Raw genomic sequence first — 57,671 nt, 5'->3', positions numbered from 1 at the left:
CAAATGCTTTTGGAAAGTATTCTTCATATTTACTGAATTGTTTAGCTCAATTAGCATTTGGTCTACACTATTTGATCGTAGATGAATAGGATCCATTTTAGAAATAACTGCTAGTAAATTTGATTTTTCTTGACCATCAAATAATAAATTCGGTAATAAGGCTTCGGTTTTTTCCATCATACCTGCCCCAAGAAAATCTTCATTGCCATGAGAAGGCACTAAAATATCATAAATAAAATTAAGCATGGAACGTGTCGAAATAATCATCTTATGCTTAACTATTGCTTCAATTAATATACTTAAAACACCATCTCGTATTTGTTGTTGTTGCAATAACTCATAATTCACCATAAAGAATCCATTTATACCACGTTGCTTATCCTTCAAATAAGCTTGATAGAATGGATTTTTTTCTGACTCAACCACAATTCGCTTTAAAATAGATGAAAAATAATCTGATTTTGGCCCTTCACTGGTTAATTCAAAAGGTTGATAATCACTAAAGCTAATCAAGTGGAAATTACCGCTTTGTTGATTAGTAGCAATTTCATTTGCCTCGAATATTCCTGATTCCTCAATGAATTTTGTTAAAATTTGATAGTGCTCTTTTGCATAATCTGATTCAATAAAGTTATGCAGAACTCCTAGGTTAATAGCTAAAATTAGCTTGAATCTAGAACCATCAATCTCACTATCACTATATGGCTTTAATACTTCCGCTAATGTATCAAGGGAACTCTTTTGTGGATCAAAACTTTCCGTAGCATCATTATGCACCGAAAACTCTTCCATCAATTCAGGATATTTATTTTTCACATACGATAATAAATGTGATTTCCCATCTCCAACGCTACCACACAAGAAAATTAATTGACTCGTATTTTGCCCAGCTGCTGCTGTTAGAGCAGACATCATATCGTTCTGTATCGTTCTTTCTACATGTAAATAATCCTTAAACGAACTAAATTCATTAGGATTTTCGATAGCCTCTTGAGATGATTCTTTCAGCTTCGAGAGTTCTGCTAGTAAATAACTCTCTCCTTCTCCTAAAATAAAATCATCATACACAAAATTATTATCTGCTTCTTCTTCATTATCTACAGACTGTTTATCTTCAATTTCTAACCCTACCGCAATCTCAGCGTTATTTATTTCTGTTAATTCCTCAGTTTGATTTGATGTATTTTGTTTACTTGCAATCTCAATTAGCATTTTTAACTTTTCTTCTAAACTAGCAGATATCTTTTCTTCTAATTTCTCCACAATATGTACACTACTCTTCGGCTGTGGATGTTTGTATTTCGGGACAACAAACTCATAACTCCCGTATACCTCCATAAACCACACTGCGATTTGGAATAGATTTTTATGCATTTTAAAAGCACTCTCTACCCCACTTTCAATATGTTCATGTGCCGCTTTATTTCCTAAATAGCGAACAGTATCAAATGAACGTGAAATTTCCTTTGATAAGATATCTTCTCTTTCTAATTTTTGAATACGCTCTACTTGCTTTAAGTATTGTACGTCGTGCAGTTCATGTTCTTCCGCAATGCGTTTTGATAATAGCTCTGCAAATATTCTTCCCTTAATTAAAACCGATTGGGGATCTTGATAAAAAACATTTTCAATATCTCTCCCCATCTCCGCTAACTCGGGGAATACCTCTTGTAGAAAATCAAATGTATATTTCTCCAATGATGTAACACCTCTTAATCTAAAAATACGTTTCGAATATATTCCATATTATACAATATCTATAGAAGAATTGTTGGTATTAAGAAAAAAGGAAATTAGTGGATTTTCTATTCATAATAAAATTAAACAGTTCCCACTACTCCATTCTTACTTTTAAAAGATTACATAAAAAATAACCTGAATCTTTAACTATAGAACCCAGGTTATCCAACACTATATACTTTTAAATTTTTCACAAAAACATGCTACATTTACTTTCTAAAATAAACTTAACTGTACAACACTATCCATCTTCTCTTCTTCTTTGTTAATCTCTAAAATCCTTTGACCCATTCGCTCCACCAAATCAACCACTAAAGCATTTCCCATACAAAAGTACCTGTTTCTTTGTGGCATACCTGTATTCGTCCAATCCATCGGAAATCCATTTAACAACTCACATTCAACTGGTGTTAAGTATCTTAGTTTTTTTGTGTAAGGATCTTCAATTACATGAGAACTTCTATTACAAGTCCCTTCACTTGTTAACATTGTACGTCCAGGCTTATTTAAATCATCAGGGAAAGCCATCCCTCCCTCAGAGTAGAAATATTTATGACCTGTCGCCTTTGATATTCTTTCTTCTTTTTTAGGCCCTTTAAGGTACTTAAGTTCCTCAAATTCCGTTCTGCCCTTTTTGTTAACCTTATCCATTTTCAAGTAATATGATTCATCTGCAGGACCAAATTTATTATATGCTTTCTGAACAATCTCACCTAAAGTCTTTGGTTTTTCAGTTACTGGAACTACTTCTTCAGTATATACTTGTCCATCTATCATCACGCCAGAATTATAGTATTCAGCTTTAAATGTATCAGAAACCTCAATAATATCGACCGGCAACTCAAATTGTCCTCTTTTTTTGTTTTCTTCAGGCGCTTCATGCACATTAAAAATCGGAGCGAAAAATCCATTTCCACATAGTATCTCTAACGACTTCATTTCACTTTGAACTGATGCAAAATGAGATTCTTTTAAGTACGCAAAAATAAATACTCTTCGCCTTCTTTGTGAATTCCCATAATCTGCAGCGTTAATAACTCGCCATTCCACCGCGTACCCCGCGTCTCTAAAGCTCGCCAGCATAATAGAAAAATCGCGACCTCTTTGTTTTGCTGGTGATTTCAATAATCTATCTACATTCTCTAACAAAACAAATCTTGGCTTGCGAGAGTTAACTATGTTCATTATCTCCCAAAAAAGAACACCTTTTTTCCCTTGTATCCCTTTTTCATTTGATATTGTGCGTGCTACTGAATAATCTTGACATGGAAAGCCACCTACCAATAAATCATGCTCAGGTATTTCTGGCCAAACCTCTGCTATATCTTTATTTTCATGTATTCCTTTATTTTCGAATTGAGTGGCATAACAATTAAATGCATGCTGTGCTTTAGTTAAGGGCTCCCACTGATTCCCCCAAATAATTTCAAAATTCTCGTTCGCTTCAAGTCCTAACCTAAAACCCCCCACTCCCGCAAAAAGTTCTACTACTTTCACCATAAATACACGAACATCCCTTCGGTGTTTTATTTCTTTATGCTTCATTATAATAAAAAGCAAGGAAAAGATCAATCCCTCCATTATGAGAGTAAACACTTCTATTCCATAATATAGATTTTGGATTTCCATATCTTATTTAGTAAGAAATCCTCTGATCTTCCTTTACATAATTTTTACCTCTATAAAATTAAAACAGCTTTTTATTATATCACAACTTTTCATTTAACGGTTTCTCAGCAAACTAATTAATATAGGATACGAAAGGGGATTAATATGGTTACATACGCTACACTAGATGAACTAATGTTAAAAGCAAAAAAAGCTGAAGGACAAAAATTCAGTGAAATTGATTCAACCAATAAACTTACAACAGCAAATTCTAAAGGTGAACTTGGTCAGTTAGTCAAAGAAGGATTTTTTGGGTATGAAAGCACCTCAGATGCGGATATTAACTTTACAAACCTTGGAGTTAAACTAAAAGTAACACCTTTTAAGCAAAATAAAAATGGTTCTTTATCTGCTAAAGAACGCTTAGTTTTAAATATCATTAACTACATGGAAGAAGTTAATACATCTTTTGAAGAGTCTAGCTTCTGGGAAAAGAACAAAAAATTATTACTTATGTTTTACGAATGGAAAGCAGATTTAAAACGTCAAGACTTCCATATCGCAAAAAGTGTTCTATTTTCATATCCTGAAGCTGACTTAGAAATAATAAAGCAAGATTGGGAAACAATCGTATCTAAAATTCGTTCTGGAAAAGCACATGAGTTATCTGAAGGCGATACAAATTATTTGGGAGCCTGTACAAAAGGAGCAAATAAAAATTCAATCCGTCCACAACCGTTTTCCGAAATACAAGCGATGCAACGAGCGTTTTCATTAAAGCCATCTTATATGACTACATTAGTTCGTAGATATATCAAAAATGAAGAATTAATAAGCTTCACAACAGCCAACGACTTAAAAGGAAAATCATTAGAGGAATTCCTTCATTCAAAATTCGAACCTTATATAGGTTTGAGAGATAAAGAGATTGCTCATTCACTAGAAATAGATTCTAAACCTACTGCAAAAAATTTCATTCCATCACTGGTAAGCTCTTTACTAGGTGTTAAAAACACACGTCTTACTAATATTGAAGAATTCGCTAAAGCAAATATAGAATTTAAAACAGTTCGCCTAGAGCCAAACGGAAAACCTGAACAAAGCATGTCATTTGAAACGATTGATTTTCATCAATGGATAAATGAATCATGGGAAGAGAGCGAAATTCGAGAACGCTTCTACCAAACCAAATTCTTATTTGTAATTTTTGAATTTAAACAAACCAAAAAAGAAAACCCAAACCGCGAGCTCTACTTTAAAGGCATTAAACTTTGGAACATGCCTGTCACTACAATAGAAAAAGAGATACGTGAACTTTGGGAAGCAGTAAACACGGTGGTAAATGAAGGTATTAAACTTGAATATAAAACACGTGGTAATAAAACCGTTGAAGTAAATAACCTACCAAAAATGAATTTCAACGGCGTTGCACATATTCGACCAAAAGCTCGTAATGGGGCTGACAAGGTCACTTTACCTGATGGACAACAGATTACAAAGCAGTGTTATTGGTTGAATAGTTCTTATATTGCTTCTGTTGTTGCCAATAACATTAACGAATAATTTACCTTAATCTATAATCCCTATACCATAAAAAACACCTTCTTATTACATGCTTAGTACATGTAATAAGAAGGTGTTTTGTTGTTTATATAACACATCTTATTGTAGGCGTGCTATCTCTCATCATCTCAAACCAATTCCTCCTATCAACTCACCATAACCTAAACTACTCTCCTCCAAAAACCCCCTACTCTCCCAACTCCCCTTATAAAACCCCTCCCAACCCCGCTCCCTCAAAATCCCCTTCCAACTATCACTCTCAACCATCTTCTTAATAATGCTATCCCAATAAGCAACCTCTTCCTCCGTCATATCTTTCGGGCCCATGATTCCTTTCCAGTGCTGGAATATGACGTTGATTCCTTGTTCTTTCCACGTTGGGATTTCTGGTAGTCGGTCTAGTCGTTTTGGTGCGGATACGGCTAGTATTTTTATTTTGCCGGCTTTGTATTGTTTTTCGGCTTCGGATAGGGTCATGGTTGCGGCGGCTATTTGTTTGTTCGTTAGAGCGTTTATAATTTTTTCTTTGTTTTCGTAGACGAAGAATTGTAGTTCGGCAGGGTTTATGCCGAATGCTTTGCTTACTTGTACGAAGGATAGGTGATCGTCGTTTCCTAGGCCGGGTGCAACGCCGATTTTGAAGTTTTTCTTGTCTTGTTTTAGTTGTTCCATTAGTTGTTTTGCGTTTTCTATGTTTGAGTCTTTTGATACGACAACGACTTCCCAATCTGATGCGAGTGTTGCGAGCGGGGTGAAGTCTTTATATGTTAGTTTACTGTGGCCTAGTAGGTTGTTCGTTATGAGTAAGCTTGAGTTGATCGCCAGTACGTGACCGCCTTTTTGTTTCGTATATTTCCATCCGACGTCACCGCTGCCACCTACTTTGTTTGTGACAGTGATTGGTTTTGTGAAGATTTTTTCTTCTGTCAGCGTTTTTTGCATCGCTCGTGCTGTTAAGTCCCACCCTGCTCCTTGAACGTTTGGCGCAACAATTTCTACTTTGTCTATGTTCACTTTATTTGTGTGTACTTTTTCTACGGAACAACCAACTATTACTCCTGTCATAATCCATATACATAGTAATAATCGTTTTTTCATAGCCCTCGTCCTATGCGATATTTTCGTTCTGGTCGGCCAATAATGCCGTATGTGTACTCTACTGTGCACTCGTTTGTCGCCACTAAGTATTCTAAATATCTTCTTGCGGTTGTTCTGGAGGCCCCCATTTGTTCTCCCATTTCTTCTATTGTAATGCCCGCTTCGAATTCTTTTATAACCCCTTTCACTTTTTGCAGTGTTAACGGATCCACACCTGTCGGTAAATTTTTTATGTCTTGTGTTTGCGAAATGCCGAAGAAATTATCTATGAGTGTTTGATTTACTTCATTGTTACTATGTAATAGTTGCTTCTTTCTTTTATAGTCTTCAATTGTGCGAACAAATTTTTCTAACGTGACCGGTTTTATAAGGTAGTTACTTACACCATTTCGAATTGCTTTTTCTAACATATGGTTTTCATTCGCCGCTGTTACCATAATGACGTCAACGTTTGGAAAGTCAGCATGAATTTGTGGTAATAAGTCGGTTCCAATTCCATCCGGTAAATAGTTATCTAATAGAAGCAAATCGATTTCTTCCCTTTGTAGCAGTTCCATTGTTTCTTTTGCGTTCAACGCTTTTCCCATCACTTTTACATCCTTAATTTTTGATAAAAACTCTTCCTGAATTTGCGCGACACGGAAATCATCTTCTGCAATTGCAACCTTCAACATATGCCCATCCCCCTGTTTGTTATGTACTTTCTCTCAATGTTTTTGGAAGGTAAATTGTAAAAATAGCTCCTCCATTTTTCTCGTTTTGAATTTCAATCGTTCCTTCTAGTACATCTACCATTTCTTTCACGTTTGCTAGTCCGTAACCACGATTGTTTCCTTTCGTTGAAAATCCTTTTTGAAAAATGGCCGTTATTTTTTCTTCCGGTATCCCTATCCCGCTATCTATCACTTCAAACACAATATCGTGCCCAATATCCGTAACGAAGAAGGAAACACTCTTTTCCTCTCGTTCACTCACCGCATCAAATGCATTGTCGATTATGTTTCCAAGTATCGTAATAAGGTGCGAAACTTTTATATGGTCTGGTAACGGATGAAGTGCACTATCTCCTTCAATATGAAAATCAATTTTCTTCTCAGACGCTGTTCCGATTTTCCCTAATAAAATAGCTTGTACTTTCGCATCGTGAATTTGATGGAATAAAATATGGTTTTGGCTTTGATGAATATTAGATTCTTGTTGGATAAATTCAATCGCTTCTCTGTAGTGCCCTAACTGAAGTAATCCTGATAACACGAAAAGCTTATTTGTAAATTCATGCGTTTGAGCACGTAAGTCCTCTGAATACTTTCTTACCTCAGATATTGTATTCACTAAGTTTTGCAGTTCTGTTTTATCTCTAAAACTACATACAACACCTACCGTACTTTTATTTTCGAGTATCGGTGTCATGTTTAAAATAAACACCTTATCTTGAAATGCGATTTCTTGATCGTTTTCTAGTACTCTCTCCATATGAAATCCCGGTAAAACTTTTGAAATGTGCTGCTGCATATAATCACCATTTACATGTAGCATTTCTTCTGCCGAAGTGTTCATCATCGTAATAAAACCATTTTGATCAATGGCGATAATTCCTTCTTTTATAGATAGTAGTATTGCACTTCGTTCCCGGTATAGCGCTGCAATTTCATTCGGCTCTAAACCAAGTGTATCTTTACGAATGCTACGTGCTAAAAGAATGCCACCAACAATGCCCGCTACTAATACAGCTAAGGAAAAGAGTATAATTTCTTTCGTTCTGCTCAGTATATTAGATTCAATACCTTTTATTAAAAACTCTACTGTCACAACGCCTACTACTTGATCGTAATCTCCGTTATGAACAATAATGGGTGCTTTCGCCATTAAAGCTGGACCACTTTCACCATTTCCTTCAAGCGTATAATAGCCACCAAAAGTGAGTGCTTCATAGTTATATGGATTGTTACTCTTTGTGCCAATTAACTCTGAATTAGAATGGGAATACATCACCCCAAAGCGATCTTCTATAATGACAGTATCTGCACCAGCTTGCTCACGAACTTGTTCCGCAATGGATTGGATCGTACTTTTATGCTCGTTATTTTGAAAAGCATCTTTTATAGCAGGCATAAAAGATAGAGATTTAGCTGTTTGCAGTGCTAATTGTTCCACTTGACGCTTCGTATCAACGGACTGAATGTAAACAAATATTCCTGCTAACAGGAGAACGACAAATAAAATTAACGCGATAATTAAGCTTACTATTTTCGTTTGTAATGACACTTTGCGTGATTTCTTCATACTTCATATCCTTTGATAAAATATTCAAAACTATCAATCTCCTTTTTCTATTATTATGACAAAACGAATAATGAAGCAACTATTAAAACTCTCCATGTACATAAAGTACAAAAAGAATAAAATTGTCATAATATTGAGATTACATTTCACAAACAGTACAATTCAGCTATAATGAACACGCTTTCATAATTATCATTTTATTTATAAGCAAGAGGAGGAATGATTATGGCTCAAGCAAAATCCAATCGAGTCGCCGGCAATATTTTCAAAGGTTCTGTCGGTAATTTAATTGAATGGTACGACTGGTACGTTTACTCTGCTTTTGCTGTTTATTTTTCAGCAGAGTTCTTTCCTAAAGGCGATCCAACGAGTCAATTATTGAACACAGCGGCTATTTTCGCAGTTGGATTTTTAATGCGCCCTATCGGAAGTTTACTAATGGGACGTTATGCAGATCGGCACGGACGCCGAGCAGCATTAACGCTTTCGATTACAGTTATGGCAGGTGGTTCTTTTATTATCGCCTGTACACCTAGTTACGAAAGCATCGGTATTATGGCACCAATTATTTTAGTTCTTGCCCGTTTACTACAAGGATTATCACTTGGCGGAGAGTACGGAACTTCTGCCACATATTTATCTGAAATGGCTAGTAGTGGTCGCCGTGGTTTTTATTCAAGCTTCCAATATGTAACGCTCGTTGCTGGGCAAATGGTTGCGTTAGGCGTTCAAATTGTTCTTCAGCAATTACTAAGCGAACCAGATATGAAAGCTTGGGGCTGGCGTATTCCATTCATTATTGGAGCGATGGGCGCAGTAGCTGTATTATGGCTTCGCCGCACGATGGATGAATCAGAGCAGTTTTCAAACATAAAATCACAAAAACGCGAAAGCGCAGGAACTGTTCGCGCTCTTATGAAACACCCGAAAGCAGTATTAACAGTAGTCGGTCTAACACTCGGAGGCACTGTTGCATTCTATACGTACACAACATATTTACAAAAATTCATGGTAAACACAGTCGGTCTTCCGAAAGAAGTTGTAAGCTGGATTAACTTTGTCGCACTACTTATATTCGTCGTACTTCAACCGATTGCAGGGCTACTATCCGATAAAATCGGACGCCGTCCACTATTAATGGCATTCGGTATTCTCGGAACATTGCTAACAGCACCAATCTTCTTCTTTATGGAAAAAACGACAGAACCAATCGTAGCGTTCTTACTCATGATGGTCGGTCTCATTATCGTTACTGGTTACACATCGATTAACGCAATTGTAAAAGCAGAACTCTTCCCAACTGAAATTCGCGCACTTGGCGTAGGTTTACCATATGCACTAACCGTTGCAATATTCGGCGGAACAGCCGAGTTTATCGCATTATGGCTAAAGAGTATCGGAATGGAATCACTATTCTACTTCTACGTAGCCGGATGTATCGCGATCAGCTTTATTACGTATTGGCGTATGGATGAGTCATCGAAGACTTCGCAGATTGAGGCGGAGCTTGGTGGTGGGGATCAATTAGTTAATAATAAATCTAGTTAAAAGTATGTATTCTATGATCTTCGTTTATCTGAAAAAGTATAATTCATTAATGTGCAACTTAAAAACCTCTACTTATATGTAGAGGTTTTTAAACTTTATAACAGAAAAAATATTCAAATTTACTTTTCTTCTTTTTTGATTATGACATGTATTATTTATAATAAATCATTATGAAACGAAAAAAAGAAGATTATAGAGGTAACATCTCATGTGTATCAACTTAAGAAAAATAAATACCTACTTTATAAGATTCACCAAGCTCAAGTATTTTCTCATTTAAAGCCTTGAAATGCCGTAGAATACTTGAGCTATTGTTTTGCACTAAAACTTGAAGCCTGTCTAACATTTACATATAGATATCATTCGAAAACACTGGCGGTTCGTTTCACTTCGTGGTAAATTAAACCAATTGAAGTATAAAAATCATTTCCAAAATGAAGATAATAATTTATAAATATAGTTAACATTCTATTCTTAGTAAGAGGTTAAACAAAGTGATACTTTAAATCATTTAGAAGTTTTCTATCTAATTATCCTAAAGTTGAGTGGTGAAACTAATATGGGCCAATGGCTATGTAATGATAAAATGGTAGACCACGATTTTGGCGGTTGCATATTAAAATTTTTATTAGGTATGAGTATGATTTTTATACTTATTCTATATCCTATTTATTGGCTGTTTTTTCAAGAAAACGAAAAACCAATTGTAAAAAATACGTCATCCAACCAAGCAAATCACATAGAAATTACGGGGATTTCATATGGACATCTCTTCGATGATAAATACATAAAAATTTACTTTAAAGAAAAAAACAAACTTGTAGAGAAAACAAAAATAAGGGTGGCTAATTTTAATATTGTTAATAGTTCAGACCTTTATGAAATTTCATGGAAAGATAATACTAAAGTTTCAATAGTAATGAAATTTGAATATGGAACTAAAACATTGGAATATGATTTCAAAACGGGAAAAATGGGTGGATATATGAACAGCACAAATAATAACTTATTATAGCCTAATATTCCAAATATATAGGATACACTTCCAAATCATAAAAACTTTTTCCTACTATTTATATTAAAACAACGAAAGGGAGGTGACACTTTGAACAAGTGGGCTATATTATCTTTAGCTTGTGTACCTTACGCTCTTTTAACTATAGTAAATGAAGATACATTAGAAATAGGTGGCTCAGCAAATATATTTTGGAAGATTGGATTATTTGCACCACTTATAGGCGTTTTATTTTCAGCTGGAGCCAGTAAAACTTACCAACGCGTTATGCTTGCCATATTTAATTTAAGTTACTATTTTGTACTCTACATCTATATGATATACACTTTGTAAAATACTCTTATACTCGTTTTAGGAACATATATTTTGGAGAGAAAATCATGAAAAACAAAACATACTATTTATCAATAATTTTCACAAGTCTTGTTTGTTTATTTTTATTTACAAAAGCTTTAGGAATTATCTTCTGGATAAATGGTGCCCCAATAGACAAATGGGTAGCTTGGGTTGGTTTATTTGCTATTCCGATTTTCATCTACTACTCTTTTCCAGAACGAAGTTTTAAAAAAACACAACAAATTGTCACCATAGTTATAATAATAGTTCAAATCATATGGCTAAAATGGGCCATTAATCAGTCTAAATATTATGCATATGTTAACAGTAATAACATTCTCCCATCTCCATATATAATTCAAGAGACTCCAAGTTCAGAGACTCCTATTTCTCTTAGTCAAAGGCTTTTAACTAACTATACATTGTATAAATCAATTCATTCATATCTATATGTAAGAGAAAATGTCACAGAAAGTGATCGAGGCATTGTTGATTGGATAAAACATTTTGATAGCGAAATAAAAGAAGAGGGCGACGGGCGCATCTATATAGAAACTTATAAGGGGAAGTTATTTTTCAAGTAAATTGTAAAAGGGAGAACTCAATTTGAAATCTCCCTTTTACTATCTACTCTCCAAATATAACAATATCAATAGAGTAGATAACACAATTTTTGGAGCTTGCAACATAAGATACACTTCTATTAGGAATCTATACACTTTATTACCTTTTATTCTATTTTTGTACTAGAACCTTCTTTTTTGCTTTGTTCTTTGAGATATGCTGTTTCTTCTTTTGGAGTAGCTAATCTTTTTGCTTTTCCCGCACTTTCTCCACCTGCTTGCTCCCACATATAATCATGTTCCTCAACCGCTTGAGAAAAATCACCTTTTTCCCAACGATTTAAAATCTCAACATATTTTTCTTTTTCCATTATTTTATCGCTTTGATCTAACAAGTGACGAAGCTTTTTAATATTCTCAGGAGACATTACGATAAAACCACTCTTTTTATCAGCTATTACTTTTTGATGCAACATTTTGTGCATAGAGTCGATTATGACACCCTCAGAGTTGGCCAAATTGTCAATTTCCTCTCCTTTGGCATCAACTGTTCTCTCTTGTATTTGCTTATTGTCACTTCCGGGATTGAAAGACATTCCTACCATATATCCTATAAATATACCCAATACCACGATACTGACTACAATCATCGAAAACTTTTTCCATCTCTCCATTTGCAATATCCCCCTATAAAGCACTTTAATATTTGCACTTTGTAGTAATTAGAGCATAAACTTAACCACTATTCTATATTTTGTATCTTGTTCAAGAACATTACAATAATTGTCTATCTTTTTCCTCTTCCTTCGATAAACAAATTATGTTTTCAATCAATCTGATAACATTAATTTATATTGAAATCATTCAATATGAAAAAATTAGGGAATAATATAAAAATAGCTATTTCAAATCAAAAGATACTACAACGAAATGTTTAAAGAACAATGTATTTAAATAGGTAACCTTTAATCCTTAAATCCCCAACCGGAGACTAAATAGTTTTGCGTTTTGTTTATCGTAACGCGGATTACCTTTTTCTTATCATTTTTAGAATAACCTTCTACATCAATAAAACCATCACGTACTCCATGTAAAATATCAACTTTAGTAACTACAAGATCTATATTTTCTTTATCCTTCATATAATTTATTGCTACTTTTGAAGCTTTATCTTGCGTAATATTTTTGCTGTACGTTGTATAAGATATGTAGCCTACTATTAATAATAAAATTGTAGAAATAGCAATGTTCACTCTTTTTTTCTTATTCAATATATCCTCTCCTTAGGAAGATTTACACTCTAACTATAAATCTTTTTTGGGGAGATGGAAATATAGGAAGTTCAATTTCAGATAAAGCCTTTCCAAATTTACTACTATTAGTTATGATGATTTCTCCACTTAATTTCGGAGCACTGTTAATCAAAATTTTTTATTTTTGAACAAGAAGCATTTCGTATCTAATAATTTACTTTGTTAGCTGGATGCCACGTAAAACAACAAAAAGCACCAGGTTCCCCCGATGCTTTTCCCCTACTCTAAAACAAATGACAAGCCACCTCATGCCCCTTCGCAATCTCGACCATCTTCGGTACTTCCTGTGCGCATTTTTCAGTGGCGAATTTGCAGCGCGTTCTGAATTTGCAGCCGGATGGTGAGTTTAGCGGGCTTGGTACTTCTCCCTCTAGAATGATCCGATCTTTCCCTGTTTTTGTTGGATCTGGTTCTGGCATGGATGAGAGTAGTGCTTGTGTGTATGGATGTGCCGGTTTTGTGTATAGGTCTTCGCTATCGGCAATTTCTACTATGTTTCCTAAGTACATGACTCCGATTCGGTCTGATATGTGTCTTACCATCGATAAGTCATGCGCGATGAATAAGTATGTGACGCCTGTTTCTTCTTGTATGTCTTGCAGCATGTTTACGACTTGCGCTTGGACTGAAACATCGAGTGCTGAGATCGGTTCGTCACATAGGATGAAATCTGGTTTTACAGATAGTGCGCGCGCGATGCTGATGCGCTGGCGCTGGCCCCCGCTAAATTCGTGCGGATAGCGATATAGATGTTCTTCTTTTAGGCCTACCTTTTTGAGCAGGTCTAATATGATTTCTTTTTGTTCTTCTTTTTCATAAGATCCATGAATGTTCATTGGCTCACTAATAATTTGGAATACGTTCATCGACGGATTTAATGATGCGTATGGATCTTGGAAAATGATTTGCATTCGTTTTCGATATTCTTTTAGTTCACTTTCCTTTAAACTTGCGATATCTTTTCCGTCAAATAAAACGTTACCTGAAGTAACATCATGTAAGCGAATGATGCTTCTTCCTGTCGTTGATTTTCCGCAGCCAGATTCTCCTACTAATCCAAATGTTTCACCCTTTTTAATTGTGAAGCTTAGGTCATCGACTGCTTTTAATTGCTCTGTTTTTCTGCCGAATAGTCCTTTTTTAATAGGAAAATACTTTTTTAAGTTCCGAACTTCAATTAAATTTTCTTCATGCATGGGAATCACCTACTGTCTTATCGTTTAACCAGCACATGGAACGCCTTCCGTCTCCGATTTCAAAATACGGTGGACGTTCTTTTTCACAAATGTCCATCGCATGCGGGCAACGCTCTGCGAATGGGCAACCTTGTGGCGGGTGTAATAAGTTTGGCGTTACACCTTGAATTGGTGCGAGCCTTTCTTTTACACCGTTCGATATTTTCGGTAAAGAGTTTAATAGCCCCTTCGTATATGGATGATTCGGCGATTGGAAAATATCAAGTACAGGTCCCTCTTCCATAATAAGACCGCCATACATAACGATAACGCGTGTACAGTTTTGCGCGACTATTCCTAAGTCATGCGTAATAAGAAGTAACGCCATATTCGTTTCATTTTTTAAGTTTTTCATCAAATCTAGTATTTGTGCTTGTATCGTTACATCAAGCGCTGTCGTCGGTTCGTCCGCAATGAGAAGATCAGGGTTACAAGACATTGCCATCGCAATCATAACCCGCTGCTTCATACCGCCGCTTAGTTCATGCGGATATTGCTTTACCCTTTCTTCTGGCGACGAAAGACCGACTTGTTTTAACAAATTAACCGCGATCTGCTCTGCTTCTTTCTTTTTTACTTTTTGATGCCGTATAATTACTTCCGTCATTTGCTTCCCAATTTTCACAACTGGATTTAGCGCAGACATTGGATCTTGCGAGATAAGTGAAATTTGATTTCCTCTAATAGAACGTAATTCTTTTTCAGATTTAGAAAGGATGTTTTCATTATGAAAAAGAATCTCCCCTTCTTTCACTTTCCCTGGTGATGCAACGAGGGACATAACGGACTTCGCCATTACACTCTTTCCGCTTCCAGACTCCCCAACGATACCAACTACTTCTCCTTTATTTAAACGAAATGTAACACCACGAACAGCTTCCACTTCTCCACTTTCTATGAAAAAAGAAGTCTTTAAATTTTTCACTTCTAGTAGTTTTTCAGACACGCTTCTCACTCCTTTCACGTAACACTTTAGTTTTCATTTCCAGCTCCTTTTGGTGCGAAAGCTTTCTTCAACGCTTCACCAATTACGTTAAAACTTAGGACTGTTAAAAGAATAAGGAATCCTGGGAAGAGTGTTAAATACCAAGCTTCACCGATATATCCTTGCGCATTGTTTAGCATACTGCCCCAAGAAGAATCTGGTTCTCTAATACCTAAACCTAAGAAGCTAAGTGATGATTCCATTAAAATTGATGTCGCAATCGTTAATGTCGCGGCGATAATAATGGTTGATAAAATGTTAGGAATGATATGTCTTACAATAATCGTGAGTGATTTTTGTCCTGACACTTTTGCATATAAAACGTACTCACGCTCTTTTACAGATAAAGTCTCTGCTCTTACGATACGAGCGGTGTCCATCCATGTTAGTAATCCAATAATAAGAACTAACGTTGTAATTCCTGGTTTTAAATAAGCATTTAATAGTAACATTAAGAAGAATGATGGAATTGACATAAGCACTTCCACAACTCGCATTAAGAAGTTGTCTAACTTTCCGCCAAAATATCCGCTAATCGTCCCAACTGCGGTACCGATTGTAACAGATACAACCATCGCAAGGAAACCGACCGCAAGTGAAACGCGTCCACCATATAACGCCCTCGTTAAATAATCTCTTCCGTAATCATCCGTTCCGAAAGGATGACTCATACTCGGTTCTTGTAAGCGATCTGGAATCGACATTTTACTAGGATCATACGGTGATACAAATGCGAATATCGATGCAATCGTTAAAACCGCCAGTATAATAACTCCCATTAGTACAAACTTATTTTTCGTAAAACTACTTTTTATCGTTTGAAATCTCCTATTATTCATTCCAAATCACCCCCTCATTCGAATGCGTGGATCTACTACGCCATATAAAATATCAGCAATTAAGTTACCGAGAATTAACATGAAGGATGATAGTAATGTAATTGCCATAATAATTGGATAATCAAATCTAAAAATAGCATTTACCCCAAGTGAACCAAGACCTGGCCATGAAAATACTGTTTCCGTAATAAACGCTCCGCCCACTAAACTTGGAATAGATAATCCGAAAATTGTAATAATCGGTATTAATACATTTCGAAGTACGTGGTTAAATAAAACTGTTTTCTTCGAAGCACCGTACGCATATTGAATTTGTACATAGTCTTCTTCTAATTGTTGAATTGTACTGGAACGAATATATCTCATATAAACAGAAACGTTTTGGAACGCAAGCACCATACAAGGTAAAATACCGTGCTGCACAATATCCAAGAAGGAATCTTGACCGACTGTACGCATACCCATACTTGGAAGAAGGTTCAACTTTAAAGAGAATAAATAGATTAATAGTAAAGCGAACCAAAAGACTGGCATTGAGATTCCCACATAAGAAATAAAGTTTACAATGCGATCAAAGATAGAATTCTTTTTCACACCTGTAAGTAGTCCAAGCGGGATTGCAATTACAAATGAGACGAGTAAAGACGATCCCATTAAGCAGATTGTCGCAGGTAACCTTTCTACAATAAGATCTAAAACAGGACGGTGATTTTGCAGTGAGTAACCAAAGTTCCCTGTTACAATATTTTTTAACCATAAAATATACTGCATATAAATTGGTTGATCGAGCCCTAAACTTTTGCGAATACGCTCAACATCAATCGGACTCATATTCGGCGTGACAAAGTTTCGAACAGGATCGCCCGGTGCTAGTTTTATTAATAAAAAAGAGATAATAGAAATAACAAATAAAAGCGGAATTGCATTTAAAAGCCTCTTCGCAATTACTTTATACACAAACTTCCCCCCTCAAGCTAAAGAAGCTGATTTCCACCAGCTTCTTTACTGTTTGTTTCTTATTTCACTTCATAAATCTTAGATACATCTTCAAACATTGTGACAGGAATTGCTTTTGCTTCTTTCAATCCATCAAACTTTTTATCTACTGCAATAACCGCTTTCGGATACGCAATTGGTAGATAAGGTAAGTCTTCTCTAGCTGTCTCTTGAATTTTATGATATAGTTCTGCGCGTTTTGTTTTATCTGTTTCAACCGCAGCTTCTTCCCATAACTTATCGAAATCAGCGTTTTTATAACGTGCATAGTTGTATTCAGCATTACTTAAGAATAAGCTCTTATATGAATCTGGCTCAGGTCCCATTATGTAACCACCGAATGTAATATCGAATTCTTTATTCTCTTTATCTAAGCTTTTGTCACTTGCTGCACTAGCATCTAATGCATTCAGTTCAACTTCTAAGCCAACTTCTTTTAACTTTTGTTGTGTATAAAGCGCTAAGCTTTCCATAATTTTATTATTCGTTACATACATAACGCGTACTTTTTCTTTATCTTTCACACCAGCTTTCGCTAATAAATCTTTTGCTTCTTTTTTATCATACTTATAATCTTTAATGTCTTTTGCATAATACATAGCGTCTGGCGTTAAAATTGAATTTGCCGGTTCTGCAAATTGACTAGAAACGAATGCTGAGTTAATCATTTCTTTCTTATCTAATGCATGCGCAATTGCTTGGCGCACTTCTTTTTTCTTCATCAGATCTGTATTCATGTTATAAGATAAGTAGAATAATCTACCTTCTGGGAATGTCACCATTGAGAAGTTCCCAGTGCTATCTAATTTCTTAAAGTCTTGTGGCTCAATCATCTTCATGTTGATTTGACCATTTTGTAGTGAAACATTTGCTGTATTACGATCTTTTACAACGCGGTATACGATAGAATCTAATTTAGCTTTACCACCTACATAATCATCAAATCGATCTAATGCAACGTACTCATCAGACTTATACTCTTTAAACTTAAACGGACCTGATCCGACAGGTTGTAAGTTTTTCTTACTCTTCGCTAAATCTGCTTCCCCTTCAAATACATGTTTCGGAATTGGGAAGAAATCATTCATCACACCTTCAAAAGATGCACTTACTTGTGGTAAAACGAATTGAGTTGTTAACTCATCTACCTTTTTCACCTCAAGCGGTTTTCCTTTAAAAACAAAGTTTTCACGACTTGAGCTATTTTGCTTCTCATCTAAAATAGATTGGAATGTAAATGCTATGTCGTCTGATGTAATTTTCTTACCATCATGCCATTTCAAATTATCTTTTAATTTTAACGTCCACGTTAATTGATCTTCTGAAGGCGTAAAGCTTTCAGCAAGAACAAACTTCTTCTTACCGTCTTCCATATGATACAGCGGTGCATATAAAGCTTGCTGCACCGTTAACGACACACGATCATTCGCATAAAGCGGATTCATCGTCTCTGGGTTATCGCTAACACCAATCGTTAACGTCCCTCCATCTTTCGGAGTCCCTGATTTACTAGTGCCTGCTTGCTCCGAAGAATCTTTTCCTCCAGAACAAGCCGCTAATGCAATAAGTAGTATTAGGACAAATGGTAATGCAAATAATTTCCGTTTCATCTTTCGGCCCCCTCAAACTAGTTATACCCATAAGAAAACTCGGAATTAATCCCGAGTTTTCTTATAAGTTTTAAATTACCACTACCTCTATATAAAGTCAAACTTTTTTGTAAAACTAGAAGGTTTGAAATCTATTCATGCATTCTTGCGATAAACTATATTGATGCGAAGAGCAAAATAAGTTAAAAAACTAGTAGCCTAAAAAATTCCTCTTAAATGATTGTTATATATGATTGAAAATGTAGAATGAGATTAAAGATAAAAAACACATTTAGGAGGTTATCATGACATTTGATGAATTGAAAAAGAACAAACCAACAACCTCATGGGTTGAGTATGATGAAGATGGGGAATTTTTCACTGAAGAAAATATAAGTGCAACAAATAAGGTTCTTGACACTTACATTAACAATTTACAGCAATTAGGTGAGAATCCAACCGAAGTCGAAGTAATGCAAGTTGTTAAAGAGGTAGTTATTAAACTAAATGAATTAAATATTGAACATGACCATTTCATCGAAACAATGGAAAGAGAAGATCTCTATGAATTTATTGATACAGCAGCACGAATAGCTGGCTTAGAATCTGAGGAAGATATAACAGAAGAATGGCGGGAATGGTAAACAAGGCAGAATAAAATTTGAACTGCCCCTCTAAGTATATATAGAATAATTCAAAGGGGGATTCCTCCCCCCTTTGAAAATACGTTTTTTATCTAATTTGGTAGCCTTGGAAAATCATCATCATCCGAGGGATTTCCCCACTGGGATAATTGCCTTTCAATTTTCGACTGAAACTGATTTATTAATAACTTCTTATAGTTCATCATGTCCAGCATATGCTCCCACTGAAGCTCTATATCATAAAGTTCATTAAAGCTAGTGGAATTTAACAACCATTTTATTTTCTCCAACTTATCATGCGTTAACCTCTCTGAGCCCCTCTTATTTAACACCGCTTTTTCATAAAGACGATACTTTAAGTTATACGTAACATGTAAACGTCTGACTTTATCCACAAGTGGTATACATTGTAAATCGTAAGCTTTATTTGCTATTTCAGGTGGAATTTCCGAATGAATCAAATATCTCTCTAAATCTTGTTTTTTCACCCCTACTCGTCTTGCAATCTTATCTATATCTAATCCCTTTTCTAATAGTTGAAAAATCAAAATAGATTTATCCATCCAATTAACTCCGGCTACTTGAAACATGCTTTGTAATAATAAAACTGTTTGCTCAGTTTCATTAGACAGTGCGCTGACAATGCAATCAATATACTGTTTCCCCACACTCTTATAAGCCTCATATGCTATATATCCCGATATTAAATAATACTTTTTTCCATCGAGGGATTTCTCTACTTTAGGAAGAATAGATACCCCTTCTCCATTTTTTATACAATTCATCATCCTACCCTTAACTGTTTCAGAAACACTTTCTACATAAATAGGTACAATTTCCTTAATATTAACAGCTCTAATTACACCTTTCATATTCCTTCTCCTCTCAATACTTTTCCTTTAGTTTATGAGAGAAAAAATTTGTCTTATTACCTCACAGATTAGCGAGACAACCTTCACTTAAAAAAACATTTTATTTTTGAATTGATTTCTACTTCAACTACAAACGCCGTTCTTGGTTTCATAGATTTTGATGAGATCAGTATGCTATTTAAAAAGATAGCAGCAGTAATAAAAATTATGGAAAAATAACATTTTTCCATATCAACAAAAAAAGACCACCAAAAGGCAGCCCCTCTCAAAACTCAATCCTCTCCCCAACTCCGCGCTCCACCGCTCTCTCATACAAATACTTCGCAACAATTATATCCACTACCGCCAAACCAACCGATTTAAAAACAGTAACCTCTTCATCGTTTTCGCGGCCGGCTTTTTCTCCGCTTATAATTTGACCGAGTTCGGCGTGGAGGTTGCTAGCTTCGAATAGACCTTCTTTTATCGGAACTTGAAGGTCCCCTGTTTCTTCTAGTGCTGCTTCTTTTGATTCGACTACTACTTTGTTTGCATTACCAATAGCGTGGGATGGTAGTTCTTGCATACTTGGCCTGAATGAACCGACGGCGTTTACGTGGACGCCTTTTTGTAGTTTTTTTGAGAAGACTGGTGTGGATGCGTTCGTAGTTGTGACGATGATGTCTGCTTCGCTTATTGCCTCATTTGCATTGGTGTAAACGTAAGCAGGTTTACCAAATTTCTCTTGTATATGTTGCGCAAATGCATACGCTTTTTCTTCTGTTCGGTTGTATAAAATGACTTTTTCAATATGTCTAACTGCAAATACAGCTTCCGCAATTCCCTTCGCCTGTTCTCCTGTCCCGATAATACATAACGTTTTTGCGTTATGACGAGCTAAATGTTTTGTCGCTACTCCTGATAGGGCTCCTGTTCGAATCATCGTTAAGTACGAGCCTTCTAAAAGTGCGAGCGGTTCTCCCGTTTGAAAGTCTGATAGTATCACAATCCCGTTTATCGTTTTCTTTCCTATCTTTTTGTTCTCGGGGACTACTGTTACTACTTTTAAGCCAAGTGCCTCAAGTCCTTCCGCTACTGAGGGCATAATTAATGCAGTATTTTTCTCATTCGCAAATGGTAATGAACCGCGAATTGGTGTGATCGTTCTTTCTGCGGAAAACTCTTGTAAAGCAAGCGCTGCGTATTCAATGACTTCATTCATATTTACTAAGTTTCGTTGTTCGTTCGCGCTTATGACTAGCATATCTTTCCACCTCCTTCTTCTATCCTAACAAAAATCCCCGATTCAAATCATCTCTCGGGTCTATAACGAACTGATGAAATCCTGTAATAAATGCATGCCCCGTTACTTTCGGAACGACAGCTTCATATGTATGTACCGCTGTTACCGACAATACTTCCCCTTCAAATTTCCCGTCAGTAATGCATTCGTGGATGAATATTTCTCCCTTTTGTAAAATACCTTTTTCAAAAAGGGTTGCGATTCTTGCAGAAGTTCCTGTGCCGCAAGGAGAACGATCTACTTGCCCGTCAGCGAAGATCGTTACATTTCGCAACGTTGCGCCTTCCCCTTTCGGCTCATCTGAAAAAATAACGCCGTATATTCCTTTTAACCCTTCTTCAAGCGGGTGCTTCACTTCCATCTGACTCTCAATGTAGCGCTTAATTTTACCGCCCCACGTTTGAATAGCAGCTAAGTCTTTAAAATCAACTTTCAAACCAAATTCTTTACTATCCACAACAGCGTAAAAAGCTCCGCCAAATGCGATATCTACTTGAAACTCATAGTTATCTATTTTAATAGGAACGTCTTTTTTGTATACAAATGAAGGAACATTTTCAAATGATACGGAATCTACTTCACTCCCCCTATATGTTGCGTACGCAATGACTTCCCCAGCAGGGCTATCAATAATGAACTTTTGTTTCTCACCTGTCACTTCAAACATACCTGTCTCAATTCCGACTGTAATAACAGCGATAATGCCGTGTCCACACATCGTACTCCATCCTTCATTGTGCATAAATAACACACCAAAATCAGCGTGAGCACTCGCAGGCGGAGTAATGATACAACCGTACATACCGTGATGTCCTCTCGGTTCATACATAAGAACCTCGCGAAGATGATCCAAATGTTCCATGCAGTATGCCCGTCTTTCTAGCTGCGTTTCTCCTTTTATTTTTGGCACACCTCCTGTAATAATTCGAAGTGGTTCCCCAGCTACGTGTGCATCAATTGTTGTATACACTTTACTAACCTTCATTTCCATCTCTCCCCTATATGTTGATACTCTTTTTATTGCAAATATCATGCCAACGCATAGGGTATAAATTTGTATACATTGTTTAAAAAAGCATACACTACTGTCTATTTTTTTATACACGATCCAGAAGCTATTTTATGGAACCACTTGATACAGCCAGGCTTATTATTTTCAATGGAAAGTTACTTCCACCCCCAACATATACTGTTCAAAAGCAAAAAGGAAGTGATTCAATGTACTATGGAACAAAAGGCTGGTACGTAGCTGAACTAAAAAAATTAGGCGTGCGTTATCATGAAGGACGCAAACTAGAAAGTTACCGCGGACACATCTTGCGCAATTTACTACTTGCACAACAAGAGAAATTAAAAGAACGGTAATATTCTAATATAACGATATCGACGATTCTCGGAATATATCAGCGATTTCACACAATATATCGGCGATTTTTTAAATTTATCGACGATTCGACATGGAATATCGACTTACCGACAAATTTCGCCAAATCCCTCCTCCATTCCACCAACCAATCACACATTCATACAAAGCAAAAAAAGGTCACCCAAACGGGTGACCTTTCTTCCTTATTCACAAACAAGAATTTGTCTAGAAAATGTTCCTTTTTTTGTAGTGCAGCGATCTGTAATTTCAAATCCTGCTTCATGAATCATATCGTCCATTGTTTCCATTGTAACAACGACTACCTTTTTAGCAATGCGGCGCGCGCTTGAAAGAATGGAGAGCTGATTTTCTGGTGTTGCGTGCGTAAATAAGTCATATGGCATGTCGATAATTGCGACGTCGTAATTATCCGTAATCTCCTCGATCGGGCCTTTCGTTATCGTCCCATCGAATCCGAAGTGTGCAATATTTTCTCTCGCTCCAATCGCAACGAGCGGGCTTATATCTCTACCAACGATGTTAATTCCCATCGAAAGAGCTTCTACTACAACCGTTCCAATGCCGCAGCACGGATCAATCGCTCTTACTCCCTCTGGATTTGGCACCGCAATATTTGCAACGGATCTTGCAACGCGTGTGCTAAGAGATGTCGAATAGCTACGTGGTTTTTTTATGTGGTGATACCAAACTGGTTCACTTTCTACATAGTGCCCGAAATACCAGCGTCCTCCAAGAGGAACAATCCCGAATACACGCTCTGGATTACGAACATCCGCTTCTCCTTCAATATGCATGCCGAGGTCTCGCTCTATCAGACGTCTTTCTCCATATTCAATTTTATTCTCTCCAACAAGGTCATTAATTTTAACGAAGATAACTTTGAACGTCGCCCCCGCCAAATCAATTTGTTCTACTTGTTCCAAAATACTTTCTAAGTCGTCTCCTTCATACATAACCTCAACGCGCTCTTTCATAAAAGGACTTCTACTCGGGTCAATTTTGACATCACTTTTCAAAATATTAACGTGGGACTCCATTCCAAAGAACGAGCGCATTTCTAAGTAACATAAAGCACGCTCCTCCTCACGAAATGCATACGTATATATACATGCAGGTGTTTTCCTATGATTATTCAATCTATGATCATCCTCTATATCGTTATAATTACAATACTTTCTTATATAAAATTAAATGATATCACATGCCTGAAATAAAGAGAAACGTTAATAAATAAAAGAGACTGCCTATTGGCAATCTCTTTTATTGTATTAACGGAAAGAAGATACGTTATTACCCTTTGCTTCGTAATAGTCTAAAATACCTTGATAAATTGCTTCTGCTGCACTTTGTTTCTGTGCTGGTGTAGCGATTTTATTTGCATCATTCTTATTATCTACAAATGCTAATTCTGCTAATACAGCTGGCATTGTATTATATTTTATTACGTACCAATTATCCTTTTTCACACCACGGTCATATGTCCCAAGTGCTGCTACAAGGCGTTTTTGAATTTTTTCTGCTAATAAGCGACTGTCTTCCGTATGTGGATTCGTTGATCTTGTCGGTGCTGCTGCATAATAGAATGTTTCTGTACCGTGTCCATTTTTTTCATCCGAACCGTTACCGTGAATACTTACGAAAATATCACCCTTATTTTCATTAGCAAATTCTACTCTTTTTCTTAAAGAATCACTAGCATCTACTCCTGGGCGTGTATCGTTCGTACGTGTTAACTTAACAGTAAATGGTGTCTTTTTCTCAAATAGTTTTTGTAATCGTAAAGATGTATCTAATACGATTTGACTTTCTTTCTCGTAATAACCAACATTACCCGAGTCAATTCCACCGTGACCTGGATCAATAATAATCGCTTTACCTTCTAAGAAGTTCTCTTGTTTTACTGGGTTTAATTGATTTTTATCAACCCATTGGAAACCAGCGCCTACGCGGATACGAATCCAGCTTCCACTCTCTTCCATAACCGTTACTGTTTGTGCATTATATGTACCTAGCACTTTAGAACTATGTGAAGCTGTTTCATAAGTAGTAAATCCTTCATTAATCGTTTCTGTTTTTTCTGTTAGAGGTGTCCACTTCTCACCTTTACTTGTTACAATTTTTAACCAGCCGTCTGCTCTTTGTTCTTTCACTACAACCATTTGTGGCTTATGCTGAACATCAGTAATACCGGATGATAATGATGGTTGATGATATGTAATAAAGTTTCTGTTCATATACATTCTTTTTGATGTATCTGTTTTATTTTGATCAGCCATCGCAATAAACTGAGCTGCTTCTGCACGAGTTACAGTTCCTTCAGGCTCCCAGCCATTTCCCGTACCTTTAGAAATCTCTAAAGCTACTAAAATATTAGCTTGTTTCTTACCCCAATGAGGTTCCAAATCTTTAAACTGTGTTGGAAGTTCTCCAATAATTTTCTTATCTAATGAGTATGCTTGTACTAACATAGATGCCATAGATGCACGGTTAATTTTGCTTGATGGATTAAATTTACCAGTACCATCTCCACTAATTACACCTGCTTTTTCCACTGCAGCAATGTACGGAGCTGCCCAATGGTTTTGTGCATCTTTAAAAGATGGCTTTGCTTTTGGATCAATTGGTAAACCAAGAACGACTGCTAAAATTTTTGCAGCTGATCCTCTATCTACTGCTTCAGATGGAGAAAACGTTCCATCTGGCTTTCCATCAAGCGCCTTTTTTCCTACTAAATAATCAACTGATTGTTGCGCCCATGAAGGAACATCCGAAAACTTCTTCGCTGCTGCGAAACTACTTACTGGAGACGATAATAAACTTGCGGCTAAAATACCTGCCGCGACTGCACGATACTTCATAAAAAATAATACTCCTCTCGACAATCATCTTTTAATAACGCGTAATCTTAATATATAAATCCCTGCAAATTCGAACAAAAAAAATTAGTGCGCCTCTATTATTTTATAATACTCGAATTATGTAGTAAACCTAATTTCTTAATATTGTAAAATAAATTACAATTAATTTACTCTTTGTTAAATAAAGTCGATTTCTCTGCACACAAAAAATAGGCTACTAGAGGTAGCCTATTTCTTTTCTTATTCTGCAATCATCTCTGATAATACATATGCATAAACAAGTGCTTCTGTATGAGCAATCGAACTTTCATGTGTACGCTCAAATGCATGAGAAGAATCAATACCTGCTCCAATTAATGCATGTTTCACATCAAATCCAGCGCGAATTGCGGCTGATGCATCCGATCCATAGTACGGATAAATATCTACTTTATATTCAATATTGTTCGTTTTCGCAAGCTCTACTAAATGTTTACGTAGTGCATAATGATACGGACCACTAGAGTCTTTTGCACAAATAGATACTGTATACTCGTCAGATGCTTGTCCATCACCTAGCGCTCCCATATCAACCGCTAAATATTCAACCGTTTCTTCTGGAATGTTAGAGTTACCACCGTATCCAATCTCTTCATTGTTAGAAATTAAGAAATGAGTTGTATATGGTAATGTTACGTTTTCATCTTGTAATCGCTTAATTAATTTTAATAGAATCGCAACACTTACTTTGTCATCTAAATGACGTGATTTTATGTATCCACTCTCTGTAATTTGAACGCGCGGATCAAATGAAACGAAGTCTCCTACTTCAATTCCTAATTCACGTACTTCATCAGCTGAAAATACGCGCTCATCAATGCGAACCTCAATATTTTTCTCATCGCGTTTCGCCTCACCTGCATCTTTATATACATGTACAGACGTTTGATGCATTAAAATCGTTCCTGTATACGTCTTACCACTTGATGTTTCAATTTCACAATATTCCCCTTCTACAGAGTTCCAGCGAAATCCGCCAATCATAGAAAGACTCAGACGACCATCTGGCTTAATTTCTTTTACCATCGCACCTAACGTATCAACGTGTGCTGTTAATAAACGGTGCTGTGCATCATTTTTCCCTTTTACCGTTAAAATAAGAGCGCCTTTATTGTTACGCTTCGTTTCTACATTCCACTCACTTACATAGTTTTCAATAAAACGAATGATTTTCTCTGTATTTCCAGACGGACTTGGAATAGAGACAAGCTCCTTAATCAATTCCATCGTTTCTTTCGTATGATGTGCCATTGTCATTTCCTCCTCATTTTTCCTATTATTTAGTATACCGAATTTACTATAAATCCTCTACTCATATAGCTTAATTTTCTAAATTATAGTAAAATTCATTTTAGTATATAAAAGGAGTTATACAATATGAATATATCAAAAAAATATGTACACATTGCACTCATTTGGTTTCTAGCATCATTACTTTGTTTACAATTTTCTTATGCAGTTCATACTACTACTTCTATTACAACTGGCTGGGTATTAACAGCTATCTTCTTCATTATTAGCTTAATTGCAACAAAAAAGCATAGCGTTAATGAGTAACGCTATGCTTTTCCTACAAATCTATTCTTCTGAAACATCCAACAAGTAAATACCTCTTTCAAACCCACCGCGCTCTATTTCTTTCTGCTTACGAAGACGTTCTACATCTTCAATTGTTGCACCTTCTGCACGCGCTAATGAGATGATTACTTCCAGTGCATCCGCAAGAGAATCAAGCGCATGTTCACGCTCTTTCATAGAAGCAAATTCACGAATTTCTTCTGTTCCAATTTTCGCTAAAGCTTGTATGTATGCTTGTCCTGTTAATTTTTGTGCTGTATATGTTTTTCCAGACATTAAAATCTTCTCTGGAACACGATCTCTTACTAACTTGTTATATACTGACATCATCCACCCTCCTATGTTTAATAACAGCCGAGCTCTGCCTTATAAAATAACCACTCTTTTTTCACACAAGCACTTAACATATCAATTCCTGATCCGTGTGCCCTTACTGCCGGAAAGAAATAATGCTCTGGTTCTTCTTTCTTATCGCCATATAAGGTTTGGTACTCATCAGGAATCGCCTCTTTTTTCACATCCCGTTCTTTCTCCACTTCACCTGAGAAAGCAACAATTGGATGCCCTTCAAAGAATAGTGCAGTTCGTACCGCAAGAAATGGTGTACTATGCAAAGCATAATATGTAAGTAAAATAATAACGATAACACCAATAATTCTCTTCATATATTACTCCTAAAAAAAGTGCTAACACAATTATACTAAAATGTGTTAGCACTTTCTCCCCTTTACCTTAAATTAACCGTTAGTAAAACTATTACTACACTTTATTCTCCTTTAAATGCTGGCAAACGTTTTTCTAAAAATGCAGCAATACCTTCTTTATGATCCGCAGTTTGTCTCATCGCATATTGACCGCGTTTTTCAAGCTGCAGCGTTTGTTCTAAATTGGAGCGATTTACTTCACATAAAATTTGTTTCGTTTGAATCATCGCTTTAATCGGTTTTTGTGACCATTCACTAATCTTTTGCTTCACAGCTGTTTGGAAATCCTCGCCAATTACTTCATCAATTAAGCCGATATCAAGCGCTTCACTCGCTGATAATTTCTTTCCTTCCCAAATAATTTGCTTCGTCATATTTTCACCAACGCGCTTTTGAAGGAAGAAATGGCCGCCGCCATCTGGAATTAAAGCGATTCCAATAAAGTTCATCGCAATAATGGATGAAATATCTGCCATCACATAGTCAGCTGTTAGCGCAATACTTAATCCAAGACCAGCAGTTGGTCCATGAATCGCACTAATAACGAGCTTTGGCATCGTATATAAAGTCACAACGACTTCAGAGATAGTATTCATAATTCCATCAAACTTGCTTTCATCATTACTTGAAAGCATCGATTTAATATCTCCACCCGCAGAAAAACCACGGCCGTTCCCGCATAACACAACAATGTGTGCAGAACTCTCCGCTACTTCTTTCAGTTTTTGTAATAACTCTTTTAACGTTGGCTCATCTAATGCATTTAACACCTCTGGGCGATTGACCATAACCGTTGCAACGTGCCCTTCATATTTCACAATGACAGATTCTGTTTTACTTGTTACTTCCATTATATATACCCCTCTTTTCTACACAAAGATTATACTTATATAATTATAGAAAGGATGTGAAAAACCCTTCTTTTTTCTTAATTTTCTGTCTAATAATCTCGTAATTTGTATATCACCTTGCATAAAACATACAATTTCGTTGAAAAATATAGAAATTAAAGTCGGTTTATCCCGGCTCTTCATCTATTTACCATTACAATGAAATGGTGTATTCTTAAGTCTGATATAAAAATTAAATATAGAAATTCATTCCCCTTCCTATTATATAGAGGGGTGCTGAAATAAAGGAATGAAGAAATGGAGGAACATATGGTTACTAAGTTAAAACAGACGGATAACTACTTCCCGCATTTCCTACTGCTATTCATCGTGTTTCAACCAATTTTAGATTTATTAACGTCTTTTTCAATCTATATATTACACATGAGCGCAACAGTCGGAATCGTAGTCCGTTTCGCCTTTATGCTTCTTGCATTAGGTTATCTACTTCTTCATCATAAACAACAAGGCGCGAAAAAGTACATTCTCTATTTATGTTTACTCGGCATTGCACTGGCAATCGGTCTTGTAAATAATATGATGGTTAAATCTCCAGTTTCATTTGGAGAAGAAGTTAAATTTATTTTAAAGAGCATATATCCAATTGTGCTACTGTTTGGATATATTATCGTCTTTAAAGAGCTAAAAAATAAAGAATATGTGTTTCATAAAATCATTACATATTTCTTATATGCAACTTTAATTTTAAGCATCACAATGATTATCGCAATGCAAACTGGCACTGATTTCCCAAGCTATCCTCACTCAAAAATTGGCTCAAGAGGTTGGTTCTTTGCTGGAAATGATTTAAGTGCTCTCTTCGCGATTATGTTCCCAATCGTTGTCTTATATTCGATTTATAAAACAACTTCTTTCTCGAAAATATATTACTGGATTCCAACAATACTTGCGATGTATGCAAGTATTATGGTCGGAACAAAAGTTGGATATGGTGCAATTGTGCTAACATTAGGCGTAGCACTTTTCTTCTCGTTCATTGAATATATAATAAACCGTAAAAAAGAAAAAAAAGGATTCACATATCTTGTAAACACCATCGTTGCAGCAGTTGTACTAGGAGGTTTAATTGTTCTTACACCGCATACTCCTATCGCAAAAAATATGGGAATCCACATGCAAATATACGAATACAAAAAATCAGTACAAGAAGAACAAGATAAAAAAGAAGGAAAAGTAATTAAAGAAGATCTAGAGGATGCAAAAAAACACGCAAAAGGTGAACTAACAGACTCTGAAGTGAAGAGTTTAATTTATAGTGATCGGGACAAATTCTTAAAAGTATACAAACAATACTATAAAGAAGCACCGCTCTCACAAAAACTTTTTGGAATGGGTTACGCTGGTAACTACACAGTTAAAATTAAATTAATTGAAATGGACTTCCATGACCTATTTTTCGCCTTTGGAATTATCGGTTTCCTTATTTACTTAATACCACTTCTATACTTCGGTATTAAACTGTTCATCCGTATGATCACAAACTTTAAGAAAATTATAACTGTAAAATATATGCTATTATCTAGTACACTCATCCTATCACTTGGCATTGGCTTTATGTCTGGTCACGTATTAACAGCGCCATCTGTTAGCATTTTTTTCATCGTTATACTTGCCTACTTAATTGTTGATTTAGAAATAGAATAGAAAGAAGCAGCATCTATTTGGATGCTGCTTCTTTCTACTCCAGTCATAATTGCTTTTTCTCGCTTAATTAAATTTTTTGTGGACTACTAAAAAAGATCGAATCACATGACGATTCGATCTTTGAAACAAAACTATTTCTTTCTATTGAAACGATGCATGAATCTGCTCCAGCACCTCATCAATATTATCCTTCGTAATAACAATCCCAAAATCTTTCGGCACATTACGATCTTCTTCATTTACAACTTTATGTGCAATTATCTTCCCGACTTCTGGCCTGAAATGATGTCCATCCATATAATTATCTAAGTTCTTTGTTACTGAATTTAAATACATGAAATGATGCACTTCTCCAAATACATCGACAGCATCATGGAGCCACCTTTTATAATCTTCCCAACGCCCTGATTGAATCATCGCACGGAACAATGGCTCTGAAACAGGAGTTGTAAAAATATAAAACTTTGTATTCGGATTATGAGATTTTACAGTTCCTAATATTTCCTTCATATTTTGATACTCATAATTCCCGCCATAAATCTCTCTACTAAATTTATCTACTTGCGCGGCAATTTGTGTGTCACGCTCTTCTTTCGTATACTCACGCATCGATTTTATGTTATCGCGATTATATACATCAATAGTCTTATTGTGATGAATGGAGTTTTGAATTGTATTTCGGGAATATGTAATCCCATCCATACTCACATACGATTTAATTGGATATAGTAAGCTTTGTGCCTCATTAATATATACTTCTGGCTTTTCAAAACCGATTTCTCTATTTTTGTTCGTTCCAAGGAAATCTAAACCAATCACAATAGAAGATAATTCACTACCTTTTCTCTCTTTTGCATATTCAATGTACGCATCGTACTCACGCGGATCTGTACTACTTACCGCATAATTAAATGCGTTTAATCCAGTAAAATCATTCTCATTGATAAACGTTGTTCTACTACTTCCAAGTATAACGCCATCATAAGTAAACGGACGATATGTTATATAATTCGTTTTTTGTTGTCTCTCATTAAACCCAAACTGAACATTATTCCACTTATTTTTATGCGAGAATAACCAAAGTGAATCTGCATAGCCATTAAATATTCCAACACCTGCAAGTGGAACAAAAACACATACAAAAACGAAAATAAGCCACTGTTTGTTTTTCATATTCTCCACCTAGAAATTAAAGTATAAAAACTCACTAATACTCGTTAAATGCAATACACTATACACAAGTAATATTGCAGTAAATAACGCCGTCCATACTGTCGGACGGAATGAGTCTTTTAACTGAATTGAATTTTTTAAGAAGAAACTAATACATAATGCTCCGAAAATATACGCTACTATTTCCGTATTTAATAATGAAACATGGTATGCTTCAGTAAATGAAACACCGTACCCTTTTAAAAATTGTAGCTTCTCAATAACAAATACCGGGAATACGCTATTGGCTAGTTCGAATCCATTAAATCCAAACATTCCTTTTAACACTTTCACCGCATCATGCATCGATGTTGCTCTAAAGAATACCCACGTTATATTAATGAAGAAAAACGTCACGAGCCATCCCGCCCAGGCCGGCATGCGCCCTCCTGCTTTGTTCCACAAACGATGAACGACAGAAGCTAATCCGTGCAGAAATCCCCAGAAAATAAATGTCCAACCAGCCCCATGCCAAAGTCCACTTATTAAGAAGACAATCATAATATTGACGTATGTACGCGTAATACCTTTTCTATTTCCTCCAAGAGAAATATACACATATTTCGTTAAAAACTGGCTTAATGTCATATGCCAACGATGCCAAAAGTCTTGTATACTCACCGCTTTATAAGGTGAGTTAAAGTTTTGAGGCAATTTAATGTTGAACATTAACGCAATTCCAATTGCCATATCGCTATATCCACTGAAATCAAAGTATAACTGAAATGTAAACGCTAATGATGAAAGCCAAGCTTCAACAAAGGTTAGCGACTGCTGTACATCAAACCCTTCCCGTACGACAGGAGATAAAACGTCTGCAATCCCTACTTTCTTGAAAATACCGATGGCAAATACAAAAATACCGAGAACGATATAATTTGATTGCCAACGCTTTTTACTACGATCCGCAAATTGCGGCATAATTTGCGCATGGTGTACAATTGGTCCTGCAATAAGTTGCGGGAAAAATGTTACAAACAGAGCGTAATCAAGAAAATGACATGCCTCCGTTTCCCCGCGATATGTATCTACTAAAAACGCAATCTTTTGGAATGTATAGAAACTAATCGCAAGCGGTAACGTTAATGATAATAATGTAAAATGAGTTCCAAATAACGAATTTACATTTTGCAAAAAGAAATCATAGTACTTGAAATAACTAAGCATTCCTATATTAAATAGTAAGCCTACTGTTAAAAGAAGTTTACTCTTATGCTTCACGAGCCTCATTCCGATAAAGTAGTTCACAATGAGCGATACTAACATAAGCGGCAAATACTTTATGTTCCAATAACTATAGAAAAATAAAGATGCTGCCACAAGCCAAGCTTTCGCTAAAGTAGTTTGTCCAAATTTATTTAATAAAAAATATAAAAGAAATGCTATCGGTAAAAATAAAAAAATAAACTCAAACGAGTTAAATAACACACCATCTCTTCCCTTCTAAACAAATCACACCTTATTCATCTTATCTTATCCAGATAGTGGGTGTCAAAAGGATTCCATACCGCTTTTCTTCTATTATATAGAATAATTATTTTAATCGAATTATTAACATGCTAAAATATTAAAGGCACTATTATAAAAAAGAATATATAATAGATATGTCGTTTTTTTTACGAAATGTATTTCGAAAAAGTGAGGAGAGTCCTTTGGTATTTAGTAGTTCGATTTTCTTATTTATCTTTTTACCTCTCGTATTATTTCTCTATTTTATAGTGCGTGCCGAGCTACGTAATTTCGTATTACTTGCATTTAGTTTAATTTTCTATGCATGGGGCGAACCACGTTTCGTTCTTTTAATGCTCTTTTCCATCGTATTAAACTACTGCTTCGGCCTACTCGTGCATCATTATGATAAACGAAAAAATATGAAAGTCACATTTTTAATTATGGCTGTAGTCGGAAATATACTATTACTTTCTTATTTTAAGTATATTTCATTTTTCACAGACATTTTAAACAACATATTGCACTTATCTATTCATGTGGAACCTATTCCACTACCAATTGGAATTTCATTTTATACATTCCAAGCGATGTCCTATGTCATCGATATATACCGTAAAGATGGGGATGTTCAAAAAAATCCACTTAACTTAGCGCTATATATATCTATTTTCCCTCAGCTTATTGCCGGACCAATTGTTCGTTACAATATCGTCGCTGAGCAAATTAAAACGCGCATCCATTCTTTTGAACGATTCACAGAAGGTATTCAAATTTTCGTTCTCGGACTAGCAAAAAAGATATTAATCGCTAACCAAGTTGGATTTGTCGCTGATAAAATCTTTGCCTTACCACCATCTGAAATGAGTGTTGGAACGGCATGGATTGGTATTATCGCCTATACCCTGCAAATTTATTTCGATTTCTCAGGGTACTCTGATATGGCAATCGGACTTGGAAAAATGTTCGGCTTTGATTTCCCGAAAAACTTCAACTATCCGTACATCTCTAAATCTATTTCAGAGTTTTGGAGAAGATGGCATATTACACTCGGCTCTTGGTTCCGCGATTACATATATATCCCGCTCGGCGGAAACCGCGTTTCAAAACTAGCGAATTATCGTAACCTTTTCATCGTATGGGGGTTAACTGGTTTATGGCACGGGGCGAGCTGGACATTTATCGCCTGGGGCTTATATTACGGCTTTATTATTTCAATTGAAAAAGCTGGATTCGAAAAAATATTAAACAAACTATGGAAGCCGCTGCAACATGCATACGTATTACTAATCGTTATGATCGGTTGGGTCTTCTTCCGAGCTGACAACTTCGCTTACTCTTTCCAATATTTAAAAGCGATGTTCGGCATAGGTGGCCAATCTTTCATCGATGACAATACGATGTTATACGTACATGAATACATTATCGTATTTCTCATTGCCTTTATCGCAGCGACACCAATTTTAAAACGAATGAAAAACATACTAGAACTTGCGCCAAAAACGTATATGTTCACAATGCAATTTGTACGTCCTATATTATTACTAACATTATTTATGATTTCGGTTATGTACTTGATTAACTCAACATATAATCCATTTATTTATTTCAGGTTTTAACTGATGTAGGAAGGAAACGTTATTATGAAAAAATTGGGGAACCTCATCCTGTTTATCGGTTTTATCACCATTATCTTTTCATTTGGCATATTATCGTTACTCAAAACAGACCGAGACATTTCACCAGTTGAAAATCGGCCGCTCGCTCAAAAACCAGCACTTACGAAAGAAGCTCTCCTAACTGGTAGCTTCTTTAAAGATTTCGAAACATACACTAATGATCAACTAATTGGACGAGATGAGCTTATTAAAAACTATACGATTGCTCAAATTAATATGGGCAAATCTCTCATTAACGACATTATTTTAACTGATGATAAATGGCTCCTGAAAAACCCGGCGTGGACAAAAAAATATAATGAAATTGACCAATCCATGCCTGCTATAAACGATTTGTCTCAGTTTTTAAAAGAACAAAACGTTGAGTTTTACTTTGCTTTACCACCGTCAAAAACGAATGCATTATCATTTAAATTACCTTCTTATATTCACACATATGCACAGGAAAATTTAAATTACTTTCTAAAGAAGCTTCCAGCAGACGTAAAGCCAATAAAACTGATGGAACACTTTAAACAGAACTATACAAACGAAGAAATACAAGACATGTATTTCAAAACAGATCATCATTGGAATATGGACGGTGCCTTCTTAGGTTACCAATATATAATGAACACAATTGGGCAACAATCTTCTATATATAAAGGAAAAGAAATAAAAAAAGAAGACTACACTCGGACATGTGCGCAAAATAAACATTTAGTTGGAAGTTTTAACAACCAACTATACCAACTCATCGATGCAAATGGTGAAAAATTATGCTACTACACACCGAAAGACGGTTTCAACTTCACAAGCGTAACCGCAAAAGATGTGCAAGGTACTATTCACCAAAACTTAGATGAAATATACGGCGTAGAAAAACAAAAAGATACAACATCATACGCAGGTTATTACACAGATGACTATCCAGAAATCGTCATCGAAAATAACAATGCACAAAATGAAGTACGCGCCCTAGTCCTAAAAGACTCATTCGCAAACGCAATCGTGCCACACTTAGCACAAAGTTTCAAACACACATCTATCCTCGACCTGCGTCACTATCACGAAAAAGATGTATATCAATACATTCAAGACAACAACATTAACATGGTATTGTTCGTGTATAGTGATTCGAATTTGAGTGGGGATATGTTTAAGTTTAAGAAATAGAAAGAAGGCTCTTGTAAATTTACAAGAGCCTTCTTTCTATTAAAAAATCAGCGGGGATGAATCCCCACTGATTTTTTACTTTATCTATAATCGACTTATAGATTTGGGTTGTTAAGAACGTTCACTTGTACTGCTTGTGAACCAATTTCACTTGTTACAACATTCTTATCGCCTAATACTTTGAATACTAATGTACCTTTGTCAGTGTACTTCGTAGTTAAAGCATCATAAATATCTGCTTTAAAGTTGTTGAATACTGAATCACTTGATGCTGTTACTGTTACATCGCCAAGTTTTTGGTCAAAGATGTCATAATGAGCATTACCATTTGTATCAAGGTAAAGAGTTCCTTTATCTTTGCCAGACTTCACAACACGTACTTTATGTTGTGTTTCTTTTGTTAAGTTAATACCTTTTACGATATCATCAAGGTTACTCTTCTCAAGTTCTAATACAGTACCGATGTTAATTTTCTTCTCAACGAAGTTTTCTGTTTGAACTGGTTTGAAGTCTACAGATTTAATAGCGATTTTCTCTTGAACGATTTCTAATGTCGCTTTACCAGCAGTTGCACCATTTTTCGTTAAGTGGATATCAACTTTACCTGGTTTTAAACCTTTAACAACAACTTTATTTCCAACAATTTCAGCTGTAGCTACTGCTGGATTTTTAGACTCAACTTCATAACCTTCTAAGTTTTCAGGATCAGAATATACGCGATCTGAAGTGTACTTAGATAATTGATACTCAACTGTGTTAGCCACATTTAAGTCAAGTTTTGAATCAGGTGATTCACCGTATTTACCTACTTTAGATACAAGTTCGAAGTTTTTGAATGCAACGTTACCTTCTGTTACGTTCACATATAATGAACCTAAAGTTTCACCGTTAGCATTTTGGAAGTGAACTGTACCTTCGCCTACTTCATTACCTGTAACACCAATTGTTTTTGTACCGATTGAGCCAGCATCAGTTGTTGTTACATCTAAATTTTTCACTACGCCAGTTTTTGGAAGAACCTCTTTAATTGCAGCTGTGTTAGCACCAAATGGATCGCCATATTGGTCAGTTGTTACGAAAGTAACAGGTAACTCTTTATTTTGAACAACTTGTAATTTATCTGGATTAGCTTTTACTGATTTTAACGTACGAGAACCAGTCGTTACTTTGAATTTAACGTCTTTTGTAACGTCGCCTACTTTAATAGTAAGTGTAGCTTCACCAGCAGCTTCAGCTGTAATGTAGTTGTTTACTACAGAGATAATACCGCTGTTTGAAGATTTAATGCTAATTGAGTTTGGATCAACTACTTTATCTTCTCCAGCGATTGTAGCAACTACGTTATGGATTTGTGCTTTTTCACCAACCACTAACGTTTGGCTGTTTAGTTTGAAGTCTTTTCCAGTCAATGTATTACCGTATACTACACCGTTTTTATCTGCATCTACCGCAAATACAGTACTCTTAATTGCAGAAGCTGGTGTATCAAGGTTTTTCACTGAAATAATACCAGTGTTAGAAACAGTTAAACCACCGCGTTTTGTAACTTGAACCTCTACTTTGTAATCACCGTGAGAAAGGCCAACACCAAGTTTACCTGTAGAAGAAGTTGACTTTCCACCCTCAAAAATGTTTGCTGGTGAACCGTCTAAGTTATTTGCTACAAATTTGACGTCATGGTTTGCTAAGTTTAAGTACTCAACATCAGCGTTACCTTTTTCGTCGTTTAATTTGAAGACAATTGCTTGACCAGCACGATCATCATCAAATGTAAGTTTTTCTACAGCTAATTTTTTCACTTCGTATACGAATTTCGCTACGAATGATTGATTTTTAACTTTAATGCTTAAGTCTTTATTAGGAGCTACTTTGCCACCAAGTGTTACTACAGCAGAAGTACCATCAGCACTTGCTTCAATCGCAACAGCTTTATCTCCTTCAAGAGTTACATCATCAGCAGAAAGTTTATCTAAACCAGTACCTGTTAATGTTAATTTCGCTGGTTCAGAAATTTTCACATCTGTTACATATGCTTGTGCATTATCTTTTTTACCATACTTTTTATCTGTTAATGCGATAAATTGAGCTGCTTCTGCACGAGTTACAGTTTTATTTGGCTCCCATTTCGTACCAGTACCTACAGAGATTCCAAGGTTAATTAGGATGTTTGCTTTTTCTTCACCCCAATGTTTTCTTAAATCATCAAATGTTGTAACTAACTCGCCATTAACTTTATCTTTTAAATTATAAGCACTTACTAACATAGAAGCAAATGAAGCACGGTCAATCTTTCCTTCTGGATAGAAGTTTTCTTTGCCGTCACCTTTAACGATACCAGCTTTTTCAACTGCTGCGATATATTTAGCAGCCCATGTATTTTTAGCATCTTTGAAAGAAGGTTGAGCATTTTCATCAACTGGTAAATTTAAAATTTTAGTGAAGATTACAGCTGCAGAAGCACGATCGATTGATTCGGTTGGACCATATGTACCGTCTGGCTTACCTACAATTGCACCTTTATCTACTAAGTAGTTAATAGATTCTTCTGCCCAATGTCCAGCTGGAACGTCTGGGAATGATTTACCTGCTGCTGCTACTGGAGATACAACACCTGCTACCATTGCTGCTGTCATTGTACCTGCGATTACTTTTTTGTAAGAGTTAGTCTTTGCCATTTTATATATTTCCTCCTTCAGGAATATGCTACTAGTTTCACATCATATTAAATTTGAAAACTAGCTAGTTAGAAAAGCCATAAAACAATAAAAACATAAACAAAAACACTATAATGAAAAGTAGTTCACATAAAAAATGATACAAACCGTTAGATGTAAATATAAGGTTTAAATACCATTTTCTGAAACAAGTTCATCATACTATACAAAACCATTCGTTATCAAGAACTTTCTCAAAAGAAGATTCGACACATTCTGATAATTCAGTCTTCTGATCGTACTATTAGGATATTGATAATACTTAAATATAGAAATGAATAAACTGTTTTCCTATAAACCACTCTCAATGCGCTTCGTATATTTTTCATATCGAATACACAATTGGAATTATAGCACATATTTCCACTTCAGCATCTAAATATTTTTTACAATAAATACAATTTTCAGACTACATTCGACTGAAACTATTTCATTTCGACATTATTTTCTTCTTTTCGAATGTTTTTTTAACAGAAAAAGGTGTTAATTTACAAAAAATTTACATATCAATGAGGTATTCTTCTATTTTTGAAAGCGCTTTTGATTTGTTTCTCAATATAGCTAACTACTAATCTGCAAAATATGATTTATTTTGCAGAGCTCATTTTATATAAAAAAAGAGCCCACATGTTGTGGGCTCTTTCTATTGAAATAAATTTCAATTAGCGAGTTACTGTTACTGGTTTGAAAGCAACAAGTTTGTTATTTTCTGTGTCAACTGTATTTAAAGTTGCATTATCTTTAAGTTCTTTAGCTTTAAGAGTTAATGTACCAGTTGCAAAGTTAACATTCTCTGCAGTTTCTAACTTAAGTACTACTTCTTTAGAAGCAGTTTCTTTTGCTGCTTTAGCAGAGTCTGCCGCTACCGTAAATGGCACACCATTTAAGTCAAATACAAGATCAGTTGCATCAACTTTTACAGCTTCAGAGAATGTAAGAGTTACTTCTTTTTTCTCTACATTTGTAACTTTAGCTGATTTAAATTCAGGAGCTTTTGTATCTTTAACTTCTAATAATAGGTTTGTTGTACCCATTTTCACACCAGATGCATTTGCAACATTAGCTACTGTAAATTTCACTGTTTCTGATTTTTCGAAAGTGAATGTTTTTGGTAATTCGATTGTAGCAGTATCACCAGATAAAGTGATTAGTGTACCTTCTGGTAATTTAGCTCCTGCTAATGTGTAGTTGTTTACGTTAGCAGCTGATTCTGCACCTTGGCCACCTTTTACTACTTTATCAAATTTCACTGTAATAGTATTTTCAGCCTTATTGAATGCTTTTTCTGTTACCTTTGGAGCTACTTTATCAACTACTACTTCTTCTTCTTTGTTTTTCTCAATTTTTACATCTGCAGTAAATGCTGCTGAATTATTACCAGCTGTATCTTGAATAAATCCTTTTGAAGCAGAAACTTTATAGTTACCTGCAGCTGGGAATGTTACAGTGATACCTTTTTTATTATCTTTCGCAGCTTCTACAGTCACTTTTGTTGTTACATCTTCGCTTGTATCTTGATTAATGATACGAACAACTGATTTATCAAATTTAGCTGTGTCAACATTTACTTCTTTATCAAATGTAAATGTAGCCTTTTGATCTTTTTCTGCTACAACTTTTACGAAGTTAGGAGCTACAACATCTTTTGTAACTTTTACTTCTTTAGATACTTTTTGACCTACGTTGTTAGCTAAATCTTTGTAAGCAGTAAATTCAACTGTAAGGTTTACAGATGTTTCTTTTTCTGTAAGAGCAGCTGGCACTGTTACAAGTGCTTTTGTTTGATCGTCAGTAAGTGCGATTTCCGTGTTAGGTAGTACTTTTCCATCTTTCTTAACTACTACTTTACCTTGACCATCTTTAATAAGCTCTTCTGAGAATGTTACTTCTAAAGTAGCTTTTCCACCAACAAGTTCTTTCACTTTAATATCTTTAACTTCTGGAGCTGTAACATCTTTTTCTACTTTGTACGTAGCTTTACCTTCGTACATTTCCATTTTGTTACCAGCTAAATCTGTAGCGCCAGTCACGATTACGTTAAATGCTTCGCCATTTTTAACTACATCTTCAACTTGAGCTTTTGTTAATGTAACTGCATTGCCAGCAGGCGTAGCTTTGATTTGTTTACCGTTAATTACAACAGTAACTTCATCTCCACTTAATTTTTCACTGAATACAACTTTAACATTTCCATCTGGAGTAGATACTGTAGATACAGTTGGAGCTACTTCATCGTTAAAGAAGATTACTTCTAATGCTTTTGGAATGTCTTTTCCATCTACAGATTTAACATCTTTAACATGTGCAACATAAGCTTGTTTATTTACAAGTGCATTTTTTAATGTAATAGTTGCTGATTTTTTATCTTTGCTTAACTCAACTTTTTCAATTTCAAGTTCTTTTGAACCTTCTACTACTGAGAAGTTAGCAGACTTATTTTCTTTTAACTCGGCTAAATCTTTAACTTCAGTACCGAATTTAACTTCGATTTCTTTAGCATTTACTGCTTTAATAGACTCAACTTTAGCTTCTTCTTTTTGTCCGAACTGCTTGTCAGTTTTAGCAATAAATTGAGCTGCTTCTGCTTTCGTTACAGATTTATTTGGCTCCCATTTGTCGCCAGTACCTACAGAGATTCCTAATTTAACTAGGATGTTAGCTTTATCTTTACCCCAGCTATCTTTTAAATCATCGAATTTAGTTTCTAAAGGACCGTTTACTTTAGTATCTAATTTATAAGCTTCTACAAGAAGAGATGCCATAGAAACGCGGTCGATTTTTCCGTCTGGATCGAATGTGCCGTCGCCTTTACCTTGAACAACGCCAGCTTTTTCAACTGCTGCGATGATTGCAGAAGCCCAGTGGTTTTGAGAATCAGCGTAAGATGGTTTAGCACCTTTTTCGATTGGTAAGTTTAAAATTTTAGCCATCATTGTAGCTGCTTCTGCACGAGTGATTTCACGATCAGGAGCGAATGTACCATCGTCGTTACCTGCGATAGCGCCTTTTTCTACTAGGTAGTAAACTGATTCTTTAGACCAGTGACCATCTACGTCTGGGAATGTTTTACCTGCTGCTGCTACTGGAGATACAACACCTGCTACCATTGCTGCTGTCATTGTACCTGCGATTACTTTTTTGTAAGAGTTAGTCTTTGCCATTTTATATATTTCCTCCTTAGGAATGTAATACTAGTTACATAATGTTTTAAATAGATATTCTATTTATTTTTGAAACTAGTAGATATAAATGTGGTTAAATTATTCCTTATACAGAATAATAGAATATCCCGTATTAAAGATATCATAAAGAAATCATACACTCTTTTCATCTAATTTAAAACCTTAAATTCGACAAAAAAAGTGAATTTTCACAATTCGAAACGATCGTTTTTTCGACTTTTGTTTTAAAGAATCCAGATTGCGAAATCTGAATATTTTAAATGAATAGAAAAACGCGTCTGAATTACATTTATAACAATCTTCTTATAACCATTTACAACTATAACAGAAAAACGTTTCCAATTTCAATATTTAACTATAAAGATATTACGACATTAATCGACAACTTATTTTTCTATGATTCGACATTTTTATTACCATCAGATTCCCCAAAATTACCATACCTATTTTTTTATCATTTACTAAATAAAACGTTAAATACAAACATTCAATATATATTAATGTTAGGATTTTTAAACATACATCTTATCTCTCAAACTTCTTTCTTTATGAGCATACATTTACAATCACTTGCGTAATTCGACATTTTTCTACAAATTTATTTTTTCTTTCGACATTTTCTTTTTCAAAAAATAAAAAAGAGGATGTCCTCTTAAATTAAGATCCCATTCCTCTTTTTTTGAACTCTTTTGAATTCAAGTCACTTATGATGTATCGAGACGCTGTTGAAATTTGCTCTCGTAATTCTTCTACTCTTTGTTCCAATGTTTCTTGTACATATTCTTTTTGTTCTAATTGCTTCGTTGCGACATTATACAAAGTTTCAGACGTCCAATCACCATCTACGTTTCCGATAATCGGCTGATTTACTTGTTGTAAAAATGAATCGATCTTTGGATCATATGAAATACCGACCATAGGAATATTAGCAACCGCAGATAGTATGAGTGCATGCAGTCTCATACCGATTAGAAGCGAACATTCCGACAAAATTGAAATTTTCTCATGAATATCGAGCTTATACGGAAGCATATGAGCTTCTTCTCCCATTAAATTAATAATATCGCGTGATGCATTTTGATCAAATGGTCCATGCATTGGTACGAATAAAATATGGTATCCATCACGCTTAAATTTTTTCAGCGTATCTGCTAGCTTCTTCATATAATCTTCTTTCGCGTCCCAATACCTCACACTAACTGCAATTACTTTCCCTTGAATCGCATGTTTTTGCAACCACTCCGACTTCATTCCTTCTGGTTGACATGCCAATACTGGATCTGGAACTAGTTCGATATCCTTCTTAATACCAATTTCTTTTAAATACAAAAATGAATCTTCATCACGAACTGATATATATTCCGCTTTTGATACTTGCCATTTCACTAATAAACGATTTTGTCTTTTCGTAATTGGACCAATTCCTTGCGCATAAATATAATACGGCTTCTTCAAAAAACGAGCAATTCGCATAATACCCGTATAGTACAAAATACTTTTAATACTCGTTTTATCTTGAAGGAGGCTTCCTCCTCCGCTAATTAAGCCATTACTTCTCTTTATTTCCTTATAAATTGCTCTTATATCCCAGCGATTTACTGCCTCTACACCGTACATTTTTCTTGTATAGTCGGGGTCATTCGAAAGTACAACAAGCTCAAGAGTAGGATCCTCTTCATGTAGCGCTTTAATAATTGATTGCAAAATTGCTTCGTCCCCAACATTATAAAAACCATAATATCCTGATAAAACTAACCGCACTCTTAATCTCCTCCAACATTTCGCAATCAACTTTTTGTCATTCAACAAATCGCTATCAACTCTTTAATAAGAAAAGTTGGATAACTTTAAATTGATTTCTTTCCCAAACATATAAATAGCCATACTCATTTATGGATAAATTTACTTACGTAAAAATGGAATTTGCTTTTTGGATATCCAGTTCAACTTTAATGCGCATATGCCATATATAAACAAGGCCATACAAAACGCTACACCGCTATATATTATTGCAATAAGTCTAGAATCTACCACATTTATGAACGTAGATGTGAAATATAATCCTATACCTACTATACTCGATACTCCAATTACAGCAAAAAATCTACCCATTCGAATCGAATAAGCCAATTCTTTTCGAATGTATATATAATTTACGATACAAATCATGATATATATGATAAGTGTACTATAAGCCGCACCAGTTATGCCAAATTGACTTACAAGTACTATATTTAATATGACTTTTACAAAACTCGCTCCAACAACTATCCACGCCGCTTGCTTAGAACGGTTAATTCCTTGCAAAATTCCTATTGATAATACCATAAGTGATGTGAAATACGAACTACCAATTAAAATAGCTAACATTCCGCTCCCTTTCGCATCTGTAAACAATCCAACATTTAACGGGACTGCAAGTGCCATGAGCCAGATTGTTATCGGCGTTGTTAAAACATGGGCAAGCTCATTTGTTCGTTCAATTGTTTGTTTTGCTAACGCTACATCCTTCTTTGTTAATGCAGCCGTTAACAACGGGATTAACGGAAATACCATCGCACTTGCAAACACGACAATTAATTGTGTAAACGCAAATCCACGACTATATATACCAAATTGTTCTTGAATCGTTGTAGTGGATTCATGCAACATATGTGGAATCGTTACAGAATCAACTAAATTTAACACCGGCATTGATAATGCTCCAACTGCAATTGGAATCGAGACCTGAAGTATCTTTTTTGCATTATCTTTAAAATCTTGTAGTGAATATGTATTACTTTTATAACGATATATACTTTTTACATACTTCATTCTCAAATAGATAAGTGACGTAATTACTCCAAGGCAAGAACCAATCATTGCGCCGCCTGTTACAACATCACTCTCTTTATTCCAATATACAAATAAAAATGCAATTGCTAACATAAAGAAAACACGAATGAACTGCTCAATTACTTGTGACACCCCGGTAGGAATCATATCTCCAAAACCTTGGAAATATCCTCGATATACCGCCATATATGGTGCGATTAATAACGCAAACGAAGTTACGATTAATGGAAGTCTTGTATCTTGTCCACCAAGCATATTTGCAAACATACTTGATCCAATCATAATAACTGAAAATCCAAGCACTCCAAATATTACTCCAATAATAGATGCTGAAGTAAATAGTTTGGCAATTCCGTTCTCGTCATTCTTCTCATGAAGTTCAGCGATTAATTTTGATATAGCTAGCGGTACTCCCGCTACTGATAAAGTTAAAGCTATCATATACACAGGAAAAACAAGGCGAAAAATCCCCAGTACTTCATCTCCTGCTATATTTTGTAATGGGATTTGAAAAAAACTTCCCAACACTTTCGATAGAAACGTTGTAATCGTTAAAATCGCAGCGCCTTTCACAAACTTATTATTCATCTTCTAGCTCTTTTCTTTCAATATATAATTTCCATACATATTACAATATAAAACGAGATAGCTATATTCTTCTCTTTTTTGAAAAATTTCACTTTATCTCATTTAGCTATCATACCAAATTTCTTATACATTGAATACTCTCTTTCTTTCTATGTTTTAAATATAGTATGTACACTAACGCCTTATTTATATCCAGTTATTTCTTCAATTTACTACTTCTACTTATTCGGGATAAACATGTGCTATAATGTAGCTATTGTCAGTAAGAGGAGTGTTTACAACATGCTGAATTCGGTAAAAAAGCTGTTAGGAGATTCTCAGAAGAGAAAACTAAAAAAGTATGAACAACTTGTTCAAGAAATTAATAATCTGGAAGAAAAACTATCTGATTTATCTGATGAAGAATTGCGTCATAAAACGATCACATTTAAAAACATGCTTCGTGACGGAAAAACAGTGGATGATATAAAAGTTGAAGCGTTCGCTGTTGTACGTGAAGCAGCAAAACGTGTACTTGGATTACGTCACTACGATGTACAGTTAATTGGTGGCCTTGTACTATTAGAAGGTAATATTGCAGAGATGCCAACTGGTGAAGGAAAAACATTAGTTTCTTCTCTTCCAACATACGTACGTGCTCTTGAAGGAAAAGGCGTTCACGTTATTACTGTAAACGACTATTTAGCAAAACGAGATAAAGAATTAATTGGCCAAGTTCATGAATTTCTAGGTTTAAAGGTTGGATTAAATATTCCTCAAATCGATCCTGCCGAAAAGAAACTTGCTTACGAAGCTGATATTACATACGGTATTGGAACAGAATTTGGCTTTGACTATCTACGTGATAATATGGCTGCTTCAAAAGATGAGCAGGTGCAACGTCCTTATCATTTTGCTATTATCGATGAGATTGATAGCGTTTTAATTGATGAAGCGAAGACGCCTCTTATTATCGCCGGTAAAAAATCAAGCAGCTCTGATTTACACTATTTATGTGCAAAAGTTATTAAATCATTCCAAGATACTCTTCATTACACATACGATGCAGAAACGAAATCTGCTAGTTTTACAGAAGACGGTATTACAAAAATAGAAGATTTATTTGATATCGATAACCTATATGATTTAGAGCATCAAACTTTATATCATTATATGATTCAAGCATTACGAGCTCATGTCGCTTTCCAATGTGATGTTGACTATATTGTACACGATGAAAAAATTCTACTTGTAGATATTTTCACGGGCCGTGTTATGGATGGTCGCTCTTTAAGTGATGGTTTACACCAAGCTCTTGAAGCAAAAGAAGGCTTAGAAATCACAGAAGAAAATCAAACACAAGCATCCATTACAATTCAAAACTTCTTCCGTATGTATCCAGCACTATCTGGTATGACAGGTACAGCAAAAACGGAAGAAAAAGAATTTAACCGTGTATATAACATGGAAGTTATGCCGATTCCGACAAATCGTCCAATCATTCGTGAAGACAAAAAAGACGTCGTATACGTAACAGCCGATGCAAAATATAAAGCTGTACGTGAAGATGTTCTAAAGCACAATAAACAAGGACGCCCGATTTTAATTGGGACAATGTCTATTTTACAATCAGAAACCGTTGCCCGTTACTTAGATGAAGCAAATATTACATATCAATTATTAAATGCAAAAAGCGCAGAACAAGAAGCTGATTTAATCGCAACTGCTGGACAAAAAGGGCAAATTACAATTGCGACGAATATGGCCGGACGAGGTACTGATATTTTACTAGGTGAGGGTGTTCACGAACTTGGTGGATTACATGTAATCGGGACAGAACGCCATGAATCGCGACGCGTTGACAATCAGCTAAAAGGTCGTGCTGGTCGCCAAGGTGACCCAGGTAGCTCTCAATTCTTCCTTTCTTTAGAAGATGAAATGCTAAAACGTTTCGCACAAGAAGAAGTCGAGAAATTAATGAAATCACTGAAAACAGATGAAACAGGACTTATTCTAACTTCTAAAGTCCATGATTTTGTAAACCGTACACAATTAATTTGTGAAGGTAGCCATTTCTCCATGCGTGAGTACAATTTAAAGTTAGACGATGTAATAAATGACCAACGTAACGTTATTTATAAATTACGTAATAACTTATTACAAGAAGATACAAATATGATTGAAATTATTATTCCAATGATTGATCATGCTGTAGAAGCCATTTCTAAGCAATATCTTGTAGAAGGTATGCTTCCAGAAGAATGGGATTTTGCTAGTTTAACAGCAAGTCTAAACGAAATTTTATCAGTAGAAAATATGCCATCATTATCAGCAAATAATGTACATTCACCGGAAGATTTACAATCCGTTTTGAAAGAAACATTATCTCTTTATAAAGAGCGCGTAAATGAGCTAGATAGCCATACTGATTTACAACAGTCGCTACGATATGTTGCCCTTCATTTCCTAGATCAGAACTGGGTCAATCACTTAGATGCAATGACCCACTTAAAAGAAGGCATCGGACTAAGACAATATCAACAAGAAGACCCTACTCGTCTTTATCAAAAAGAAGCTTTAGATATCTTTTTATACACATATGGTAATTTCGAAAAAGAAATGTGCCGCTATGTTGCAAGACATTTAGGTGTTCCTGAAAACGTACAATAACGAGGTGAAAGATTATGTTATCATTCCTAAAAAAAGCTAAGAAAAACGGAAAAGATACGACTGTCTCTAGTAATCAACTATTCGGACAAGAAAGCACAAATACTGAAAATAAAACTGTAAAACCAACGCTTTACTTCCACCCTAGCTGGGGTGCAGTAGGACAAGAACAAAAATACATTTATCAATTTTTACATAAAGAACTACCACGTTTAGAAGAATATCAAATTTCTTTATCTGGAATTGAGATTGAAAAGCGTGATAACGGTTATGACGTAGCTGTATTTATTCGCAGCACTGTTCCGAAACCAATTTCTTTCGAAGAAGTTACATTAATTCTTCTAAATAAAGAGAAAAAATTATGCGCACGAAAAACATTCAACCTTTCTGCATTAGGAGATATTCCTGCAAATGTAAATATGCCGTTTATCTTTACATTTGAGCAAGAAACAATTACAGATGCTGAATTATCGCAAACGGATTGGGAATTAGCGTTCGAACTTGAAAGTAAGCATGTATTAGATTTAGATCCATCTTGGGAAGCTCAGTTACCTGAAGCAAGCAAAGAAGCTTTACGTAATTTCGTAGACAATTTAACACCTCCAAATGATGGTGAAATTAACTTCCTAGGTCTGCAAGCTGCACGAAAAGAAAACGGCGATTTACATACAACGCTTCTTATTCGTAACGGTTGTAAAGACAACATTCAACTAGAGCAACTTCCTCTTCATATTGAAGATGCCACAGGTGCAGTTGTTGTTAAAGGCGCTTTCACATTACCGAACCTTGAAATTAAAGCGAACACTACAAAACCGTGGTCATTTGTCTTCCCTGCTTCATCTATATTAAAAGAAGATATGGACCTATCTTCTTGGAAGGCACTTGTACCACAGGACTAATCATAGAGAAGCTCGCCTCTCTTACTTTTTTTCATACAAAAAGCCTGCTCAAAAAGATGGTCATCACACCTCTTTGGACAGGCTTTTTCTTTATGTAAAATTTATTTCGTTACGAATAAACGTTCAATATGATATTCAGCTTCTAATTTGCACATTTCATCTGCATGCTTTACTTTATTTCTTTTTAATTGCTCCACTTGTTCTTCGCTCGGTTTTTCATTAATAAGCTCGTTAATTTTTTCATTTACTTTCATTGCTAACGCTTGATGGAAATCTGGATGTCCTTTCAACTCGTCATCTACTTTATTGATCCAAGTTGATTTTGTGTATAAATACTGTTTCCACTGTTCAACAAATTGTTGCATATCAAACTTTTCTTCGTTCCATTCAATTTCTTTCATATACTTCTCAAAAGAAACAACAATTGAGCGTGTAATCCCAATCTTCACTCCGTGTGGTAACTGTTTGTACATCAATTATTCCCTCCAGCTTAAAGCTCTTCCTTCTGACAAAAAAGGAATCTCAAAATTCATATACATTACTATAATATCACATACCTAATCTAGAATGTTACTATACTGCTAAGAGGAATAAATGTCAACAGACACATAACATCTTGATATACAGATGTTACAAACAACAAAAACACCCTTATATAAGGGTGTTTCTTCATATAGTTTCCGTTTTTACAAATAGTAATTTATCTTTCTGCTCATTACTCGCCATCACTACTAACGTCTTTTTAATATGAGCAGGTACTTGCTCTAGCGTTACACTCAATCCTGATTTATCCGACTGCTCAATGAAATTCAATAACGCCATAGCTCCTGATACATCCATATAGCGTGCATCTTTCATACGTAAAACAACCGGAGATTTTACGTCTTGTAAAGCATAAAAAACACGATCCACTGTTAAAAACGAAAGTGGGCCTTTAATTTTATATGTCGCTTCTTTTTCTTTTACAATAGAAGATTTACGTTCTTTACATTTCACCATGTATATAATGAAGGAAAGAAGAATTCCGAAGCCAACAGCGATCATTAAATCAAACTTCACTGTGACAATCATCGTTACGAGCATAACAACGACATCACCCTTTGGCGCTACATGCATTTTCTTCATGCTTTCCCAATCAAACATGCCAATACCAGTTAAAATTAAAATACCTGATAATACAGCAAGCGGAATGTATTGCACGACTGATCCAAGTCCCATAATGAAAATAAATAATATAACACTATGCATACTTGCTGAAAGCGCCGTTTTACCGCCACTTCTTATATTAACGATAGATCGTACAGTCGCACCTGCCCCTGCTAATCCGCCAAACAATCCGCTCATCATATTACCGATACCTTGTCCGACAAGTTCTTTATTACTTTTATGACGTGTCCCCGTCACGTTATCCATTACGACCGATGTTAACAACGAGTCAATCGATCCTAATAAAGCAATACTAAGCGCTGGTAAAACAAGTTCTGCTACGCCTGTTCCACTTAAAGATGGAATATGAAGCGTTGGCATCGCTTCTGGAATCGTCCCAATCTTTTCAATCACCTTATTTAATGACAAATTTCCGATAACCGGTAACCTCACTGTAAGCCCTTCTAACGCAGAAGAAAATAAAGGAAGCATAGCTGTCACACCTACTAATGCGACTAAACTAGATGGGATTGCCTTAATCCACTTTCCTGAAACAATCATGACAATAATCGTTAATACGACGAGTAGAAAACTATTTTGCACATGCTTCATTTCACCTAAAATAATAATTAATGCGATTCCGTTCATAAATCCTGAAACGACAGGATACGGAATGTAACGAACGTACGAGCCAAGCTTACATACACCGAATAAAATTTGAAATAGTCCCGCCATCATAAATGCTATAAAACTCGCCTCTAATCCGTGCGTCGCAATAACCCCTGTTGCGATAACCGTAATTGGTCCAGTTGGGCCTGTAACCTGCCCAGGTGTACCACCAAATAACGCCGCAAATAAGCCTGCAAAAATTGCACCATACAATCCGACTAGTGCTCCCTCAGACGTTCCCGTTGCTGCAATACCAAATGCAATGGCAAGTGGCAACGCAACAATCGCAACAGTAAAACCTGCTAAACATTCCTTTGCTATTTTTTGAAACATATAATAACCACCTTCATATAAAGTCCATTTTCCATTGTACACCTAAATAGATACATTCGTTAGTCCACTTTTTACAGTATCGTGACGTAAACGCATTCAATTACAAGTACCTGCCGCATCTTTGGAAACCATTGTAACTGTGCTATAATAGATAAATTAAATCTTTTATTATATATTTGGAGGCACTATGCTAACTTTTGAAGAAAAATTATCAATTATTGAATCTTTCCCTGAATTAGAAAGAAAAAACGTATCATTAAAACGTGTGAACTTTCACTTTGAAGAAAGTCGTTTAGATAAAAAGAACGTTGTATATCATTTACATCCAAATGGAAACGGATTTGTATATGCAAGTGGTATTAAAGGTTACAAAACGGATGATAAAGGTATGGTTAACATCCGCGAATTTTCAGCAGATGAGTTACGTTCAGTAATTGAGCAATCAATTGAATTACTTTCACAAGAAGAAGTAGTAATTCCTGCAGAACCTGCGAAAGAAGAAGAATGGCAGAACGAAGACGGTCATATCCTTACTCTTATCTCAGAGGACGATATGTGGAACGTGTACGCTGGTGTAAATTTAGACGGTACATTTAACTCTTATCCAGAAGCTGCGGAATACCTTGATGAAGAAGGGTTTTCACGTAAATAAAAATAGAAAGTGGGCATCCCCCACTTTCTATTTTTTTGCCCCTTTTAAAGACTCTCTAAGCACAAACTTCTGTAATTTCCCACTTGCATTACGAGGAAGTTCATCCACAAATAAATAATGACGTGGACGTTTATAATCTGCTAATTCATCACTTTCTTTACAATACGTTTCTAAATCAGCCTCTGTAATTGTTTCATCTTTCTTCACAACAACTGCCACAACACGTTCTCCCCATAATTCATCCGGCTCACCAAGCACCGCAACATCTAATATACCAGGATGACTATGGAGAAAATCTTCAATTTCACGTGGATAAATATTAACGCCGCCACTAATCACCATATCATCCACGCGATCTGCGACGAATAAATAGCCGTCTTTATCGAAGTAACCTAAATCACCAGAGTGATACCACCCTTTATACATCGATTTTGCATTTGCCTTTTCTCGGTTATGATAACCAGCCATCATAGTTGGACCGCGCAAAATAATCTCTCCTACTTCATAAGGAGGCAATACATCATCTGGTTCTGCCGGTGCATCTTCGTTTGGTTTTACAATTCGAATTTCATGACTAAAACATGGCGTGCCTGCTGAACCTGCTTTCGTAATTTGATCTTCTTCTACGAGAAACGCAACAACTGGTCCCATTTCTGTCATTCCGTATATTTGAACAAGATCAATATAAAGACGTTCTTTACATTCCTTCACTAATGCTGGCGCCATTGCAGCCCCGCCGTATATACCGATCTTCATTGACGTTAAATCATACTGCGTTAAATCTTTTTGCAACAGCATATTCCACATCGTCGGTGCTGCAAAGAATGTCGTAATCTTCTCTTCTTGAATTGTATGTAATACTGTTTCCGTATCAAAATGATGTAAAATAACATTCTTTCCGCCAACTTGAATACGCGGGATAATTCCAGCATTCAGCTCACCGCAATGATATAAAGGTGCAACGACAAGTCCGACACTATCTCGATTATATTTTAGGAAATACGTACAAATCATACTATGCTCAGCCATTTCACGATGGCGATGTAATACACCTTTCGGATGACCAGTCGTACCGCTCGTATACAGCATCGAACAATAATCCATTTCATTAATTTCGATATCTATTTTCTTAGAAGATGCTGCGTTCACTTTTTCATGGTAAGAACTTGCGTAAGAAGGTGTATCGTCTTCTACATACCAAAAAGACGAATTCGGAAAATCTCGTTCAATGATAGCGACAGTTGGCTCAACTGCTTTTTCAAAAACAACGACTTTCGAGGATGCATCCTGAAGAATATAAGATACTTCTTTTGCTTTTAAGCGGAAATTAATTGGGTTAAAGATCGCTCCAATTTTTGCACAGGCTAAGTAAACGTTTACAAATTCACGGCAATTATATAAGTAAACAGATACCGTATCGCCCTTTCTTACCCCTTCTTCTAATAGAGCATGCGCCGTTTTATTTATTTGCTCATTCCACTGTTTATACGTCCAGCGAATATTTTTTTCTGGTTCCACTAACGCCTCTTTATTCGGATACTTACCAACAGATAAATCAAATATTCTCCCTATCGTCATGTACATGCCAACAATTTCCCCCTTTTCTCTTTCATAAATCTATCATTTCGTCCATAAGTAGACATTGTCCTTTAATGATTTGACTAATTTTTCTGATTATTATCGACATAGTTTTACAAACAGCGCCGCTTTTGGCGGTAAGTGAAATTATATCGGCGATTTTCCGGATATATCGGCGCAACTTGAATTATATCGGCGATTTTCAAAATATATCAGCGCAACTTGAATTATATCGGCGTTTTTTCGAATATATCGACTTACCGACAAAAACTGACAAGATAAAAAAGGAGCTGTCCCGACTCGGAACAGCTCCTTTCCTCTTATGCAAATAGCTCTTCTAAAATTTTCAGTTTGTCTTCTGTATATTTTACGAAGCCATCGTTATATGATTTTGGATCTTTCGGATTAGCAAAGTGCGTAATTGCACCTGTCTTCGGGTGAACAAATTTACTTGATGCCCCGCAGCCAAGTCCGATAATCGATTGTACTTCTTCCATAATGACAATGTTGTAAATACTTTCTTGCGTCGGCATTGCATAACCAACGTTCTCTAAGTTACCTAAAATATTCTTTTGACGGTATAGGTAATATGGTACGTAATTATGCTTTTGCGTCCACTCTTCTGCTTCGTGCATCATCGCTGTAATTTCTTCGCGACCTGCTACTTTATATTTACGTTTGTTTTGCGTCATTTCGGAAGCACGTTTAAATGATAACGTATGAACTGTTAATGATTCTGGCATTAACTTTTCTGTTTCATCTAGTGTATGCTTGAAAATATCTAACCCTTCACCAGGAAGACCAATAATTAAATCCATATTAATATTATTCATTCCCATTTCACGAGCTAAATGATACTTCTCAATTGTTTCTTCTACAGTATGATGACGTCCAATTGCTTTTAATGTTTCTTGATGGTATGACTGCGGATTAATACTAATACGGTCAATGTTCCATTTATTTAACACTTCTAGCTTCGCTGGCGTAATTGTATCTGGGCGACCTGCCTCAACTGTTACTTCACGCACATTTTTCACATCTGGGAACGCTTCATACATTTCTTCATACAGCATATCCATCTCTTCTGCTGTAATACTTGTCGGTGTACCGCCGCCGTAATAAATCGTCGTAACTTTTACACCTTTTTCTTTTAAAAACTTACCAATTTCACGAACTTCATAATGTAAACCACCTAAGAATGAATCAACAGAGCCTTGACGTCCGTTAATTGCATACGCCGGGAATGTACAATATGCACATTTTGTTGGGCAGAATGGGATACCGATATAAATACTTACTTCCTCTTTCAAACGATATAAATCCGGAACTACCGCTAATTGGCAATCAACGATACGTTGAAGAAGTTCAATTTTCTCTTCATGAATTAAATAACTTTCACGAAGTTCTTGGTGTGCTTCTTCTTTTGACATACCGTTTTGAAGCATTTTATGAAGAAGTTTCGTTGGACGAACTCCAGTTAAAATACCCCAGCTTTGTTCAATACCAGTTAACTGCTGAAGAACAGAAAGATATACATAAGAAACAACGTGCTTCACTTGCTTCATACGCTCTTTTTCATCTGTAAAAGCAGATAAATCTTTTGCGAATGTTTCTTCATACACATTTCCAGTCGCAACATCTGTTAAACGAGCTGATGCTTTCACATTCTCTTCAATGTGTATATCAACGATAAGATTTGCTTCCTCTTGTTCAAATCCAATCGTACTATCTTCAAAAAATAAGCCGCCAATATTTTGTAGCGGACGTAAAAAACGATCATCTTGTAACGTTTTAATTGAAATTAACAACATTATCACCTTTTCATTTGCAAACTCTCTTTAGTTTACTTGAAGGGCGTTGGCAGGTCAATACAGAAGGTTTTACCTTATTTTCATATCCTATTTAAAACAAACTGAATATTGATTTTTCATGAACTTTCCCTAGTTGTATAGACATTAGAATATACTCTTGTTACAATCTAGAACGTATTAGTACTTGCTACTAATTTAAATACATATAAAGGAGGACTCTTAACACGCACGAAAGACTATCACGTGTTAAAACAACTATGAAAAAAAAGTTTTACAACATTTTAGCATTATCTTTGGCATTACAAACATTTGTAGCGCCTACCCATTCATTCGCAGAAAGTATAGAAAAAACTGCGGAATTGTCTATGGATGAACAAGCTTTAAAAAGCATTGAAGAACATGCAAAACAGCATAGACATGACGAAGAAAACGACCTTGAAATCTCGGGTGAATATCTTCTCCACTTATCAACAAAACTTCCACTATACAATTCAAATGACTTAAAAACGAAAACAAATATTGAAATTGCTGAACCAGTAGTAAAAGCAAAGAAGAAAAAAGGGAATGCATATTACATACAAACTACGTTTGGTGCTGGCTGGGTTAATAAGGAAAGTAATAGTTTAGAAGTACAAGAGATTCATACACTCTCGAATCAAAAACTAATCGTAACAGAAGAAGCATCAGTATATTCCTTCCCTTTCCAATCGTTTAAAGAAGAAACGAAATTACAGCCACAAACAGTAACTCCTACTGAACAAGCTGGGAATTGGTTTAACATTCAAATGAACGGAACTGAGAAATGGATTTATGCTCCTTCAGCTACATTCGACGGTACGAAAGCATCATTATTTGAAAAAACAGGTGCTATCGAAAAGAGAAGCGCAACTTTCTTCAAAACACCATCTAATTTACCTACAAATAACGTTTATGGTGTTACTTTTAAAGAAATGATTGTTCCAAAAGGAAATGAAAATATTCGCCCTGGCTACGCAATGGAACCGAAATACATTACAATTCATGAAACTGCTAATACAAGTAAAGGTGCGAACGCTTTAAATCATGCGAAGTACTTAGATAATCAAGCTCGCGGAAATACTGATCGTTCAGCGTCTTGGCATTTTACAGTAGATGACAAAGAAATTTATCAACATCTTCCGCTAAATGAAGTTGGGTGGCATGCTGGAGATAAAACTGGAAACTATGAATCTATCGGAATTGAAATTGCTGTGAATAGTGATGGAAATTATACGAAAGCGGTAGAAAATGCGCGCAAGTTAGCTGCTTTCTTAATGAATGAATTAAACATATCTCTAGATCACGTTCAAAAGCATCAATTTTGGAGTGGAAAAAACTGCCCTGCATTTATGATTCAGCGCGGACAATGGGATGCTTTCTTAAAGGGCACGAACGCTTACTATAACGAACATCGTAAAGATGTTATGCCGCCGCCAGAAGTCCCTCATGAAAAAGACGACATTGCAGGTGGTTGGTATGAGCAAGACATTCGTCAATTAGCTGCTAGAAAAATCATGTTCGGTGACGGCAATGGTTCTTACTGGCCAAACCGCCTCGTGACACGAGCTGAGTTTGCAAATTTAATGTCGAGAGCTTTAAAATTACCTGCTGGAAACGCTAAATTTACAGACTTAAACGAAGCACACCCATCTTTAATAGATGGAATTAACCGCGCCGCTAGCGCAGGGATCATTAATGGTCGTGGGAATAATAAATTTGATCCCAATGCTACAATAACACGTGATGAAGCTGTTATTATGATTGACCGTGCATTAGAATATAACTGGATTTATAGAAAAGAAGTGAAATTACCATTCACTGACCAACACTTAGCATACGATAAAAAAGCATTACAAAATGTTTACGCATACGGAATTGTAAAAGGTAACGAACGAAATGAATTCGTACCAAAAGGCACAGCAACACGCGCTGAAGCAGCCGCATTTTTAAATCGAATGCTTAAAGTTATTGAAGCTTAAATAAAAAAACAAAAGGCATAAGAGATAATATTTCTCTTATGCCTTTTATAAAACATATTAGTTATTTTTAATCATAAATCTTAAGCGTATCCCTAATAAAACAAGAGCAAAGCCAATGAATGGAAGATAATTCATATCATGTCCTGTGGCTGGAAGCTGTTGAGCATGAGAGGTACCTTGTCCTTTTTCTTTATCTGGGTTTTCCATTCCTTCACCCGGTTTCTCTGTCTCTCCGCCTGGCTTCCCTGTTTCTTTACCTGGTTTTTCTGTTTCTTCTCCTGGTTTTTCTGTCTCTCCGCCTGGCTTCTCTGTTTCTTTACCTGGTTTTTCTGTTTCTTCACCTGGCTTTTCTGTTTCTTCACCCGGCTTTTCTGTTTCTTCACCTGGCTTTTCTGTTTCTTCACCTGGCTTTTCTGTTTCTTCACCTGGCTTTTCTGTTTCTTCACCTGGCTTTTCTGTTTCTTCACCTGGCTTTTCTGTTTCTTCACCTGGCTTT

47 protein-coding genes (1 of these 47 running past the window's edge) are annotated in these 57,671 nt (G+C 35.6%); 15 read left to right on the top strand and 32 right to left on the bottom strand.

Annotated features, from left to right (window positions below):
• Together dptF and dcm are read right to left on the bottom strand one after the other, a co-directional pair.
• Positions 1 to 1,698 carry the 5' portion of a DNA phosphorothioation-dependent restriction protein DptF gene (gene dptF / locus ACTFR9_RS19000; protein WP_073536382.1) on the bottom strand. 669 nt of this gene lie to the left of the window's left edge, so the window shows 1,698 of its 2,367 coding nt (coding positions 1-1,698); it begins with the start codon at positions 1,696 to 1,698; the stop codon falls past the left edge of the window.
• A 258-nt stretch (positions 1,699 to 1,956) separates the two neighbouring features.
• The gene (dcm, locus tag ACTFR9_RS18995) at positions 1,957 to 3,240 is read right to left on the bottom strand and encodes a DNA (cytosine-5-)-methyltransferase (RefSeq protein ID WP_033688393.1); all 1,284 of its coding nucleotides are present in this window, start codon (positions 3,238 to 3,240) and stop codon (positions 1,957 to 1,959) included.
• A gap of 273 nt (positions 3,241 to 3,513) precedes the next feature.
• On the opposite strand from dcm, the gene ACTFR9_RS18990 reads away from it, so the two are divergent.
• Entirely contained in the window at positions 3,514 to 4,911 is a 1,398-nt protein-coding gene (locus ACTFR9_RS18990) for a Sau3AI family type II restriction endonuclease (RefSeq protein WP_073536381.1), read from the top strand.
• A gap of 123 nt (positions 4,912 to 5,034) precedes the next feature.
• Here the strand turns inward: ACTFR9_RS18990 and ACTFR9_RS18985 are convergent, their stop codons facing one another.
• The 3 genes from ACTFR9_RS18985 to ACTFR9_RS18975 are packed head-to-tail and all read right to left on the bottom strand — an operon-like array spanning position 5,035 to position 8,292.
• Complete coding sequence (locus ACTFR9_RS18985) at positions 5,035 to 6,009, bottom strand: tripartite tricarboxylate transporter substrate binding protein (protein WP_000746668.1); 975 nt, start codon at positions 6,007 to 6,009, stop codon at positions 5,035 to 5,037.
• Complete coding sequence (locus tag ACTFR9_RS18980; RefSeq protein WP_000921564.1) at positions 6,006 to 6,683, bottom strand: response regulator; 678 nt, start codon at positions 6,681 to 6,683, stop codon at positions 6,006 to 6,008. The genes ACTFR9_RS18985 and ACTFR9_RS18980 overlap by 4 nt, the downstream gene beginning before the upstream one ends.
• A gap of 19 nt (positions 6,684 to 6,702) precedes the next feature.
• Entirely contained in the window at positions 6,703 to 8,292 is a 1,590-nt protein-coding gene (locus ACTFR9_RS18975) for an ATP-binding protein (RefSeq protein WP_000749618.1), read from the bottom strand.
• A gap of 225 nt (positions 8,293 to 8,517) precedes the next feature.
• Here ACTFR9_RS18975 and ACTFR9_RS18970 point away from each other — a divergent pair, with 225 nt between their 5' ends.
• The 4 genes from ACTFR9_RS18970 to ACTFR9_RS18955 all read left to right on the top strand — a co-directional run bounded on the left by ACTFR9_RS18970 (position 8,518) and on the right by ACTFR9_RS18955 (position 11,775).
• The gene (locus ACTFR9_RS18970; RefSeq protein ID WP_000035818.1) at positions 8,518 to 9,840 is read left to right on the top strand and encodes an MFS transporter; all 1,323 of its coding nucleotides are present in this window, start codon (positions 8,518 to 8,520) and stop codon (positions 9,838 to 9,840) included.
• A 559-nt stretch (positions 9,841 to 10,399) separates the two neighbouring features.
• Positions 10,400 to 10,855, top strand: coding sequence for a hypothetical protein (locus tag ACTFR9_RS18965; RefSeq protein WP_440049010.1), 456 nt, complete (start codon positions 10,400 to 10,402; stop codon positions 10,853 to 10,855).
• Positions 10,856 to 10,945: 90 nt separating this feature from the next.
• Positions 10,946 to 11,188 (top strand): hypothetical protein, encoded by a 243-nt coding sequence (locus ACTFR9_RS18960; RefSeq protein ID WP_001045660.1) that lies wholly within the window; start codon positions 10,946 to 10,948, stop codon positions 11,186 to 11,188.
• A gap of 47 nt (positions 11,189 to 11,235) precedes the next feature.
• The gene (locus ACTFR9_RS18955; RefSeq protein ID WP_000792411.1) at positions 11,236 to 11,775 is read left to right on the top strand and encodes a hypothetical protein; all 540 of its coding nucleotides are present in this window, start codon (positions 11,236 to 11,238) and stop codon (positions 11,773 to 11,775) included.
• A gap of 146 nt (positions 11,776 to 11,921) precedes the next feature.
• Here the strand turns inward: ACTFR9_RS18955 and ACTFR9_RS18950 are convergent, their stop codons facing one another.
• From ACTFR9_RS18950 to ACTFR9_RS18920, 7 genes are all read right to left on the bottom strand, one after another.
• Positions 11,922 to 12,428 (bottom strand): PRK06770 family protein, encoded by a 507-nt coding sequence (locus ACTFR9_RS18950; RefSeq protein ID WP_000442990.1) that lies wholly within the window; start codon positions 12,426 to 12,428, stop codon positions 11,922 to 11,924.
• Positions 12,429 to 12,719: 291 nt separating this feature from the next.
• Positions 12,720 to 13,025 carry a hypothetical protein gene (locus ACTFR9_RS18945; RefSeq protein WP_001035403.1) on the bottom strand — a complete coding sequence of 102 codons (306 nt, stop codon included), beginning with the start codon at positions 13,023 to 13,025 and terminating at the stop codon, positions 12,720 to 12,722.
• A gap of 266 nt (positions 13,026 to 13,291) precedes the next feature.
• Positions 13,292 to 14,263, bottom strand: a complete 972-nt coding sequence (locus tag ACTFR9_RS18940) for an ABC transporter ATP-binding protein (RefSeq protein WP_000544145.1) — start codon at positions 14,261 to 14,263, stop codon at positions 13,292 to 13,294.
• On the bottom strand, positions 14,256 to 15,248 hold the full coding sequence (locus tag ACTFR9_RS18935; protein WP_048557124.1) for an ABC transporter ATP-binding protein: 993 nt from the start codon (positions 15,246 to 15,248) through the stop codon (positions 14,256 to 14,258). Before ACTFR9_RS18935 ends, ACTFR9_RS18940 begins: the two co-directional genes overlap by 8 nt.
• A gap of 26 nt (positions 15,249 to 15,274) precedes the next feature.
• Positions 15,275 to 16,126 (bottom strand): ABC transporter permease, encoded by an 852-nt coding sequence (locus ACTFR9_RS18930; RefSeq protein WP_001065309.1) that lies wholly within the window; start codon positions 16,124 to 16,126, stop codon positions 15,275 to 15,277.
• A gap of 6 nt (positions 16,127 to 16,132) precedes the next feature.
• Entirely contained in the window at positions 16,133 to 17,083 is a 951-nt protein-coding gene (locus ACTFR9_RS18925) for an ABC transporter permease (protein WP_229136815.1), read from the bottom strand.
• A gap of 59 nt (positions 17,084 to 17,142) precedes the next feature.
• The gene (locus ACTFR9_RS18920; protein WP_048557123.1) at positions 17,143 to 18,732 is read right to left on the bottom strand and encodes an ABC transporter substrate-binding protein; all 1,590 of its coding nucleotides are present in this window, start codon (positions 18,730 to 18,732) and stop codon (positions 17,143 to 17,145) included.
• 284 nt (positions 18,733 to 19,016) lie between these two features.
• Here ACTFR9_RS18920 and ACTFR9_RS18915 point away from each other — a divergent pair, with 284 nt between their 5' ends.
• Positions 19,017 to 19,355 (top strand): hypothetical protein, encoded by a 339-nt coding sequence (locus tag ACTFR9_RS18915; RefSeq protein ID WP_000141777.1) that lies wholly within the window; start codon positions 19,017 to 19,019, stop codon positions 19,353 to 19,355.
• A gap of 92 nt (positions 19,356 to 19,447) precedes the next feature.
• On the opposite strand, the gene ACTFR9_RS18910 is transcribed toward ACTFR9_RS18915, so the two are convergent.
• The 3 genes from ACTFR9_RS18910 to ACTFR9_RS18900 form a co-directional block, all read right to left on the bottom strand.
• Positions 19,448 to 20,227 carry a ParB/RepB/Spo0J family partition protein gene (locus tag ACTFR9_RS18910; RefSeq protein WP_000679347.1) on the bottom strand — a complete coding sequence of 260 codons (780 nt, stop codon included), beginning with the start codon at positions 20,225 to 20,227 and terminating at the stop codon, positions 19,448 to 19,450.
• Between the two features lie 265 nt (positions 20,228 to 20,492).
• On the bottom strand, positions 20,493 to 21,470 hold the full coding sequence (locus ACTFR9_RS18905; RefSeq protein ID WP_229136814.1) for an ornithine cyclodeaminase family protein: 978 nt from the start codon (positions 21,468 to 21,470) through the stop codon (positions 20,493 to 20,495).
• Between the two features lie 19 nt (positions 21,471 to 21,489).
• Positions 21,490 to 22,542 carry a proline racemase family protein gene (locus tag ACTFR9_RS18900; protein ID WP_316250957.1) on the bottom strand — a complete coding sequence of 351 codons (1,053 nt, stop codon included), beginning with the start codon at positions 22,540 to 22,542 and terminating at the stop codon, positions 21,490 to 21,492.
• A gap of 89 nt (positions 22,543 to 22,631) precedes the next feature.
• On the opposite strand from ACTFR9_RS18900, the gene ACTFR9_RS18895 reads away from it, so the two are divergent.
• Positions 22,632 to 22,874: a YflJ family protein gene (locus tag ACTFR9_RS18895; RefSeq protein ID WP_139264484.1), complete on the top strand. Its 243-nt coding sequence runs from the start codon at positions 22,632 to 22,634 to the stop codon at positions 22,872 to 22,874.
• A 204-nt stretch (positions 22,875 to 23,078) separates the two neighbouring features.
• On the opposite strand, the gene ACTFR9_RS18890 is transcribed toward ACTFR9_RS18895, so the two are convergent.
• The 3 genes from ACTFR9_RS18890 to ACTFR9_RS18880 all read right to left on the bottom strand — a co-directional run bounded on the left by ACTFR9_RS18890 (position 23,079) and on the right by ACTFR9_RS18880 (position 27,044).
• A complete protein-coding gene (locus ACTFR9_RS18890; protein WP_001059296.1) occupies positions 23,079 to 24,032 on the bottom strand; it encodes a TRM11 family SAM-dependent methyltransferase in 954 nt (317 codons plus the stop codon).
• A 132-nt stretch (positions 24,033 to 24,164) separates the two neighbouring features.
• Positions 24,165 to 25,754, bottom strand: coding sequence for an N-acetylmuramoyl-L-alanine amidase (locus tag ACTFR9_RS18885; RefSeq protein ID WP_000877253.1), 1,590 nt, complete (start codon positions 25,752 to 25,754; stop codon positions 24,165 to 24,167).
• 240 nt (positions 25,755 to 25,994) lie between these two features.
• Positions 25,995 to 27,044 carry a M42 family metallopeptidase gene (locus ACTFR9_RS18880; RefSeq protein WP_000930097.1) on the bottom strand — a complete coding sequence of 350 codons (1,050 nt, stop codon included), beginning with the start codon at positions 27,042 to 27,044 and terminating at the stop codon, positions 25,995 to 25,997.
• Positions 27,045 to 27,170: 126 nt separating this feature from the next.
• Between ACTFR9_RS18880 and ACTFR9_RS18875 the strand changes: the two genes are divergently transcribed.
• Positions 27,171 to 27,350: a hypothetical protein gene (locus tag ACTFR9_RS18875; protein WP_001027091.1), complete on the top strand. Its 180-nt coding sequence runs from the start codon at positions 27,171 to 27,173 to the stop codon at positions 27,348 to 27,350.
• A 21-nt stretch (positions 27,351 to 27,371) separates the two neighbouring features.
• Here ACTFR9_RS18875 and ACTFR9_RS18870 read toward each other — a convergent pair whose 3' ends face one another.
• From ACTFR9_RS18870 to ACTFR9_RS18860, 3 genes are all read right to left on the bottom strand, one after another.
• Complete coding sequence (locus ACTFR9_RS18870) at positions 27,372 to 27,698, bottom strand: nucleoside triphosphate pyrophosphohydrolase (protein WP_000118158.1); 327 nt, start codon at positions 27,696 to 27,698, stop codon at positions 27,372 to 27,374.
• A 17-nt stretch (positions 27,699 to 27,715) separates the two neighbouring features.
• Complete coding sequence (locus ACTFR9_RS18865) at positions 27,716 to 28,036, bottom strand: hypothetical protein (RefSeq protein ID WP_073536376.1); 321 nt, start codon at positions 28,034 to 28,036, stop codon at positions 27,716 to 27,718.
• Positions 28,037 to 28,137: 101 nt separating this feature from the next.
• Positions 28,138 to 28,926, bottom strand: coding sequence for an enoyl-CoA hydratase (locus ACTFR9_RS18860; RefSeq protein WP_000454170.1), 789 nt, complete (start codon positions 28,924 to 28,926; stop codon positions 28,138 to 28,140).
• A 309-nt stretch (positions 28,927 to 29,235) separates the two neighbouring features.
• Between ACTFR9_RS18860 and ACTFR9_RS18855 the strand changes: the two genes are divergently transcribed.
• The gene (locus ACTFR9_RS18855) at positions 29,236 to 30,630 is read left to right on the top strand and encodes an O-antigen ligase family protein (RefSeq protein WP_061535715.1); all 1,395 of its coding nucleotides are present in this window, start codon (positions 29,236 to 29,238) and stop codon (positions 30,628 to 30,630) included.
• Positions 30,631 to 30,771: 141 nt separating this feature from the next.
• Here ACTFR9_RS18855 and ACTFR9_RS18850 read toward each other — a convergent pair whose 3' ends face one another.
• Both ACTFR9_RS18850 and ACTFR9_RS18845 read right to left on the bottom strand, forming a co-directional pair.
• Entirely contained in the window at positions 30,772 to 31,803 is a 1,032-nt protein-coding gene (locus ACTFR9_RS18850; protein WP_000792077.1) for a hypothetical protein, read from the bottom strand.
• 9 nt (positions 31,804 to 31,812) lie between these two features.
• A complete protein-coding gene (locus tag ACTFR9_RS18845) occupies positions 31,813 to 33,270 on the bottom strand; it encodes an MBOAT family O-acyltransferase (RefSeq protein WP_000898520.1) in 1,458 nt (485 codons plus the stop codon).
• A 224-nt stretch (positions 33,271 to 33,494) separates the two neighbouring features.
• Here ACTFR9_RS18845 and ACTFR9_RS18840 point away from each other — a divergent pair, with 224 nt between their 5' ends.
• On the top strand, positions 33,495 to 34,910 hold the full coding sequence (locus ACTFR9_RS18840) for an MBOAT family O-acyltransferase (protein WP_000232139.1): 1,416 nt from the start codon (positions 33,495 to 33,497) through the stop codon (positions 34,908 to 34,910).
• Positions 34,911 to 34,934: 24 nt separating this feature from the next.
• Positions 34,935 to 36,125 (top strand): secondary cell wall polysaccharide O-acetyltransferase PatB1, encoded by a 1,191-nt coding sequence (gene patB1, locus ACTFR9_RS18835; protein ID WP_073536375.1) that lies wholly within the window; start codon positions 34,935 to 34,937, stop codon positions 36,123 to 36,125.
• Between the two features lie 95 nt (positions 36,126 to 36,220).
• Here the strand turns inward: patB1 and ACTFR9_RS18830 are convergent, their stop codons facing one another.
• The 4 genes from ACTFR9_RS18830 to ACTFR9_RS18815 all read right to left on the bottom strand — a co-directional run bounded on the left by ACTFR9_RS18830 (position 36,221) and on the right by ACTFR9_RS18815 (position 45,444).
• On the bottom strand, positions 36,221 to 38,800 hold the full coding sequence (locus ACTFR9_RS18830; RefSeq protein ID WP_001140725.1) for an S-layer homology domain-containing protein: 2,580 nt from the start codon (positions 38,798 to 38,800) through the stop codon (positions 36,221 to 36,223).
• A gap of 701 nt (positions 38,801 to 39,501) precedes the next feature.
• Positions 39,502 to 42,000, bottom strand: coding sequence for an S-layer homology domain-containing protein (locus ACTFR9_RS18825; RefSeq protein ID WP_001140745.1), 2,499 nt, complete (start codon positions 41,998 to 42,000; stop codon positions 39,502 to 39,504).
• 678 nt (positions 42,001 to 42,678) lie between these two features.
• Positions 42,679 to 43,782, bottom strand: coding sequence for a polysaccharide pyruvyl transferase CsaB (gene csaB, locus ACTFR9_RS18820; protein ID WP_001241608.1), 1,104 nt, complete (start codon positions 43,780 to 43,782; stop codon positions 42,679 to 42,681).
• A 141-nt stretch (positions 43,783 to 43,923) separates the two neighbouring features.
• A complete protein-coding gene (locus ACTFR9_RS18815; RefSeq protein ID WP_076855676.1) occupies positions 43,924 to 45,444 on the bottom strand; it encodes a putative polysaccharide biosynthesis protein in 1,521 nt (506 codons plus the stop codon).
• Between the two features lie 282 nt (positions 45,445 to 45,726).
• Here ACTFR9_RS18815 and secA2 point away from each other — a divergent pair, with 282 nt between their 5' ends.
• Positions 45,727 to 48,093, top strand: coding sequence for an accessory Sec system translocase SecA2 (gene secA2, locus ACTFR9_RS18810; RefSeq protein WP_000935184.1), 2,367 nt, complete (start codon positions 45,727 to 45,729; stop codon positions 48,091 to 48,093).
• A gap of 14 nt (positions 48,094 to 48,107) precedes the next feature.
• Entirely contained in the window at positions 48,108 to 48,989 is an 882-nt protein-coding gene (locus ACTFR9_RS18805; protein ID WP_000948199.1) for an accessory Sec system S-layer assembly protein, read from the top strand.
• A 101-nt stretch (positions 48,990 to 49,090) separates the two neighbouring features.
• Here the strand turns inward: ACTFR9_RS18805 and ACTFR9_RS18800 are convergent, their stop codons facing one another.
• A complete protein-coding gene (locus tag ACTFR9_RS18800) occupies positions 49,091 to 49,462 on the bottom strand; it encodes a hypothetical protein (protein WP_000278023.1) in 372 nt (123 codons plus the stop codon).
• Positions 49,463 to 49,658: 196 nt separating this feature from the next.
• A complete protein-coding gene (locus ACTFR9_RS18795; protein ID WP_000486690.1) occupies positions 49,659 to 51,137 on the bottom strand; it encodes a SulP family inorganic anion transporter in 1,479 nt (492 codons plus the stop codon).
• A 187-nt stretch (positions 51,138 to 51,324) separates the two neighbouring features.
• Between ACTFR9_RS18795 and ACTFR9_RS18790 the strand changes: the two genes are divergently transcribed.
• Complete coding sequence (locus ACTFR9_RS18790) at positions 51,325 to 51,789, top strand: hypothetical protein (protein ID WP_000955016.1); 465 nt, start codon at positions 51,325 to 51,327, stop codon at positions 51,787 to 51,789.
• Between the two features lie 27 nt (positions 51,790 to 51,816).
• Here ACTFR9_RS18790 and ACTFR9_RS18785 read toward each other — a convergent pair whose 3' ends face one another.
• Both ACTFR9_RS18785 and ACTFR9_RS18780 read right to left on the bottom strand, forming a co-directional pair.
• Positions 51,817 to 53,373, bottom strand: a complete 1,557-nt coding sequence (locus ACTFR9_RS18785) for a fatty acid--CoA ligase (RefSeq protein WP_076855674.1) — start codon at positions 53,371 to 53,373, stop codon at positions 51,817 to 51,819.
• 314 nt (positions 53,374 to 53,687) lie between these two features.
• Positions 53,688 to 55,178 (bottom strand): coproporphyrinogen III oxidase, encoded by a 1,491-nt coding sequence (locus ACTFR9_RS18780; protein ID WP_001998823.1) that lies wholly within the window; start codon positions 55,176 to 55,178, stop codon positions 53,688 to 53,690.
• A 257-nt stretch (positions 55,179 to 55,435) separates the two neighbouring features.
• Here ACTFR9_RS18780 and ACTFR9_RS18775 point away from each other — a divergent pair, with 257 nt between their 5' ends.
• Positions 55,436 to 57,175, top strand: a complete 1,740-nt coding sequence (locus ACTFR9_RS18775; protein WP_229136808.1) for an S-layer homology domain-containing protein — start codon at positions 55,436 to 55,438, stop codon at positions 57,173 to 57,175.
• A 57-nt stretch (positions 57,176 to 57,232) separates the two neighbouring features.
• Here ACTFR9_RS18775 and ACTFR9_RS18770 read toward each other — a convergent pair.
• Positions 57,233 to 57,671 (bottom strand): LPXTG cell wall anchor domain-containing protein (locus ACTFR9_RS18770; RefSeq protein WP_438903251.1); only part of this gene is annotated, 439 nt, incomplete at its 5' end.

The organism is Bacillus cereus group sp. MYBK222-1, from assembly GCF_051916425.1.
GTDB lineage: Bacteria > Bacillota > Bacilli > Bacillales > Bacillaceae_G > Bacillus_A > Bacillus_A paranthracis.
Note: the sequence above shows the minus strand (reverse complement) of the source record. Positions and strands in the feature narration are given on the sequence as shown.

What these genes read in the sequence shown, in the direction of transcription:
- dcm (WP_033688393.1), bottom strand. Translation starts at nt 3,240, where the DNA reads ATGGTGAAAGTAGTAGAACTTTTTGCGGGAGTGGGGGGTTTTAGGTTA.
- ACTFR9_RS18990 (WP_073536381.1), top strand. Translation starts at nt 3,514, where the DNA reads ATGGTTACATACGCTACACTAGATGAACTAATGTTAAAAGCAAAAAAA.
- ACTFR9_RS18985 (WP_000746668.1), bottom strand. Translation starts at nt 6,009, where the DNA reads ATGAAAAAACGATTATTACTATGTATATGGATTATGACAGGAGTAATA.
- ACTFR9_RS18980 (WP_000921564.1), bottom strand. Translation starts at nt 6,683, where the DNA reads ATGTTGAAGGTTGCAATTGCAGAAGATGATTTCCGTGTCGCGCAAATT.
- ACTFR9_RS18975 (WP_000749618.1), bottom strand. Translation starts at nt 8,292, where the DNA reads ATGAAGAAATCACGCAAAGTGTCATTACAAACGAAAATAGTAAGCTTA.
- ACTFR9_RS18970 (WP_000035818.1), top strand. Translation starts at nt 8,518, where the DNA reads ATGGCTCAAGCAAAATCCAATCGAGTCGCCGGCAATATTTTCAAAGGT.
- ACTFR9_RS18965 (WP_440049010.1), top strand. Translation starts at nt 10,400, where the DNA reads ATGGGCCAATGGCTATGTAATGATAAAATGGTAGACCACGATTTTGGC.
- ACTFR9_RS18955 (WP_000792411.1), top strand. Translation starts at nt 11,236, where the DNA reads ATGAAAAACAAAACATACTATTTATCAATAATTTTCACAAGTCTTGTT.
- ACTFR9_RS18950 (WP_000442990.1), bottom strand. Translation starts at nt 12,428, where the DNA reads ATGGAGAGATGGAAAAAGTTTTCGATGATTGTAGTCAGTATCGTGGTA.
- ACTFR9_RS18940 (WP_000544145.1), bottom strand. Translation starts at nt 14,263, where the DNA reads ATGCATGAAGAAAATTTAATTGAAGTTCGGAACTTAAAAAAGTATTTT.
- ACTFR9_RS18930 (WP_001065309.1), bottom strand. Translation starts at nt 16,126, where the DNA reads ATGAATAATAGGAGATTTCAAACGATAAAAAGTAGTTTTACGAAAAAT.
- ACTFR9_RS18920 (WP_048557123.1), bottom strand. Translation starts at nt 18,732, where the DNA reads ATGAAACGGAAATTATTTGCATTACCATTTGTCCTAATACTACTTATT.
- ACTFR9_RS18915 (WP_000141777.1), top strand. Translation starts at nt 19,017, where the DNA reads ATGACATTTGATGAATTGAAAAAGAACAAACCAACAACCTCATGGGTT.
- ACTFR9_RS18910 (WP_000679347.1), bottom strand. Translation starts at nt 20,227, where the DNA reads ATGAAAGGTGTAATTAGAGCTGTTAATATTAAGGAAATTGTACCTATT.
- ACTFR9_RS18905 (WP_229136814.1), bottom strand. Translation starts at nt 21,470, where the DNA reads ATGCTAGTCATAAGCGCGAACGAACAACGAAACTTAGTAAATATGAAT.
- ACTFR9_RS18900 (WP_316250957.1), bottom strand. Translation starts at nt 22,542, where the DNA reads ATGATATTTGCAATAAAAAGAGTATCAACATATAGGGGAGAGATGGAA.
- ACTFR9_RS18895 (WP_139264484.1), top strand. Translation starts at nt 22,632, where the DNA reads ATGGAACCACTTGATACAGCCAGGCTTATTATTTTCAATGGAAAGTTA.
- ACTFR9_RS18885 (WP_000877253.1), bottom strand. Translation starts at nt 25,754, where the DNA reads ATGAAGTATCGTGCAGTCGCGGCAGGTATTTTAGCCGCAAGTTTATTA.
- ACTFR9_RS18880 (WP_000930097.1), bottom strand. Translation starts at nt 27,044, where the DNA reads ATGGCACATCATACGAAAGAAACGATGGAATTGATTAAGGAGCTTGTC.
- ACTFR9_RS18875 (WP_001027091.1), top strand. Translation starts at nt 27,171, where the DNA reads ATGAATATATCAAAAAAATATGTACACATTGCACTCATTTGGTTTCTA.
- ACTFR9_RS18870 (WP_000118158.1), bottom strand. Translation starts at nt 27,698, where the DNA reads ATGTCAGTATATAACAAGTTAGTAAGAGATCGTGTTCCAGAGAAGATT.
- ACTFR9_RS18865 (WP_073536376.1), bottom strand. Translation starts at nt 28,036, where the DNA reads ATGAAGAGAATTATTGGTGTTATCGTTATTATTTTACTTACATATTAT.
- ACTFR9_RS18860 (WP_000454170.1), bottom strand. Translation starts at nt 28,926, where the DNA reads ATGGAAGTAACAAGTAAAACAGAATCTGTCATTGTGAAATATGAAGGG.
- ACTFR9_RS18855 (WP_061535715.1), top strand. Translation starts at nt 29,236, where the DNA reads ATGGTTACTAAGTTAAAACAGACGGATAACTACTTCCCGCATTTCCTA.
- ACTFR9_RS18850 (WP_000792077.1), bottom strand. Translation starts at nt 31,803, where the DNA reads ATGAAAAACAAACAGTGGCTTATTTTCGTTTTTGTATGTGTTTTTGTT.
- patB1 (WP_073536375.1), top strand. Translation starts at nt 34,935, where the DNA reads ATGAAAAAATTGGGGAACCTCATCCTGTTTATCGGTTTTATCACCATT.
- ACTFR9_RS18830 (WP_001140725.1), bottom strand. Translation starts at nt 38,800, where the DNA reads ATGGCAAAGACTAACTCTTACAAAAAAGTAATCGCAGGTACAATGACA.
- ACTFR9_RS18825 (WP_001140745.1), bottom strand. Translation starts at nt 42,000, where the DNA reads ATGGCAAAGACTAACTCTTACAAAAAAGTAATCGCAGGTACAATGACA.
- ACTFR9_RS18815 (WP_076855676.1), bottom strand. Translation starts at nt 45,444, where the DNA reads ATGAATAATAAGTTTGTGAAAGGCGCTGCGATTTTAACGATTACAACG.
- secA2 (WP_000935184.1), top strand. Translation starts at nt 45,727, where the DNA reads ATGCTGAATTCGGTAAAAAAGCTGTTAGGAGATTCTCAGAAGAGAAAA.
- ACTFR9_RS18805 (WP_000948199.1), top strand. Translation starts at nt 48,108, where the DNA reads ATGTTATCATTCCTAAAAAAAGCTAAGAAAAACGGAAAAGATACGACT.
- ACTFR9_RS18800 (WP_000278023.1), bottom strand. Translation starts at nt 49,462, where the DNA reads ATGTACAAACAGTTACCACACGGAGTGAAGATTGGGATTACACGCTCA.
- ACTFR9_RS18795 (WP_000486690.1), bottom strand. Translation starts at nt 51,137, where the DNA reads ATGTTTCAAAAAATAGCAAAGGAATGTTTAGCAGGTTTTACTGTTGCG.
- ACTFR9_RS18790 (WP_000955016.1), top strand. Translation starts at nt 51,325, where the DNA reads ATGCTAACTTTTGAAGAAAAATTATCAATTATTGAATCTTTCCCTGAA.
- ACTFR9_RS18785 (WP_076855674.1), bottom strand. Translation starts at nt 53,373, where the DNA reads ATGTACATGACGATAGGGAGAATATTTGATTTATCTGTTGGTAAGTAT.
- ACTFR9_RS18780 (WP_001998823.1), bottom strand. Translation starts at nt 55,178, where the DNA reads ATGTTGTTAATTTCAATTAAAACGTTACAAGATGATCGTTTTTTACGT.
- ACTFR9_RS18775 (WP_229136808.1), top strand. Translation starts at nt 55,436, where the DNA reads ATGAAAAAAAAGTTTTACAACATTTTAGCATTATCTTTGGCATTACAA.